At 70.1% G+C, this 48,337-nt stretch carries 48 protein-coding genes; 20 read left to right on the forward strand and 28 right to left on the reverse strand.

Annotation, left to right across the window (positions count from 1 at the left end):
* Positions 1 to 185: 185 nt before the first annotated feature.
* The 14 genes from IVW53_11535 to IVW53_11600 form a co-directional block, all read right to left on the reverse strand.
* Entirely contained in the window at positions 186 to 1,568 is a 1,383-nt protein-coding gene (locus IVW53_11535; GenBank protein MBF6606201.1) for an argininosuccinate synthase, read from the reverse strand.
* A complete protein-coding gene (locus IVW53_11540) occupies positions 1,504 to 2,058 on the reverse strand; it encodes an arginine repressor (protein ID MBF6606202.1) in 555 nt (184 codons plus the stop codon). Before IVW53_11540 ends, IVW53_11535 begins: the two co-directional genes overlap by 65 nt.
* 8 nt (positions 2,059 to 2,066) lie before the next feature.
* A complete protein-coding gene (argB, locus tag IVW53_11545) occupies positions 2,067 to 2,855 on the reverse strand; it encodes an acetylglutamate kinase (protein MBF6606203.1) in 789 nt (262 codons plus the stop codon).
* Positions 2,852 to 4,273: a bifunctional ornithine acetyltransferase/N-acetylglutamate synthase gene (argJ, locus tag IVW53_11550; protein ID MBF6606204.1), complete on the reverse strand. Its 1,422-nt coding sequence runs from the start codon at positions 4,271 to 4,273 to the stop codon at positions 2,852 to 2,854. Before argJ ends, argB begins: the two co-directional genes overlap by 4 nt.
* A gap of 34 nt (positions 4,274 to 4,307) precedes the next feature.
* A complete protein-coding gene (locus IVW53_11555) occupies positions 4,308 to 5,366 on the reverse strand; it encodes an N-acetyl-gamma-glutamyl-phosphate reductase (protein MBF6606205.1) in 1,059 nt (352 codons plus the stop codon).
* Between the two features lie 169 nt (positions 5,367 to 5,535).
* Positions 5,536 to 6,015, reverse strand: coding sequence for an OsmC family protein (locus IVW53_11560; GenBank protein MBF6606206.1), 480 nt, complete (start codon positions 6,013 to 6,015; stop codon positions 5,536 to 5,538).
* Between the two features lie 71 nt (positions 6,016 to 6,086).
* Positions 6,087 to 8,126 carry an ABC transporter ATP-binding protein gene (locus tag IVW53_11565; GenBank protein MBF6606207.1) on the reverse strand — a complete coding sequence of 680 codons (2,040 nt, stop codon included), beginning with the start codon at positions 8,124 to 8,126 and terminating at the stop codon, positions 6,087 to 6,089.
* Positions 8,127 to 8,155: 29 nt separating this feature from the next.
* Positions 8,156 to 9,130, reverse strand: coding sequence for a thioredoxin-disulfide reductase (gene trxB, locus IVW53_11570; GenBank protein ID MBF6606208.1), 975 nt, complete (start codon positions 9,128 to 9,130; stop codon positions 8,156 to 8,158).
* A 236-nt stretch (positions 9,131 to 9,366) separates the two neighbouring features.
* Positions 9,367 to 10,263, reverse strand: coding sequence for an LLM class F420-dependent oxidoreductase (locus IVW53_11575; protein ID MBF6606209.1), 897 nt, complete (start codon positions 10,261 to 10,263; stop codon positions 9,367 to 9,369).
* Positions 10,264 to 10,409: 146 nt separating this feature from the next.
* Positions 10,410 to 11,213, reverse strand: a complete 804-nt coding sequence (cofE, locus tag IVW53_11580) for a coenzyme F420-0:L-glutamate ligase (GenBank protein ID MBF6606210.1) — start codon at positions 11,211 to 11,213, stop codon at positions 10,410 to 10,412.
* Positions 11,203 to 11,874 (reverse strand): 2-phospho-L-lactate guanylyltransferase, encoded by a 672-nt coding sequence (cofC, locus tag IVW53_11585; GenBank protein ID MBF6606211.1) that lies wholly within the window; start codon positions 11,872 to 11,874, stop codon positions 11,203 to 11,205. The genes cofE and cofC overlap by 11 nt, the downstream gene beginning before the upstream one ends.
* 13 nt (positions 11,875 to 11,887) lie before the next feature.
* Positions 11,888 to 12,838 carry a 2-phospho-L-lactate transferase gene (locus IVW53_11590; protein MBF6606212.1) on the reverse strand — a complete coding sequence of 317 codons (951 nt, stop codon included), beginning with the start codon at positions 12,836 to 12,838 and terminating at the stop codon, positions 11,888 to 11,890.
* A gap of 3 nt (positions 12,839 to 12,841) precedes the next feature.
* Entirely contained in the window at positions 12,842 to 13,774 is a 933-nt protein-coding gene (locus IVW53_11595; protein MBF6606213.1) for a TIGR03560 family F420-dependent LLM class oxidoreductase, read from the reverse strand.
* Positions 13,771 to 14,760, reverse strand: a complete 990-nt coding sequence (locus IVW53_11600; GenBank protein MBF6606214.1) for a TIGR03557 family F420-dependent LLM class oxidoreductase — start codon at positions 14,758 to 14,760, stop codon at positions 13,771 to 13,773. Before IVW53_11600 ends, IVW53_11595 begins: the two co-directional genes overlap by 4 nt.
* Before the next feature lie 322 nt (positions 14,761 to 15,082).
* Between IVW53_11600 and IVW53_11605 the strand changes: the two genes are divergently transcribed.
* Positions 15,083 to 16,216, forward strand: a complete 1,134-nt coding sequence (locus IVW53_11605) for a Rieske 2Fe-2S domain-containing protein (GenBank protein ID MBF6606215.1) — start codon at positions 15,083 to 15,085, stop codon at positions 16,214 to 16,216.
* On the opposite strand, the gene IVW53_11610 is transcribed toward IVW53_11605, so the two are convergent.
* Both IVW53_11610 and IVW53_11615 read right to left on the reverse strand, forming a co-directional pair.
* A complete protein-coding gene (locus IVW53_11610) occupies positions 16,200 to 17,390 on the reverse strand; it encodes an EAL domain-containing protein (protein ID MBF6606216.1) in 1,191 nt (396 codons plus the stop codon). The two genes, IVW53_11605 and IVW53_11610, sit on opposite strands and share 17 nt — an antisense overlap.
* A gap of 118 nt (positions 17,391 to 17,508) precedes the next feature.
* Positions 17,509 to 18,171, reverse strand: coding sequence for a DUF1684 domain-containing protein (locus IVW53_11615; protein MBF6606217.1), 663 nt, complete (start codon positions 18,169 to 18,171; stop codon positions 17,509 to 17,511).
* A gap of 118 nt (positions 18,172 to 18,289) precedes the next feature.
* On the opposite strand from IVW53_11615, the gene IVW53_11620 reads away from it, so the two are divergent.
* Genes IVW53_11620 through IVW53_11635 form a run of 4 tightly spaced genes read left to right on the forward strand, consistent with a single transcriptional unit; the run spans position 18,290 to position 21,419 of the window.
* A complete protein-coding gene (locus IVW53_11620) occupies positions 18,290 to 19,138 on the forward strand; it encodes an S-methyl-5'-thioadenosine phosphorylase (protein ID MBF6606218.1) in 849 nt (282 codons plus the stop codon).
* Between the two features lie 2 nt (positions 19,139 to 19,140).
* Positions 19,141 to 20,016, forward strand: coding sequence for an LLM class flavin-dependent oxidoreductase (locus tag IVW53_11625; GenBank protein MBF6606219.1), 876 nt, complete (start codon positions 19,141 to 19,143; stop codon positions 20,014 to 20,016).
* Between the two features lie 48 nt (positions 20,017 to 20,064).
* The gene (locus tag IVW53_11630; GenBank protein ID MBF6606220.1) at positions 20,065 to 20,589 is read left to right on the forward strand and encodes a hypothetical protein; all 525 of its coding nucleotides are present in this window, start codon (positions 20,065 to 20,067) and stop codon (positions 20,587 to 20,589) included.
* Entirely contained in the window at positions 20,586 to 21,419 is an 834-nt protein-coding gene (locus tag IVW53_11635) for an inositol monophosphatase (GenBank protein MBF6606221.1), read from the forward strand. The genes IVW53_11630 and IVW53_11635 overlap by 4 nt, the downstream gene beginning before the upstream one ends.
* A gap of 19 nt (positions 21,420 to 21,438) precedes the next feature.
* On the opposite strand, the gene IVW53_11640 is transcribed toward IVW53_11635, so the two are convergent.
* From IVW53_11640 to IVW53_11650, 3 genes are read right to left on the reverse strand one after another with little or no spacing between them, the layout of a single operon-like run.
* Positions 21,439 to 22,329 (reverse strand): flap endonuclease, encoded by an 891-nt coding sequence (locus IVW53_11640; GenBank protein MBF6606222.1) that lies wholly within the window; start codon positions 22,327 to 22,329, stop codon positions 21,439 to 21,441.
* 6 nt (positions 22,330 to 22,335) lie between these two features.
* Complete coding sequence (locus tag IVW53_11645; protein ID MBF6606223.1) at positions 22,336 to 22,947, reverse strand: SRPBCC family protein; 612 nt, start codon at positions 22,945 to 22,947, stop codon at positions 22,336 to 22,338.
* Positions 22,944 to 23,516 (reverse strand): isochorismatase family protein, encoded by a 573-nt coding sequence (locus tag IVW53_11650; protein ID MBF6606224.1) that lies wholly within the window; start codon positions 23,514 to 23,516, stop codon positions 22,944 to 22,946. The genes IVW53_11645 and IVW53_11650 overlap by 4 nt, the downstream gene beginning before the upstream one ends.
* Positions 23,517 to 23,620: 104 nt before the next feature.
* Here IVW53_11650 and IVW53_11655 point away from each other — a divergent pair, with 104 nt between their 5' ends.
* From IVW53_11655 to IVW53_11670, 4 genes are all read left to right on the forward strand, one after another.
* On the forward strand, positions 23,621 to 23,989 hold the full coding sequence (locus tag IVW53_11655) for a DUF2255 family protein (GenBank protein MBF6606225.1): 369 nt from the start codon (positions 23,621 to 23,623) through the stop codon (positions 23,987 to 23,989).
* Between the two features lie 78 nt (positions 23,990 to 24,067).
* Positions 24,068 to 26,743 carry a pyruvate dehydrogenase (acetyl-transferring), homodimeric type gene (aceE, locus tag IVW53_11660; GenBank protein MBF6606226.1) on the forward strand — a complete coding sequence of 892 codons (2,676 nt, stop codon included), beginning with the start codon at positions 24,068 to 24,070 and terminating at the stop codon, positions 26,741 to 26,743.
* A 145-nt stretch (positions 26,744 to 26,888) separates the two neighbouring features.
* Complete coding sequence (locus IVW53_11665; protein ID MBF6606227.1) at positions 26,889 to 27,761, forward strand: FTR1 family protein; 873 nt, start codon at positions 26,889 to 26,891, stop codon at positions 27,759 to 27,761.
* 138 nt (positions 27,762 to 27,899) lie between these two features.
* On the forward strand, positions 27,900 to 28,691 hold the full coding sequence (locus tag IVW53_11670; protein ID MBF6606228.1) for an SIMPL domain-containing protein: 792 nt from the start codon (positions 27,900 to 27,902) through the stop codon (positions 28,689 to 28,691).
* 43 nt (positions 28,692 to 28,734) lie between these two features.
* Here IVW53_11670 and IVW53_11675 read toward each other — a convergent pair whose 3' ends face one another.
* Both IVW53_11675 and IVW53_11680 read right to left on the reverse strand, forming a co-directional pair.
* Positions 28,735 to 29,544, reverse strand: coding sequence for a DUF72 domain-containing protein (locus tag IVW53_11675; protein MBF6606229.1), 810 nt, complete (start codon positions 29,542 to 29,544; stop codon positions 28,735 to 28,737).
* Entirely contained in the window at positions 29,544 to 30,089 is a 546-nt protein-coding gene (locus tag IVW53_11680; GenBank protein MBF6606230.1) for a MarR family transcriptional regulator, read from the reverse strand. Before IVW53_11680 ends, IVW53_11675 begins: the two co-directional genes overlap by 1 nt.
* A gap of 130 nt (positions 30,090 to 30,219) precedes the next feature.
* Between IVW53_11680 and IVW53_11685 the strand changes: the two genes are divergently transcribed.
* Positions 30,220 to 30,780 (forward strand): YceI family protein, encoded by a 561-nt coding sequence (locus IVW53_11685; GenBank protein ID MBF6606231.1) that lies wholly within the window; start codon positions 30,220 to 30,222, stop codon positions 30,778 to 30,780.
* 440 nt (positions 30,781 to 31,220) lie between these two features.
* Here IVW53_11685 and IVW53_11690 read toward each other — a convergent pair whose 3' ends face one another.
* Entirely contained in the window at positions 31,221 to 32,048 is an 828-nt protein-coding gene (locus IVW53_11690) for a GntR family transcriptional regulator (GenBank protein MBF6606232.1), read from the reverse strand.
* Between the two features lie 413 nt (positions 32,049 to 32,461).
* Between IVW53_11690 and IVW53_11695 the strand changes: the two genes are divergently transcribed.
* Genes IVW53_11695 through IVW53_11715 form a run of 5 tightly spaced genes read left to right on the forward strand, consistent with a single transcriptional unit; the run spans position 32,462 to position 37,914 of the window.
* Complete coding sequence (locus IVW53_11695) at positions 32,462 to 33,904, forward strand: PHP domain-containing protein (protein ID MBF6606233.1); 1,443 nt, start codon at positions 32,462 to 32,464, stop codon at positions 33,902 to 33,904.
* Positions 33,904 to 34,887, forward strand: a complete 984-nt coding sequence (locus tag IVW53_11700; GenBank protein MBF6606234.1) for a hypothetical protein — start codon at positions 33,904 to 33,906, stop codon at positions 34,885 to 34,887. The genes IVW53_11695 and IVW53_11700 overlap by 1 nt, the downstream gene beginning before the upstream one ends.
* A complete protein-coding gene (locus IVW53_11705; protein MBF6606235.1) occupies positions 34,884 to 35,894 on the forward strand; it encodes a GNAT family N-acetyltransferase in 1,011 nt (336 codons plus the stop codon). The genes IVW53_11700 and IVW53_11705 overlap by 4 nt, the downstream gene beginning before the upstream one ends.
* A 14-nt stretch (positions 35,895 to 35,908) precedes the next feature.
* Positions 35,909 to 36,646, forward strand: coding sequence for an SIS domain-containing protein (locus tag IVW53_11710; protein MBF6606236.1), 738 nt, complete (start codon positions 35,909 to 35,911; stop codon positions 36,644 to 36,646).
* Positions 36,643 to 37,914 (forward strand): M20/M25/M40 family metallo-hydrolase, encoded by a 1,272-nt coding sequence (locus IVW53_11715; GenBank protein ID MBF6606237.1) that lies wholly within the window; start codon positions 36,643 to 36,645, stop codon positions 37,912 to 37,914. Before IVW53_11710 ends, IVW53_11715 begins: the two co-directional genes overlap by 4 nt.
* Here the strand turns inward: IVW53_11715 and IVW53_11720 are convergent.
* The 5 genes from IVW53_11720 to IVW53_11740 form a co-directional block, all read right to left on the reverse strand.
* Complete coding sequence (locus tag IVW53_11720; GenBank protein ID MBF6606238.1) at positions 37,902 to 38,951, reverse strand: Gfo/Idh/MocA family oxidoreductase; 1,050 nt, start codon at positions 38,949 to 38,951, stop codon at positions 37,902 to 37,904. The genes IVW53_11715 and IVW53_11720 overlap by 13 nt on opposite strands.
* Positions 38,948 to 40,231 (reverse strand): cysteine desulfurase-like protein, encoded by a 1,284-nt coding sequence (locus IVW53_11725; GenBank protein ID MBF6606239.1) that lies wholly within the window; start codon positions 40,229 to 40,231, stop codon positions 38,948 to 38,950. The genes IVW53_11720 and IVW53_11725 overlap by 4 nt, the downstream gene beginning before the upstream one ends.
* On the reverse strand, positions 40,228 to 40,728 hold the full coding sequence (locus IVW53_11730; GenBank protein MBF6606240.1) for a pyridoxamine 5'-phosphate oxidase family protein: 501 nt from the start codon (positions 40,726 to 40,728) through the stop codon (positions 40,228 to 40,230). Before IVW53_11730 ends, IVW53_11725 begins: the two co-directional genes overlap by 4 nt.
* Positions 40,725 to 41,468 carry an MBL fold metallo-hydrolase gene (locus IVW53_11735; GenBank protein MBF6606241.1) on the reverse strand — a complete coding sequence of 248 codons (744 nt, stop codon included), beginning with the start codon at positions 41,466 to 41,468 and terminating at the stop codon, positions 40,725 to 40,727. The genes IVW53_11730 and IVW53_11735 overlap by 4 nt, the downstream gene beginning before the upstream one ends.
* Before the next feature lie 80 nt (positions 41,469 to 41,548).
* Positions 41,549 to 42,322 carry a glycerophosphodiester phosphodiesterase gene (locus IVW53_11740; protein MBF6606242.1) on the reverse strand — a complete coding sequence of 258 codons (774 nt, stop codon included), beginning with the start codon at positions 42,320 to 42,322 and terminating at the stop codon, positions 41,549 to 41,551.
* Positions 42,323 to 42,354: 32 nt separating this feature from the next.
* On the opposite strand from IVW53_11740, the gene IVW53_11745 reads away from it, so the two are divergent.
* Positions 42,355 to 43,041: a glycerophosphodiester phosphodiesterase gene (locus IVW53_11745; GenBank protein ID MBF6606243.1), complete on the forward strand. Its 687-nt coding sequence runs from the start codon at positions 42,355 to 42,357 to the stop codon at positions 43,039 to 43,041.
* 150 nt (positions 43,042 to 43,191) lie between these two features.
* Here the strand turns inward: IVW53_11745 and IVW53_11750 are convergent, their stop codons facing one another.
* Complete coding sequence (locus IVW53_11750) at positions 43,192 to 44,031, reverse strand: inositol monophosphatase (protein MBF6606244.1); 840 nt, start codon at positions 44,029 to 44,031, stop codon at positions 43,192 to 43,194.
* A 375-nt stretch (positions 44,032 to 44,406) separates the two neighbouring features.
* On the opposite strand from IVW53_11750, the gene IVW53_11755 reads away from it, so the two are divergent.
* The 4 genes from IVW53_11755 (at position 44,407) to IVW53_11770 (ending at position 48,312) form a co-directional block, all read left to right on the forward strand.
* Entirely contained in the window at positions 44,407 to 45,324 is a 918-nt protein-coding gene (locus IVW53_11755) for a sugar ABC transporter permease (protein MBF6606245.1), read from the forward strand.
* A gap of 22 nt (positions 45,325 to 45,346) precedes the next feature.
* Positions 45,347 to 46,204 (forward strand): carbohydrate ABC transporter permease, encoded by an 858-nt coding sequence (locus IVW53_11760; protein MBF6606246.1) that lies wholly within the window; start codon positions 45,347 to 45,349, stop codon positions 46,202 to 46,204.
* Between the two features lie 266 nt (positions 46,205 to 46,470).
* Positions 46,471 to 47,625 carry an extracellular solute-binding protein gene (locus tag IVW53_11765; GenBank protein ID MBF6606247.1) on the forward strand — a complete coding sequence of 385 codons (1,155 nt, stop codon included), beginning with the start codon at positions 46,471 to 46,473 and terminating at the stop codon, positions 47,623 to 47,625.
* 207 nt (positions 47,626 to 47,832) lie between these two features.
* Entirely contained in the window at positions 47,833 to 48,312 is a 480-nt protein-coding gene (locus tag IVW53_11770) for a hypothetical protein (GenBank protein ID MBF6606248.1), read from the forward strand.
* Positions 48,313 to 48,337 lie beyond the last annotated feature (25 nt).

A 48,337-nucleotide genomic window follows, 5' to 3' on the forward strand; every position in this document is an offset into this window, starting at 1 on the left:
CAGCTTGCGACGACGCGCGACGCCGAGCCTGCGACGAAGCGGGTCGCTGCGCCTGCGACGACGCGGGACGCCAGCCTGCGACGACGCGGGACGCCAGCTTGCGACGACGCGCGACGCCGAGCCTGCGACGAAGCGGGTCGCTGCGCCTGGCCGCCGGCTGACGGGAGGCGGAGGCGCCCGGGAGATCAGCTCGCGGGGAGCGCCTCTGACGGGTCGGCCGCCGCGGCGGCCGTGGAGGGATCCGTCACGGTGGTGGGCAGGTCGGCGAGGAGCGGGTCGGTCCAGGTCCACGCCGCGCCGTAGCGTGCTCCGACCGCGCCATGGCGGGCGGCCTCGACGCGCAACGGCAGTCCGAAGATCCCGATGAACCCGACGGCCGCCGCGTGGTCGAACGCGTCGCCCTTGTCATAGGTCGCGAGATCCTTGTCGTAGAGCGAGAGCGGTGAGCGCCGGCCCGTCACCATCGCCGAGCCGTGGTCCAGCCTGATCCGGACCTCGCCACTGACCACCCGCTGCGAGGACGCCACGTAGCCGCGCAGGTCGCGGTGGAGCGCCGAGAACCACAGTCCGTCGTAGGTCAGCTGGGCGAGCTCGTTCGCGACCAGACGGTTGAAGCGGAGGGTGTCCTTGGTCAGGGTCATCCCCTCGAGCGCTCGATGCGCCTCATGGAGCACCGTGGCCGCAGGCGCCTCGTAGATCTCGCGGCTCTTGATCCCGACGAGGCGGTCCTCGACGTGGTCGATCCGGCCGACGCCGTGGGCACCGCCGAGCAGGTGGAGTCGATCGACGAGGTCGACCGCTGCGAGCCGTTCGCCGTCGATGGCGACCGGCACGCCGCCCTCGAACTCCACGACGAGCTCGATCGGGGCGGGCGCGTTCGATGGCGCGACGGTCCACTCGTAGGCGTCCGCCGGCGGAGTGACCCACGGATCCTCCAGGACGCCGGTCTCGCAGGAACGACCCCAGAGATTGACGTCGATCGAGTACGGCGAGGCCTTCGTGATCGGGATCTCGATCCCGCGCTCGGCGGCGTAGTCGATCTCCTGATCGCGGGTGAGGCCCATCCCGATCCGCATCGGGGCGATGACCTCGAGTCCCGGGTCGAGGGCGTGGACCGCGACGTCGAAGCGGACCTGGTCGTTGCCCTTGCCGGTACAGCCGTGGGCCACTGCGTCGGCGCCCTCGCGGCGGGCGACCTCCACGAGGAGCTGGGCGATGAGCGGCCGGGCGAGCGCCGTCGCCAGCGGATAGGCGCCCTGATAGAGCGCGTTCGCCTGGAGGTGCGGCCAGACGAAGTCGCGCACGAACCGGTCGCGGGCGTCGACGACGTAGGCGCGCGACGCGCCTGCGCTGATCGCCCGCTTCTCGACGCCCTCGCGGAGCGAGCCGCCACCGACGTCGACGGTCAGGGTGACCACCTCGGCGTCGTACTGCTCGCGAAGCCAGGCGACGGCGACGGAGGTATCGAGCCCTCCCGAGTACGCGAGAACGACCTTCTTCATGTCACGACCTTCCGCTGAGCACTGGGGTGGGCCTCGGCGCGGTGCCCGACGGTCCGCGGAGCGCATCGAACCGCTCGAGCCAGCGCTCGAGGCGGGCCTCGTCGGCGAACAGGACGAGGAGGGTGTTGTCGCCGGCGAGCGTGCCCTCCTGGTCCGTGAGGCTCGACTGGTCGATCGCCTGGGCGATCGAGCCGGCCGTGCCCGGCGTCCCGGTGAGGACGAGGATCAGTCCGCTGCGCCCGACCGTCACGGGGATGTCGGCGAGGAGACGGCGGAGCTGGGCGTCCGTCCCGGCCGCCGGCGACCGGGCGATGTCGGACGCCGCGACGTAGATGTGACCGTCCGCGCGGGGCACCTTGACGAGACCCAGTTCGGCGACGTCGCGGCTCACGGTCGCCTGGGTGACCGCCATGCCCTGCCCCTGGAGCGCGGCTGCTAGCTCGCGCTGGCTGCCGATCGGCTCGCGGCCCACGAGCTCCCGGATCGCCCGTTGGCGGGCGATCTTCGACGGTCCCGTGGCGCGGTCGCGGGCGTCGACGCTGCGGGTCGCGGTCACGACACGGCTCAGGCGACGCCGGCCCGCGCCGGCCGGGCGGCGGTGATCCGGGTGCCGAAGGTCGGGTCCGCCAGGGCGCGCTCGAGGGCGGCCGGGGCCGACGAATCGGCGATGACGGCCTCCGCCTCCGACCAGCCGAGCGCTCCGAGGGCGGCCCGGATCTTGGGGACCATGCCTCCGCCGATGACGCCCGACGCGATGAGCTCCTCCGCCTCGGCGACGGTCAGCGTCTCGAGGCGACGGCCGTCCGCGTCCCGGACACCATCGACGTCCGTGAGGAGGACGAGCTGGCGGGCGCCGAGACCGGCGGCGATACCGGCCGCGACATCGTCGGCGTTGACGTTGCAAACGACCCCCTGTTCGTCGCGCGCGAGCGGGGCGACGACCGGGACCTGGTCCGCGACGAGGATCGCATCGAGGAGGTCGCGCCGGAGGCCGACGACGTGGGCGACGAGTCCCATCCCTGCGACCCGCTCGGCGATGAGGAGCCCGCCGTCCACTCCGGACAGGCCGACGGCGTCCACCCCGAGGTCTCGCAGGCCGGACACGAGCTCGCTGTTGACGACGCCGCGGAGGACCGCCGCGGCGACTTCGAGCGCCTGGGCGTCCGTGACCCGCAGGCCGCCCTCGAACCGGCTCGGGACGCCGAGGCGCTCGAGCCACTCGGTGATCCGGCGACCGCCGCCGTGGACGAGCACCACCGGTCGGCGGCGCGCGATGGTCGCCACCTCGGCGAGGACCTGCGCCTGATCGGCGATCGTCGTCCCGCCGAGCTTGACGACGAGGATCTCGCTCACGTCGTGTACTCCGCGTTCTCGCGCACGTACGCCTCCGTCAGGTCGCAGCCGAAGGCCTCGCCGAGGCCGTCGCCGAGGCCGAGGTCGAGGCGGACGAGGCACTCCGGGGCGTCCATCGCCGCCCGGATCGCCGCCTTGTCCGCGGTGACCGGACCGCCCGTCCGGCCGTCGAAGACGAGCGTCCCGGCGATCGCGATGCGGAGGCGATCCGGCTCGAGGCGGGCGGGGCGACCCGCCCGCGCCTCGGCCGCGGCCAGCGGCAGGCCCGCGGCGACGAGCACCGCCGCATCGGCGAGGCGGGCGTTCCCGGCGGCGCCCGCGATGCGGCCCCAGTTCGGGTCGCGACCGTGGACGGCGGCCTTGACGAGCGAGCTCGCAACGACCGCCCGGGCGACCGCCCGGGCATCCGCATCGTCGACGGCGCCGGTGACGAGACAGGTGAGGAGGGTCGTCGCCCCTTCGCCGTCGGCCGCCTGCTGGCGGGCGAGGTCGCGGGCGACCGCCTCGATCGCGCCGCCGAGCGCGACCGCGCCGGGGGTCCCGGCCTCGATCGGGTGGGCACTCGCTGTCCCGCTCGCGAGGACGATGACGGTGTCGTTCGTGCTCGTGTCGCCGTCGACGGTGAGCTGGTCCCACGTCCGCGCGACCGCGGGTCGGAGCAGCCCGGCGAGGGTGGCGGGCTCGATCGCCGCGTCGGTCAGGAGGACTGCGAGCATCGTCGCCATCCGCGGATGGATCATCCCCACACCCTTCGCGATGCCGGATACCCGCACCGGGGTCGGGCTGCCGTCCGGGCCCCGGATCTCCACCGTCGTCGTCGCGACCTTGGTGCGCGAATCGGTCGTCCGCAGGGCGATCGCCGCGGCCTCGAGCCCGCCATCGGTCGCCACGAGCCCCGTCCCCGGGATGGCGCCGCCACCCCCGGCGAGGCCGGCGATCCCCGGCAGCACGCGATCGAGCGGCAGCCGGACGCCGATGACCCCGGTCGACATCGTGAGGACCCGCTCGACCGCCACCCCGAGCGCGGCGGCGGTGGCCTCGGCGACCGTGGCCTGATCCGCCGCACCGGCCGGCCCGGTCGCCGCGTTGGCACTGCCGGAGGTGGAGACGATGCCGTCGACCCAGCCGCACGCGCCGCCGCCGCCCGGGGCTGTCGCGGCGAGGTGAGCCCGGCTGACCGTCACCGGGGCAGCCGCGAAGGCGTTCGGCGTGAACACGGCCGCCGCCGCCGCCGGGGTTCGGCCGCGTCGATCCGGGGCGACGGCGATGATCGCGAGATCCGGCCGACCGGACGTCTTGATCCCGATCGCCGCCCCGCCGGCGACGAAACCCGCCGGCAGCGCGGCTCGGCGCTCGACCGGCGGCAGGACCGTCCCGGGCGTCGGAAGATCCTCCGCCGGGCGGGCTTCGGTCGTCATCGGGAGACGGGTCCGATGGCCGTCCACGATCCGGTCACGGCGCGATCGGCAGCTGGTCGAGGCCGGCCGTCTCGGGCAGCCCGGCCGCGAGGTTGAACGCCTGGATCGCCTGGCCGGCGGCCCCCTTGACGAGGTTGTCGATGACGCCGAGGGCGAGAATCCGGTTCGTCCGCGTGTCGTGGAGGACGCGCACCCGGGCGTCATTGCTGCCCCGCACGTGCTTCGTCGCGGGACCGAGGCCGGACGCGACGACGTGGACGAAGGGCTCGTCCCGGTAGGCGGCATCGTAGAGGCGATCGAGCTCCGCCTGGTCGACCGGACGGGTCGGTCGGACGTGGCAGGTCGAGAGGATGCCGCGGTCCATCGGGATGAGGTGGGGGACGAAGTCGACGGATCGACCGCCGGGGTTGGCGTCGCCCGGCAGTCCGGCCTCCCGGCCACAGGCGGCGAGCTCCTGCTCCATCTCGGCGACGTGGCGATGGCCCCCGAGGCCGTAGGCGCGGACGCTTTCGTTCACCTCGCCGAACATGAGATCCGCCTTCACCTCGCGGCCGGCGCCCGAGACGCCGCTCTTCGCGTCGACGACGAGGTCGCCGACGAGCCCGGCCCGGGCGAGCGGCGCGAGGGCGAGGAGCGTCGCCGTCGGGTAGCAGCCGGGCACCCCGACGATCCGGATCGGGGCGTCGACGAGCGCCGTAAGCGCGGATCGGTGAAGCTCGGGCAGGCCGTACACGGCGACCGGCAGGAGCTCGGGCGCCGGGTGCTCGAAGCCATACCAGCGCGGGTAGTCCGCGGCGTCGCGGAGCCGGAAGTCCGGTCCGAGGTCGACGACGAGCCGGCCTCCCGCCGCGAGCCCCGGGACGAGCGCACCCGCCGCCCCGTGGGGGAGGGCGAGGAAGTATGCATCGGCGTCGGGGGTCGCGGCGTCCACCGTGAGGCTCGTCGAGCCGAGGTGGGGGTGGACACCGTTGAGCGGAGCATGGTCGCGATCGCGGCCGACGAGCCCGACGATGTCGACGAACGGATGTCGGGCGAGCAGGCGGACCAGCTCGCCGCCGGCATACCCGGTCGCGCCGATGATGGCGACCCGGATCCGGGCGGCCCGGTCGTGGCGGCGGTCCGCGATCGACGCAGCGACGATCTCCGCCTCGGCGCGCGCGCTCACCGGCGCACGTGGTCGCTCACGGGCGACCGCGCTGGGCACGTCTCCGATCCGTGGACCGCTGCCATGACATGCATGATGATACAGGGCATATGCATAGTCATGCAACGACCGGGCGTTGGAACGGGCCGCTCACGAGCACCTCGCCCTCCTCTGGCGATTCGTCCGGGCGGAGGATCCGGTAGCGATGATGGATCTCGGTCGGGCCCGCGGACAGCATCGCGTTGACCGGGCAGTACCTCGTCGCGGAGAGCTCGATGCAGCGACGGATTGCCGCGGTCTCGAGGCCGGGTCCGGTCATCTCGTGCACGACGTCGATCCGGGTGAAGTAGTCGGGATGGCCGTCGCGCTGCTCGGCCCGCACGTGGATCACGTACGCGACGAGCTCCTGACGCTGCTTGAGGGCGATCGAGTGGACGTCGATGCCAGCGCATGCCGCGAGCGCCGCGATCACCGCCTCGGTCGGCCGGAGGGCCGTGTCACCGGCCGCCGAGTCGAAACCGATCTCGTGGCCGGATCCGGTGCTGGCGACGAAGCGGTCGCCACCGGCGTGGCGGACGTCGACGGTCTTGACCTTCACGATCCGTGCGCTCCTCGAGGGTGGGGAAGACTCGATCCGTATGGCGGATGGTAGTCCGCGCGGCGCGACGATCAGGCGACCGGCCGGACTGCCTCGAGCGGTGTCCCGTTCGCGGGCTCGATCGTGGTGAGGAACTGCTCCCGGTAGAGGCGGGCATAGAGACCGTCGCGGGCGACAAGCTCGGCGTGGGTCCCGCGCTCCACGATCCGCCCCCGATCGTAGACGAGGATGAGATCGGCTCGCAGGATCGTCGAGAGTCGGTGGGCGATGGCGATCGTCGTGCGGGTCTCCTCGAGTCGCTCGAGGGCGGTCTGGATGAGTCGCTCGCTCACCGTGTCGAGGGCGGACGTCGCTTCGTCGAGGATGAGGATCCGCGGATCCTTGAGGAGGACGCGGGCGATCGCGATCCGCTGCTTCTCGCCGCCTGAGAGCTTGTAGCCCCGTTCGCCCACGATCGTGTCGTAGCCGTCCGGCAGCTCCGCGATCCGATCGTGCATCGCGGCGGCCCTGGTCGCCGCCTCGAGCTCGGCAACGGTCGCCTCGGGTCGGGCGTAGAGGAGGTTCTCCCGGATGCTCGCGTGGAACAGGTAGGTCTCCTGGGTGACGAAGCCGATCACCTCACCGAGCGAGACGAGGGTGATCCCGCGAACGTCGAGGTCGTCGATCTCGACCGCCCCGCCCGTGACATCGTAGAGGCGCGGGATCAGGTAGGTCGTCGTCGTCTTGCCCGAGCCGGACGGACCGACGAGCGCGACGAGCTGACCGGGCTCGGCGACGAAGTCGATGCCGTCGAGTGAGAACGGCAGGGGGGCCGGGACGTCGTCGACTGGCGCCGCGAGCACCGCGGGGATCGTGGTCACGTCGCCCGCGGCGGCGAGCGCCAGGGGAGCGGCCTGCTCGTCCGCCATCGCCGCGACGATCGGCGCCGCGGCCGGGTAGTGGAATCCGACGTCCCGGAAGCGGAGGCGACCGCGGACCGTGGTCCGGTCGAGGGCCACCGCGTCCGGCGCATCGACGATCTCGGGATCCATCTCGAGGTACTCGAAGATGCGGTCGAACAGGGCGAGCGCGCCCTGGATCTCCACCTGGACATTGAGGAGCTGTCCGAGCGGGAAGAAGAGGCGGCTCTGGAGCGTCGTGAAGGCGACGATGACGCCGGCCGTCGGCGCCGACGGGTCGCCCTGCGCGGCGAGCGTGGCGGCGAGCCAGTAGACCGCGGCGGGGGTGATGCTGAAGATCGTGCTGATGATCATGAAGAACCAGCGGCCGACCATCGCCTGGCGGATCTGGAGGAGTGCGAGGCGCCCGTTGAGGGTCCGGAACCGGGCGATGTCCTGGGCGCCCTGGCCGAAGGTCTTGGAGAGGAGCATCCCGCTGACGCTCAGCGTCTCCTCGGTGAGAGCGGAGATGTCCGCGAGCGACTTCTGGGTCTCGCTGCTCACCTCGCGGCGGACCTTCCCGACCCGGTACGTGAGATACATGAAGAACGGCAGGAGGCCGAGCGACAGCGCTGTCAGCCGCCAGTCCAGGAGCAGCATCGCGACGACGGTCGACAGCACGGTCGCGACGTTCGCCGTCACCGAGCTCGCCGTGTCCGTGACGATCGCCTGCACGCCGCCGACATCGTTCGCGAGGTGGCTCTGGATCTCGCCGGTGCGCGTCTCCGTGAAGAAGCGGAGCGGCATCTTCTGGAGGTGGCCGTAGAGGGCTCCCCGGAGATCCTGCATCACGTTCTGGCCGATGAGGTTGTTGACGTAGGTGAGGCCTACGCCGATGAGACCAGAGACGATCGGCACCGCGATCATGAGGCCGACGTAGAGGTCGAGCCGCCCATAGTGCCGGCCGACGATCACGTCGTCGATGAGGAGTTTGAGGAGGTACGGATTGATGAGGCCGAGGAGGCTCGTGACGATGATGGCCGTGAGGACGATCGCGACCTGCGGCCGATACGGCCTGAAGAACGCCGCGATGCGGCGGATGGTCCGACCCCGGCGCTCCGGCGGGACCCGATAGCTCTCGGGATAACCACGGCCGCTGATCCGTCCGCTGCCCCGACCGAGCGAGCCGCCGAGGGCGGCCCGTCCGCCTCCGCCTCGCCCGCCGAATCCCATCCTTCAGGCCCGCCCGGGTGCGCCGCCGATCACGAGGCGGACGCGGCGCTCGTCGCGGTGATCCCGCTCGCCTCGAGCCATCGCTCTGCATCGATCGCGGCGCGGCAACCGTCCCCGGCCGCCGTCACCGCCTGCCGGTAGCGGTGATCGTGGACGTCACCGGCGATGAAGACGCCCTCGACGCGCGACCCGGTCTGGTCGCGGACCACCAGGTAGCCCTTGGCGTCGATCTCGAGCCGGTCGCCGAAGATCTCCGTGTTCGGCCGATGGCCGATCGCGACGAACAGGCCGTCCGTCGGCATGACCCGGGCGTCGCCGCTCGAGGTGTCGCGGAGGCGGAGGCCCTCGACGTGGGCGTCGCCGAGGACCTCGTCGACGGCGGTGTTGTAGTGGATCTCGATCTTCGGGTTCGCGATGGTCCGGTCCACCATGATCCGGCTGCCCCGGAACTGGTCGCGGCGGTGGAGGAGATGGACCTTCGACGCGAACCGGGTGAGGTACGTCGCCTCCTCGAGGGCCGTATCGCCGCCGCCGACGACGGCGATCTCCTTGTCGCGGAAGAAGAATCCGTCGCAGGTCGCGCAGGCGCTCACGCCGCGACCGCGGAGCCGTTCCTCGCTCTCGAGGCCCAGCCACATCGCCGACGCGCCGGTCGCCACGATCACGGCCTCGGCGCGATATTCGATGCCGCGGGCCCAGATGCCGAACGGACGGCTGCCGAAATCGACCCGGTCCGCGTCGACGTCGACGATCCGGGCACCGAATCGCTCCGCCTGGGCGCGCATGGCGGCCATGAGGTCCGGGCCCTGGATCCCGTCCGGGAAGCCCGGGTAGTTCTCGACGTCGCTCGTCAGCATGAGCTGGCCACCGGCGCCCGACCCGGCGAGGACGATCGGGGTGAGGTCCGCCCGGGCCGCGTAGATCGCGGCGGTGAGGCCGGCGGGCCCGGAACCGATGATGACGACGTTCGAATGGATCGGCGACCCGTCGCCGCGCGACGACATCGGTCCGCCGGGCGCCGCGACGGCCTCGCCGAGGATCGCGAGGGGGGTCACCGCCGGAGGCGCCGCAGCGATGGGCGCCGGCGAAACGGACGTTGCCGCCTCATGGCCGAAGTCGATCGTGAGAGACGGGGATCGGCTCGCCGTCCCGGCGTTCGTCATCTGCTCGTTCATCGCCTCAATCCTAGCACGACCGCGATACCCCTGGGGAGTATACGGCGCCGGTCTTCAGTCCCTGCTCAGAGCGTCCTGAGGGCCGGGATGACGTCGCGCCCGATGAGCTCGAGGCGCGAGATGTCGTCGACCCCGCGGACGCTGAGGATGAGGTGCTGGACCCCGACATCGGCGAGCGCGCCGGCCCGATCGACGATGGCAGCCGGCGTGAGCGCCCCGTCGGCACCTCGGGCGTCGATCGCGACCGGCTGGAGGGTCGACCGTTCGATCTCGTCGAACGGTCGACCGACGGCCTCGCAATGACCGCGCAGGACCTCGAACTTGTGATGGAGCGTCTCCGGCGACCCGAACACGTTGCAGGCGTCGGCGTAGCGCGCGACGAGGCGGAGTGTCCGCTGCTCGCCGCCGCCGCCGATCATGATCGGCGGGTGCGGTCGCGAGAGCGGCGGTGGGCTGTTAAGGAGCCGCGTGGCATGGAACTGGCGGCCCTCGAAGGGCGCCTCCGTGCCCCGTTCGGCCTGCCACATCTCGTGAGCGATCCGGAGGGTCTCCTCGAGCATCTCGAACCGCTGGCCAAGCGGCGGGAAGGGGAAGCCGAGGCTTCGCGATTCGTCCTCGTTCCAGGCCGCGCCGATGCCGAACCAGGCCCGACCGCCGGACAGGACGTCGAGTGTCGTGGCGGCCTTGATCCAGAGGCCCGGCAGCCGGTAATGGACACCGCCGACGAGGAGCCCGAGGCGGGCCCGAGTCGTGTTCGCGGCCAGGAAACCAAGCGCGGTCCAGCCTTCGAGCATCGGGTCGGTGACGGGGCCGACGCCTCGGATCTGGAAGAAGTGGTCCATCACCCAGATGGAATCGAATCCGGCGTCGTCCGCGGCACGGGCGATCCGGCCGAGGGTCGGGCCGATGGCTGCCGGACCGCCTGGCCAGGTGAACGACGGGATCTGGAGACCGAGCTTCACGGGTTCCTGCCCTTCGCGTGCGTCGCCGGGTCGCCGCTCGCGCCCAGCCGGGTCGCCGCTCGCGTCCAGATGGTTGCAGGGTAAGCCGCTTCGCGTCGAACAGTGTGCGCCAGAGGCCGTCCCGGCTTCGGGACTCCCGGCTCCTGTCAGTGGAAGAGGTCGAATGCCTCCGGCATGAGGGCATCGCCGATCGTCGCCTCGGATCGGGTCGGCCGTGCCCCCCGGACGACCGCGAGCGGACGGCCGCTCGCCTTGCCGAGGGCGAGCTCCGCCGCGGAGGCGATCTCGTCGGCGACCGCCCGGATCGTCGAGCGCATGAGGCGGCCGTCCGCGTCCGGCGTCCCCCGGAGGTCCTCGAGCGGCGCGATCCCGCTCACGCCGATCGCGACATCCGTGATGCCCCATCGCCAGGGCCGCCCGAAGCTGTCCGAGACGATGACCGCGACGTCCATCCCGAGCTCCCGGCGGATCGCGTCGCGGAGCCGGGTCGCGGAGGCGTCGGGATCGGTCGGCAGGAGGAGCACGACCTCGCCCGACCGCCGCCCCACGTTCGACGCGTCGACGCCGCCGTTCGCGCAGATGAACCCGTGCCGAGTCTCCGTGATGAGGACCCCGTTCGCCATCCGCACGACCCGCCGAGCCTCGCGGAGGACGACCTCGATCTGTCGTGCGTCGCGGTCCCATCGCTCGGCGAACGCGATCGCCTCCGGACGTGGTTCGATCGTCGCGAGATCGACGAGGGCGCCCTCGGCCTTCGAGACGATCTTGGAGGTGACGACCACCACGTCGTCCGGGCGGAGTGGCCCGCCGGACGCGAGCGACCCGCCGGGCGAGAGCGCCGCGGCGAGGGCCTGGGCGACGATCGCCGGCAGATCGTCTCCGCTGACGACCTCCGGCACGCCGGGCACCGCGACGATCTCGACACGACCGCCCCCGGCCTCAGTGGGCATGGGGCCGTTCGAGGATGGCCGGTGCCGCCAGGAGCAGATCGTCCGGCGTGTCGAGGTCGACGATGAGCGGTCCGCCGAGCTCGACATATCGCGCACCGGCCGCACGGGCCCGGGTCGCGTGAGCCGAGCGGCTGTCGCCGCCGAACGCGAAGTCGATGGCGTCCGGCGGACGGACGAACAGGAGGTTGGTGCCTCGACCGTGCCGGTCGGGCACGAGGGCGACGAGCCGGACGTCGGGTGGCGAGTCGGCGGTCGCCGCCTCGATCGCCTCGTCGAGGGCGCGCGCCGAGACCGCCGTGAGATCGATCGGCAGGACGAGGACGGCACTCGCGCCGAGGTCGACGGCCGCGCGCCGTGCGGTGTCGAGCGCGTCGACGAGGCCGATCCCCGACTCGTCGATGGCATGGGCCCCGGCGGCGCCGGCGAGGTCGCGGGCCACGGGATCCGCGCTGACGGTGATCGTCGCGGCGATCCGCCTGGCCGCCGTCGCTGCCCGGATCGTCCGTTCGAGCAGTCGGACGACGAGGTCGCGCCGCTCCTCCGGGTCGAGGACGCCACCGAGTCGCGACTTCGCCCCCTCCAGGGAGCGGACCGGGACGATCGCGACGATCCGCTCGGGCGGGCCGATCCGACCACGATCGAGAGAGGCCGGCAGGCTCACGGGCACCCCGTCCCTACCCGTCCGCCCGCAGCGCATGGATCGCCTCGAGCACGGTTCGCCCGAGGGCGATCCGGCTCGGGTCGTCCGTCATGACCGTGGGCGCGACGAACGTCCGGAGGCCGACCCGTTCGATCGCCGGAGCGAGGTCGGCGTCCTCCGTGTCGAGGACGAATCCCGAGGCGACGTCGGCATACAGTCGGGCCACGCCGAGGGCGCTCGATTCGTGACCCAGGCTCGCGAGCATCCGGTCCGCCGGACCCTTGAGCGCGCTGCCGCCGACGATCGGGCTCAGCGCGACGATCGGGACGCCGCCGCGCCGGGCGCCGGCGAGCAGGTCGCGCATCCCACGGACCGCGAGGATCGGTGCGATCGAGACGACCGGATTGGACGGGGCGATGACGATGCCCTCCGCGAACCCGAGCTCGCCACGGACGCGGGCCGGTGCCTCGGCCCGGTCCACGCCGACGAAGCGGACCTCGTGGACCACGGGTTCCTGCCGGCGGTGGACGAAGTACTCCTGGAACTCGAGCCAGCCGTCGTCCGTGCGGACCTCCGTCCGGACGTCGTCGTCGGACATCGGCAGGACCGTGGCCCTGACCCCGAGGGAGCGGGCGACGGCGACGGCCACGTCCGTCAGGCGGGCGCCGGCGCGGAGGCGGGCGGTGCGGACGATGTGCGTCGCGAGGTCGCGATCGCCGAGCTGGAACCACGTCTCCTCGCCGAGCCGGGCGAGCTGCCCGGCGACGGTCCACGTCTCGTCGCGGAGTCCCCAGCCGCGTGTCCGGTCGTCGAGGCCGGCAAGGGTGTAGGTCACGGTGTCGAGATCGGGGCAGACACGGAGGCCGTGACGATCCGTGTCGTCTCCGGTGTTGACGACGACCGTGAGGTCGGCGTCGAGGATCGCCTGGAGGCCGAAGGCGAGTTTCGCCCCGCCGACGCCACCGGCCAGCTCGACGACGCGCACCGCTCAGCCGGCCTCGATGGCGGTTCGAACCTCTCCGATCCGCTCGAGCGTCTCGCGATCGAATGGCGCCGGCAATCGGGCGATGACGTGACGGAATCCGAGTTCGATGTATGGGGCGAGGTCGGCGGCGATCGCGTCCGGTGGGCCGGCGAGCACGGGGATGTCGAAATCGACGGTCATCCCGTTGTGGGTCCGCAGCTCGGCAAGGCGCGTGAGCGCCGCCTCGCGAGTCGAGCGGATGACGATCGGGAAGCTCACCGTGCGTTCGATCGCCGCCTGGTCGCGTCCCACCTCGCCGCAGTGGGCCCGGAGCGCCGCATCGGCGTCGCGCACGGCGTCCAGCGTGCCCGCGGCGTTCCAGGCGTCGCCGCGGAGGGCGACCGTCCGAAGGGTCTTCCGGCGTCCCGAGCCCCCGATGAGGATCGGCAGTCGGGCCTGGATGGGGCGCGGCTCGCAGACGGCATCGTGCAAGGTGTAGAAGCGACCGTCGTGGGTGACCCGTTCCCCGTCGAGGAGGCGACGGAGGATCTCCACTGCCTCGTCGAACCGGTCGAGTCGCTCGCCGGCGCTCATCCCGAAGTCGATTCCGAAGGCATCGTGCTCCCGCTCGAACCAGGCCCCGCCGATGCCGAGGACCGCCCGACCGCCGCTGATCGCGTCGAGGGTCGTCGCGAGCTTGGCGGTATGGCCGGGTCGGCGGAACGTGTTCGCCCCGACCATGAGGCCGACGGTGACGCGCGAGGTGACCGCGGCGACGCCCGCCAGGGCGAGCCAGCCTTCGAAGATCGGCTGCTCCCACGGCCCCTGGATCGCCAGCAGATGGTCCCACGTCCAGACGCCGTCCCAGCCGGCGGCCTCGGCGGCGATCGCCGCGTCACGGAAGCCAGCCCAGTCGGATCGCTGCGACCAGAGCTGGGCGCCGAAGCGGACGCTCACCGGTGGAGCTTCGGCAACACGTCGCGTCCGAACACCTCGATCCAGCGCGCCTGATCGCGGCCGACGTTGTGGAGATAGATCCGGTCGAAACCCAGGTCGAGGAATCGCTGGATGTACGCCCGGTGAGCCTCGGGATCCGCGCTGATGAGCATGCGACCCTCGAAATCCTCCGCTCGAACGAGCCTGGCCATCTGCTCGAAGTCGGACGGGCTGCGGATGTCCTGCTTGGGGAACTTCATCCCGCCATTCGGCCATTCGACCATCGCGTTCCGCATCGCCTCCTCGTCCGTCTCGGCCCACGAGAGATGGAGCTGGAGGATGAACCGGAAGTCCGCCGGGTCCCTGCCCGCTTCGCGGCAGCCCTCGCGGCACTTCTCGAAGATCATCTCGATCTTCGACTCGGGGGCGCCGACGGTGATGAGGCCATCGGCGAACATGCCCGTCTTCCTGGCCGTGATCGGTCCGGCGGTCGCGATGAGGATCGGCGGCGGCTCGGCCGGCATCGTCCACAGGCGGGTGGTCTCGAGCTTGAAGAACCTGCCGTCGTGCTTGACGTCCTTGCCGGAGAAGAGCTTGCGGATGATCTCGATCGCCTCGAACATCCGGGCGATCCGTTCGGGCGTCTCCGGCCAGTAGCCGCCGATGACGTGCTCGTTGAGCGCCTCCCCTGAACCGAGGCCGAGCCAATGGCGCCCGGGATACATCGCGGCGAGCGTCGCCGACGCCTGGGCGACGATCGCCGGGTGCATCCGGAAGCTGGGGCACGTGACGCCCGGCCCGACGTCACCGGAGGTCCGCTCGGCGATCGCGGTCATGACGTTCCACACGAAGGCGGCATTGCCCTGCTGCGGGACCCACGGCTGGAAGTGATCGGCGGCCATGACCCCACGGAACCCGTGCTGCTCGGCAAGGACGCTGTAGTCCGTCACCTCGCGCGGCCCGAACTGCTCGAGCATCGCGGCGTAGCCGATCGTCGCCTCGCTCATCCGACGTCCTCCGCGAGCTCGATGTGGACCCGGCGTGGCCGGAGTCCGGCGGCCACGGGCAGGAGACGATGGTACGCGAGGCCTCGTCCGGACGCCGGCAGCGGCGCTCGATCCTCCGGCCATCGGGGTCATGAAGCGATCGCGAAGAGATTGCGAATCCTTGGCCGCGTCATCGGCCGCGGCGCAACCGGGCCCCGCCACAATCGCGGAGGCGTTCCGTTCCGGCAGGGGTCGGCCGCCTGTTTGTGTCAGCCACATGATCCGCGCGGCGGATCCCGCCGAGGTGCCCATGTCCCGCCGCGACCGTCCACGACCGCGACCGATGCCGATGGACCGCGACTTCGCGGCGGCGCGGGGCGAGCGTCAGGATGCGGGGCGTCGGGCGGAGGCGCGGCGCGGCGAGCCCAGGGTCACGGAGGCGGCGGCGACCGAGCGGCTCGCGTCGCTCACGCTCGCGCTGCTCCCGCTCCGCATCTTCCTCGGCGGCACGTTCGTCTACGCCGGCCTCGACAAGCTCATCGATCCAGCGTTCCTCCAGACGAGCGGGGCGGGGTCGATCGGCGCGCAACTCGCCGAGTTCGTCAAGGTCTCGCCGATCGCGATCCTCGTCGAGGTGTTCGCCCAGCCGTTCCCGATCTTCGTCGGGATCGTCATCGCCGTCGCCGAGATCGCGATCGGACTCGGGGTCCTCACGGGGTTCCTCTTCCGGCTGTCGGCTGCGGCGGGTGCCGCTCTGTCGATCCTCTTCTGGCTCACCGCGTCGTGGCCCACCCGGCCGTACTACTACGGGCCGGATCTGCCGTACGCGTTCGGGCTGCTGACGCTCGCCTTCGCCGGCCACGGCGGACGCTTCGCCCTGGACGACTGGCTCGCGCGGCGGGGGGTTTGGGCCGGGCCGGACGACGGTGCGTCGGAGGACCGCCGCCGGATCCTCCAGGGAGGGCTGCTCGGCGCCGGCGCGATCGCCCTCGGCGCCTTCGGCGGGACCGTCGGCGCGGAGATGCTCGGTCAGCGCGACCGCGGGACGGCGCTCGGCGGCTCGCCCGCGCCCGGGAGTGGGACGGGCCAGGGCAGCGCTGCCCCGAGCGTCGGTCCGAGCACTGCCCCGGCCGTATCCGGCGGGTCGACGGGTGCGACAGCGGCCACCGTCCTCGGTACGGTCGCGGATCTCACGAGCCAGGGGTCCATCGCCTTCCAGGACCCCCAGAACGGCGACCCCGGCGTCCTCGTCAAGCTGCCTGACGGCACGGTGGTGGCGTTCGACGCGGTCTGCACCCACGCCGGCTGCACGGTCCAGTTCGATCCGGGATCGGGCTTCCTCATCTGTCCCTGCCACGGAGCGACCTTCGATCCGACCCACGGCGCGGCGGTCATCGCCGGGCCGACGAATCAGCCGCTTGCGCCCATCCCGATCACGGTGAACGCGTCGACCGGGACCATCAGCCTCGAGGGGTGACGGCCCGTCGGATGGACGTCGCGGCCGCCAGAGCCGAGGGTCGCATCCGCGAGACCGCCGGACGAGCCTCCCGCACGCCGATCGGGCGGAGCTGCCGAGGCGCGCTCGGCTCCTCCAGGGGGCGTCCGAGGAGGTAGCCCTGGCCGAACTCGACGCCGAGGGTGCGGAGCATCGCGAGCTCACGTCGGGTCTCGATCCCCTCGGCGACGAGGCGGGCGCCGATCCGCCGGCCGAACGAGACGAACGCCTCCACGAGCGCCTGTTTCGCATCACCGCGCTTGTCCCCGATGCCGTGCACGATCTCACGGTCGATCTTGATGATCGTCGGACGGAGCGCCGCGACGAGCGTGAAGCTCGCATAGCCGGCCCCGGCATCGTCGACCGCGAAGCCGAAGCCGAGGCGACGGAGCGCCTTGACGTGGCGGGTCAGGGGCTCCACGTCCGGGACGGCCTGCTGTTCGGTGCACTCGAGCGTCAACTGGCGCGGGTCGAGGTCGTGCCGTCGCACGAGATCGGCGAACGCCCGCGGCGAGAAGGCGGGGCTGAGCAGGCTCGATGGGGTGAAGTTCACCGAGTACCGGCGACTCGGCCGCCCCGCCGCTGCGGAGTTGGCCTCGAGCCCAGCGATCCGATCGAGGATCCGGGAGACGATGAACGAGTTGAGCTCGACGGCCCGGCCGGTGCTGATCGCCGCCTCGACCATCCCGCTGATCGATGTCGGGAGGGTCGGCATCTCGGGCCGGAACAGACATTCGTACTCGTGGACCTCGCCGGTCGCGATCGCGACGATCGGCTGGAACGCGACGCGATGGTTCAGTCGGAAGAACAGGGCGAGGAGCTTGGTCTGGGCGACGGCGACCGATCGTCCCATGCCCACTCGCTCGGCGATCCCCGACTGCTGCACCGCGGTGGCGTGCGCGACGAGATACCGATCAGCCTCGGGGATCGAACTGTCGACATGGACGAGACCGTACTCCGGCGAGTGGCTCGCACCAGCGATCTCGGCCGCGCGGGACTCCGTCAATTCGGTCGTCGGGGCGATGAGACACACGCCGGACTCGAGCTCGAGAAGGCGACCCCCGGGCAGGGTCGAGGCGAGCCGGTTGACGAAGCGGATGTCGCGCGACCAGAGGAGCGACTCGTCGGAATGGCGCTGGGACGTGAAGAACCGCATGCTTCCCCTGCGATGAGCGGTGACCGGTCGATGGTGGACCGCGGCGGACCTTCGGGCGACCCGGCACTCGTCCTCCCGCGGGAGGACCTTCGTACCACTCGCGGCGCGCCCGCCGAGCCTACGCGATGCGCTCGCCGGCCCTGATCGGAGCCGCGAGCCGATTCTCCGGCGGAGCGAGCGGGCAGGCCCATTTCGGATCGAACGCGCACGAGGGCTGGTAGCTGAAGTTGAAGTCGCAGACGATCGTCCCTCGCTCAGGGTCGCCGCCGAGATCGGCCGACTTCGCGGCGTCGATGAGATAGCGGCCCGCGCCATAGGTCTCGGTCCCGTTCGTGGCGTCGCGGAACGGAACGAAGAGGCCGCCGACGTAGCCCGCCATCCAGAAGGCGGCGAGTCGCGCCGGCCCGCCGGGGAGCGGCAGCTCGATCGACCCGATGCGGCGGATCGACAGCGCCTCCGGGCCGCTGTTCGGAAGCGCCAGCGACGGGCCCGGCGCGGCCTCGGGATCGGGCTGCGGCTCCGGGATGAGCGCGGCCTCGAAGGCGAACCGCTGGTCGTAGCCCCAGTGGAGCGGCTGGAACGTGCCTCGTTCGGCTGCCGGCACGGGCGACGATGGGTGCTCGCGGTAGAGCGAGGCCCGCTCCTCGCGCCAGCGGTGCCACGCAGCGACCGGATCGTCGCGGTAGAGGAACCGGACGTCCGAGTACAACGTGGCCACGCGACGACGCCAGTCCGCGAGGGCGAGTTCGACCCCCGGCGTGGTGGCGTCGAGGTCGGTCATCGGCGCATCGTACCCGGACGGCGGCGGGACAGACGCGGTAGCATCGCCGCCCGGCCGGACGAGCGGCAGCGGCAACGGCCGCCGCCACGGCAGCGGTGAAGGCGAAGGCGGGTCGACGATGGCGGATCTGGCGGATATCGGCGTGTTCGGCGGGTCCGGCTTCTACTCGCTCCTCGACGACGTCCGCGAGATCAAGGTGGACACGCCGTACGGCCCGCCCTCGGACAGCCTGTTCCTCGCCGAGGTTGCCGGGCGGCGGGTCGCCTTCCTGCCCCGCCACGGTCGTCGCCACACGCTTCCGCCGCATCGGGTCCCGTACCGCGCGAACGTCTGGGCGATGCGATCGCTCGGCGTCGGGGCGGTCATCAGTCCGTGCGCGGCAGGTTCCCTGCAGGCGCATGTCAAGCCCGGTGACTTCGTCGTCTGTGACCAGTTCGTCGACCGAACGTCAGGTCGCGCCCAGACGTTCTTCGACGGGCCGATCGTCAGCCACGTGAGCTCGGCCGAGATCTACGACCCGGAGTTGCGACGGATCGCGATCGAGGCCATCCGTGACCACGGCATCACGGTCCACGACCACGGCACGGTCGTGGTCATCGAAGGCCCGCGATTCTCGACGAAGGCCGAATCGCGCTGGTTCTCCGAGGCCGGCTGGGAGGTGATCAACATGACCCAGTTCCCGGAGGCCTATCTCTGTCGAGAGCTCGGCATGGCCGTCGTCAACATCAGCCTCATCACGGATTTCGACGCCGGCGTCATCGAAGGCACCGAAGTCGTCGACGCGATGAGCGTCCTCGAGGTCTTCGAGCGTAACGCCGAGCGTATCCGAGCCGTGGTCCTCGACATGATCGGGCGCTTTCCCGAGGACCTCGCCACACTGGGGGCCGCGGAGGCGCTGCGCCATACCCGCGGCGACGGACACGCCGCGTCCGTCGAAGACATCCGCCTGTTCGAGACGGGGCTCTGATCGTGGCGCTGCACCCGGCTGCGGCGAGTTTCCCGGCGCGGACGGCCTCGCCCACCCTGCCGATCGGCGTGAACCTCCGCTCGATCGGTGTCGACGTCGCCTGGTTCCGCGCCCAGGCCCTCCGCCTCGAGGGCGCCGGCTACGCGACGATCTGGCAGTGGGACCATTTCGTCAGTCGCGGCGTGCTCGCCGATCCGGTCCTCGAGGCGTGGACGACCCTGTCGTTCACCGCCGCTGCGACCACACGGATCGGGCTCGGCACGTTCGTCGCGAACGTGATGAACCGTCATCCGGCGGTCCTCGCCCGGATGGCGGCGACCTTCCAGCAGGCAAGCGGTGGCCGGCTCGTCCTCGGGATGGGGATCGGCGGACACCCCGCCGAGCACGCCGCCTACGGGATCGAGTTCCCGCCCGTGCCCGAGCGCGTCGCCCGTCTCACGGAGGCGGTGGCGGTGATCCGCGCGCTGTGGACCGGGGGCCCGGTCGATCTCGACGGTCGCTTCTACCGGCTCCGCGGCGCGCACGCGTACCCCCGTCCGGTGCCGCCGCCGCCGATCGTCGTCGGTGGAGAGACAACGGCCGGGGCTCGGCTCGCGGCCCGGATCGGCGACGGCTGGACGACGTCGGCCGCCGTCTTCGAGCGCGACCTGCCGGCCTACCTGGCGACACTCGCCGAGCAGGACCGGGAGCGGGCCGCCCAGCGGGTCATCGTCGCGTTCCCGCTGGCCCGCGATTCGCGCCTCGCCGGTTCTCCGTGGACCCTGGATCGGGCCGCGGAGGCGGAGCGGTGGCGAGCGGCGGGTGCCGACGAGGTCATCCTCGCCGCCCGGACGACGGAGGACGTCGACGCGCTCGTCGAGGCGGCCGTCCAGCGCTGATCCTGCGACTGCCCGGGACCGCCATCCGTGGCACCATCGTCGGTGCCGATGACGATGCCCGACCCGCCGACGATCGCCGCTCCCGTGCCTGCACCGGCGCCCGCCCCGGAGCCGACCCATCCGTGCGTGCGGTGCGGCCGGCCGGTCGCCATCGGCATCGCGATGTGCGATTCCTGCAATCCCCTCGGTCTCGCGGATCCGGCCGCCTCCCAGGTCCACGGCACGGCGTTCGTCGCCCTCGGGATCGCGTTCCTCGTCATCGCGCTCGTCGGACGGTTCGCCCTCTCGGGCATCGGTCCGTTCGATGCGCGGATCGCCGGAGTCGCCGTGACGGCCGACGCGGCGGGGACGCCGGCTGGCCTCACGATCACCCTGGCCGTGACGAATCGCGGGACCAAGGGCGGCGCCTCGACCTGCCGGGTCCACGACGTGGCCCTCCTCTCGAACGACGTCTCGGCGATCTTCCTCAGTCCGGAGATCCCCGCCGGGGAGAGCGCGACGTTCACCCGCCAGACGAGCCTCCTCGGCGTGAAACCGGTGACGACGCTCACGGTCGACTGCAGCCAGCCGTGAGTCCCGTCGGCGACCTGGAGTTCGCCCGGCGGGTCGCCGAACGAGCCGGTGTCGTGCTCATGGATCGCTACGGACGGCTCGAACGGGTCGACCGGAAGCGGGCGAAGGATGTCGTGACGGAAGCCGACCACCTCTCCGAGGGCCTCATCATCGACGCCATCCGGGAGCACGGTCCGGGTGACGGGATCCTCGCCGAGGAATCCGGGTCCCATCCGCCGGCGTCCGGGAGAGCGCCGGCCGCGGGACGTGGCCGGCTGTGGATCGTCGACCCGCTCGACGGGACCGTGAACTATGCGAACGGGATCCCGTTCTTCTGCGTCTCCATCGCGCTCGTGGTGGACGGTCGCGCGACGGTGGGCATCGTCCACGATCCGACCCGCGGCGAGACGTTCGCCGCCTCCGTCGAGAGCCCGGCCCTGCTTCACGATCGCGCGGACCCGCAGGGTCGATCCATCGCGGTCTCCGCCAAGGACCGGCTCGACGATCTCGTCGTCGCGCTGGCGATCTCGGGCCGGGCGGCGGCGACCCGGGTGCAGGCGGTCCGCGCCGCCGTCCGGGTGAGCCGGAACATGGGTGCAGCGGCCCTCGAGATCGCCTATGTCGCGAACGGTCGGTTCGATGCGGTCATCCAGTCCGGCGGGCTGTCCGCCTGGGATATCGCCGCCGCCGGCCTCATCGCCGAGCGCGCCGGAGCGACGGTCACGGACGCGTCCGGCGGCCCGTGGCTGGAGGTGGGGAGGGGCGCGTCAGCCAACGGAATCCTCGCGGCCCCGCCGGGCCATCATCCGGCCCTGCTTGCCCTGAGCCTTCCGCGCGCCGTCGGGACCTGACGGCCAGTAACGGGCTCGATCACCCGTCACGCCAGCGATGCGGACGCTCGCGGAGTCGCGCCAGCCCGATCTCGTCGCAGAATGCCGTCCAGGCCGGCCGGTCCGCACCACGCCAGCGGAGCTCTTCGGGATCGCGCTGTGCGATCGGCGCGTCGAGCCGGAGGCGGGCGAGCTGCCGATACAGGCGCGCCTCGCTCGCGCGTTCCACGAGGACGGCCGCGAGCGAGACGGCCCCCCGCACCCCACCCGGTAGGTCCCATTCGCTCGCCCGTTGGGGGATGGCATCGAGCGAGCCGTATCGCGCGAGCACCGCGGAGGCCGATCGCGCGCCCCACCCCGGCAGCCCGGGATAGCCGTCCGCGGCATCGCCGACGAGGGCGAGGTAGTCCGGGATCGCGGAGGGCGAGACGCCCCATTTCGCCTCGACCCCGGCCCGATCGTAGGTGATGCCCCGGCGCCGATCCCAGAGCACGACTCGGTCGTCGCGGACGCACTGGGCCAGATCCTTGTCGACGGAGCAGATGACGATCCGTCCGACCGTCGGATCGTCGATCCAACGGATGACCGCGGTCGCGAGCGCATCGTCGGCCTCGAGCTCGACCATCGGCCACAGGACGAGCCCGAGTGCCTCGATGGCGCGTTCCGCGATCGGAAACTGGGCGAGGAGCTCCCGCGGAACGCCCGCCTCCGTCTTGTACGCCGGATAGAGCTCGTTGCGGAATGAGTGGATCACGCGGTCGGTGGCACAGCCGACATGGGTCGCGCCCTCGTCGCGGAGCAGGCGGAGGAGCTGCTCGACGAGGCCGCTCACCCCCGAGAGGGCGACCCCGTCCCGGCCGCGTACCGGCGGGCGCGGGGCGAAATGAGCGCGGAAGAGCTCGTAGGTCGCGTCCACGAGGTGCAGGTCCATCGCCGATCAGGCCGTTTCGGGCGGCTCGCCCGGGTCCCCATCCGGCTCGCCCGGATCGCCGGCCGACCCGGATTCGCCCTCCACGAGACGGGCGAACGTCTCGAGATCGGCCTGGAAGATCCGGCTCAGGATCGGGCGGGCGATGAGTTCGCCGAGGTGCGGAAAGACCGGTGGGCGGAGCGTTTCATCCCAGCGGACGAGCGTCGTCGAGGCGTCGATCGCCTCGAGCGTGATGATCCCGCCACCCGCGAACAACCCCGTGTGTCGGATCGCGAAGCGGCGGGGCGGGTCCCAACCCACGATCTCGACCGGGTCCCAGACCGGGACTCCGAAGATCCGGACGAGTCCCACGGCCCGCGTTCCGACCCGGATCGGGCCGGGCGTTTCGATCCGGACGGCCTTGAGCTCGGCCATCCAGCGGACCTGGCCCGGCACGTCGGCGAGTTCCGCCCACGTCCGCTCGATCGGCGCGCCGACGCGGACCGAGCCACGGATGACGCCGAGCCGTCCGGCTTCGCGGAGCGCATCCGCACGCTGGCGGACCGCCCGTTCGAGGAGTGCGCCGCCGGCGGACCCGAGAGCGGCGAGGGCGATCGCCCGGCGGACGGCGCGCTTCATGCGGCGCAACCCGGAGACGACCGATCGAGCCGCACGCCGGCTGCCGCGAGCTCGACGAGCGCACGTTCCCCGTCACCCGGCCGCAGGTCCACCGCACGGATCCCCGCGACGAGGATGGACGTGTCGAACCCGAGGGCGAGCGCGTCGCCGGCTGTCGCCGCGACGCAGTAGTCGGTCGCGAGGCCGCAGAGGGTCACCCGGCTGATGCCCGCTTGGCGGAGGAGCCGCTCGAGCTCCGTGCGGGTCGTCGCACCGGTGGACGGTTCGCGCATGAAGAACCCGGAGTATCCGTCCTCCCCGTTCGAGCCCTTCCGGACGACGGGGCCGCTCACCGTGAGCCGCGGGTGGAATGCCGCTCCCCAGGTGCCGGCGACGCAGTGCACGGGCCACGGGCCGCCGTCCGTCGCGAAATGCGGGGTGCGTTCCGGATGCCAGTCCGCGGTGTACGCGACGAGCGCACCCGCGGCATCGGCGGCCTCGATCGCGGCGTTCACGACCGGCAGGACGTCCAGGGCTCCCGGCACGGTCAGGGCGCCCGCCGGGTCGGCGAAATCGTTCTGGACGTCCACGACGATGAGGGCGGAGGTCGGGTCGAAGCGCGGCACCCCGCTACGCTACCGCACGTCGAGCGGTCCGGACCGCACGCCCGCCGTGGATGGGCTACGCTCCCGCCATGACCTTTCCCGGGGCGGACCTCGCCGCCCTCGAGGCGACCGAGGAGATCGAGATCGAGACGCATCCGCCGAGCGGAGCGCCGATCCATCGGACGATCATCTGGGTCGTCACGGACGGTCCTCACGCATACATCCGGTCGGTTCGCGGCGCCACGGCTCGCTGGTACGTCGAGGCGGTCGCGCCGTCCATCGTGACGATCCGACTCGGCGATCGTCGCCTCCCGGTCCGGCTCGTCCGCGCGGTCGATGCCGACTCGATCGGACGGGCGTCGGCCGCCTTCGAGCGCAAATACGCCAGCGATCCGTCCACGCCGGACATGCTCCGGCCGGAGATCCTCGCCACGACCCTCCGTCTCGAACCCGCCTGACCGCGGCACCGCGCCGTGGCTCCCGCGCCCACCTCCCGACACAGCCCAGCCGACCCCGCCCACCGGAGCGCCCTCGCGATGTACTTCGACGAATTCAAGCACCAGCTGCCCGACATCGATACGCCCGAGACCGACGAATGGCTCGCGTCGCTCGACCAGGTCGTCGCCGAGGAAGGTGAGAACCGGGCGCGCTTCCTCATGTTCAAGCTCCTCAAGCGTGCGCGCCAGCTGCACGTCGGCCTGCCGCCGCTGACCCAGACGCGATACATCAACACGATCAGCCCGGAGCAGGAGCCGTTCTTCCCGGGCGACGAGGAGCTCGAACACCGCATCCGCCGGATCGTCCGCTGGAACGCCGCGGCGATGGTCCTCCGGGCGAACAACCGGTTCGCCGGCATCGGCGGGCATCTCGCCACCTACGCGTCCGCCGCGAGTCTCTACGAGGTCGGGTTCAACCATTTCTTCCGCGGCAAGGACGACCGGCCTGGCGACCAGATCTTCTACCAGGGCCACGCCGCACCGGGCATGTACGCCCGGGCCTACCTCGAGGGGCGGCTCACGGAGGACCAGCTCGACCATTTCCGACGCGAGGTCCAGCCCGGCGCGGGCCTCTCGTCCTACCCGCATCCGCGCCTCATGCCGGGATTCTGGGAATTCCCCACCGTGAGCATGGGGATCGGCCCGATCAGTGCGATCTACCAGGCGCGCTTCAACCGCTACCTCGCGAACCGTCGCCTGCGGGACACGAGCGACCAGCGCGTGTGGGCATTCCTCGGCGACGGAGAGATGGATGAGCCGGAGGCGCTGGCCGGCCTCTCGCTCGCCGCTCGCGAAGGACTCGACAACCTCACCTTCGTCGTCAACTGCAACCTCCAGCGCCTCGACGGGCCGGTCCGCGGCAACGGCAAGATCATCCAGGAGCTCGAGGGGCTCTACCGCGGCGCGGGGTGGAACGTCATCAAGGTGATCTGGGGCCGCGAGTGGGACGAGCTGCTCGCCCGCGACGTGGATGGCCTGCTCGTCGAGAAGATGAACAACACGCTGGACGGTGAATTCCAGAAGTTCTCCGTCGCCGGCGGGGCGTACATCCGGGAGCATTTCTTCGGACCGGACGCGCGGCTGCGGGCGCTTGTCGCTCACCTCTCCGATGACGATCTCACCCGGCTTCGCCGCGGCGGCCACGACTACCGCAAGGTGTATGCGGCGTACAAGGCGGCCACCGAGTACACCGGCGCCCCGACGGTCATCCTCGTCCACACCGTGAAGGGCTGGACTCTCGGTCCCGGGGTGGAGGCCCGCAACATCACGCACCAGGCGAAGAAACTCTCGGAGGCCGAGCTCCGGGTCTTCCGTGACCGGCTCGAGCTGCCGATCCCGGATGCGGCCCTCAAGGAGGCGCCCTACTACCATCCGGGTCCCGATTCGCCCGAGGTGGAGTACATCCGCGAGCGGCGTCGCGCACTCGGCGGCGCGTTGCCGAAGCGGATCGTCCGCGTTGCGCCACTGCCGTCGCCGGCACCGGCCGTGGACGCCGAGTTCACGACCGGATCGGAGATCGCCGTCTCGACGACGATGGCGTTCACCCGTCTGCTCCGGAACCTCATCCGCGATCCCGCGCTCGGGCCGCGCATCGTCCCGATCATCCCCGACGAGGCGCGCACCTTCGGCATGGATCCGCTGTTCAAGGAGGTCGGCATCTACGCGGCCCTCGGCCAGCGCTACGAGCCGGTCGACTCGGATCTCGTCCTCAGCTACCGCGAGTCGGTCGACGGCCAGGTCCTCGAGGAGGGGATCACGGAGGCGGGCTCGATGGCGAGCCTTCAGGCCGCCGGGACCGCGTACGCGAGCCACGACCTCGCGATGATCCCCTTCTATATCTTCTACTCGATGTTCGGCTTCCAGCGGGTCGGCGACCAGGCGTGGGCGTTCGGGGACGCTCGGGGACGTGGCTTCATGATGGGTGCGACCGCCGGCCGGACGACCCTCCACGGGGAGGGGCTCCAGCACGACGACGGCCACTCGCATCTGCTCGCCGCGAACATCCCGAACGTCCGTCCGTACGACCCGGCCTATGCGTTCGAGGTCGCGGCCATCGTCCGCGACGGGATCGAGCGGATGTACGGCCGAAGCGAGGACGTCTTCTACTACATCACGCTGTACAACGAGAACTATCCGATGCCGCCACGCCCGGCGGACGTCGGCGATGGCATCGTCCGCGGGCTCTACCGGCTCCGCGAGGCCCCCGATCTCCGTCGGGCGGCGAAGGTGCGGCTCGTCGGCAGCGGTTCGATCCTCCAGCAGGTGATCGCCGCGCAGGCGCTGCTTGCCGATCGGTTCGGGGTGGCGGCGGAGGTGTACTCGGCGCCGTCGTTCCCGCTGCTCCGCCGCGACGCGCTCGAGGCCGAACGCTGGAATCGCCTGCACCCGCAGGAGACGCCGCGAGTCCCCCACGTCACGCGGATGCTCGGTCCGGACGGCGGGCCGATCGTGGCGGCTACGGACTGGATCACCGCCCTGCCGGACCTGGTGAGCCGCTGGCTGCCCTCGTCGTATACCTCGCTCGGCACGGATGGCTTCGGACGGAGCGACACCCGCGAGGCTCTGCGCTCCTATTTCGAGATCGACCCGCCGCACATCGCCGCCGCCGCGCTCGCCGCGCTCGCCCGCTGCGGGAGCCTTCCGGCGTCCGCGGTGACGGCGGCGATCCGCGATCTCGGCCTCGACCCGGACCGGGATTCGCCGCTGGCCGTCTGACTCCCGCAGGGGCCGATTCAAGGCGCCTTGCGGCCCCGATGCAAGGCCGGTTGACCATGACGGGCTGGGCGCACTACCATCGCGGCGGCTCCCGGCGTCCGAGGTGCGGCGTTTGCGGACGTCGCGATCCGGAGGATGGACGGCGGTGGATCTCGGAGCACTGACGAGCGGCCTGCTCACGGGCCTTCGCGAAGGGGTCGAAGGCGCTCTCATCGTGAGCATCGTCCTCGCCTACCTGGGTCGAACGGGGAATGCGCAGTACGCGAGCCGGATCTGGCTCGGCGTCGGCGGAGCGCTCGCCCTCAGCGTCGCGATCGGCGCCGCGCTCTTCGTGACGATCGGCAGGCTGCCCTCGCCGTACGAGCAGATCTTCGAAGGCCTGACGCTGCTCATCGCCGCCTGCGTCGTCACCTGGATGCTGTTCTGGATGCGCCGCCAGGCGGCCGGCGTGAGCGGCGAGCTCCGGGCGGCCGTCGAGCGGGTCCTTGGCCGCGGCGGAGCCTGGGGTCTCACGGTGCTCGCCTTCACCGCGGTCGTCCGCGAGGGCATCGAAACGTCGCTCTTCCTCGTCGGTCAGGTCGAGGTGGCCTCCCGGACGACGAACCTCGGTGCCCTCTCGGTCCTCGGCGGGGCGGTCGTCGGTCTGGCGATCGCTGTCGCGATCGGCGCGGGCTTCTACCGCGGCACCCGGCGGATCGACCTCGCCAGGTTCTTCCGCTGGACGGGCGTCGCCCTCGTCTTCATCGCGGCCGGCCTCCTCAGCGGGGCCGTCCACGAGTTCATCGAGATCGGCGTGATCGGGATCGGCACCAGTCCGCTGTACGACATCTCGAGCGTGGTCTCCGACTCAACCGGGATCGGCGGCTTCCTCCACGCGCTCCTGGGATTCCGGTCCGCCCCGGAGCTGCTCGTCGTCGTCGTCCACCTCATGTATCTCGCGGCGGTCCTCGGGCTCTACCTGCGACCGATGCGGATCGCTCGCCGCGTGGAGGCTGAGCGCGGAACTGCCGGCTCCTGAGCGTGGCGCCCGGACCGCGGACCGCGGCCGGGCGTGCCCGAACGCCGATCTTCGTGCGCCCCGGGAACCGGATCGGCCCCAGCGTCGTCTGACGGCCACTTCGGTCGCCCGCCGGGCGGCCTCTTCGTGGAGCACCCGATGTCGACGACGCTCGCCCGGTTCACCCTCGCCCGCCTCCGGCGCATCCCGCTCCTCATCGTCGCCCTCGCCGTCTTCGCAGCGTTCCTCGCCTCCTCGGCGCCGTCGGCACCGTCGTTCACCCCACGACCGGCGGCCGGCGCGGACACGAGCGCCGCACCCGAACACACGATCAGCGTGAGCGGCACCGGGACGGTGACCCTCTCGCCGGATGTCGCCGACCTCCACCTCGGCGTGGTCGTGACCCGTTCCACGGTGAGGGCCGCCCGGGCGGATGCCGCCACGGCGATGACGGCGGTCATCGCCGCCCTCAAGTCGGCCGGCATCGCCGACGCGGACATCCAGACCTCGCTCCTCAGCCTCCAACCGCAGTACGACTATTCGAACGGTGGGTCAGTGCCGCGTCTCACCGGCTACCAGTTCGCGAACTCCGTGACCGCGACGGTCCGTCATCTCGACGCTCTCGGCGGAGCGATCGATGGCGCGATCGCCGCCGGTGCCACGACGCTCGACTCGGTGGTCTTCCGGGTGAACGACCCGACGCGCGCCGAGGCGCAGGCTCGGACGGCGGCGATGGCCGACGCGCGGGCGAAGGCGGACGCGCTCGCGGCAGCGGCCGGCGTGACGATCTCCGGTGTCAGCTCGATCGCGGAGACCACCGCTCCGACGCCCATCCCGATCCCGTACCTCGGCGCAGCGGCTCCCGACAGCGTGAAGTCCGTTCCGACCCCCGTTCAGGCCGGGACGAACCAGGTCACGGTGAGCGTCGCCGTCGTCTACCGGATCCCCTGATCCGCCAGATGGGCTCGGGCTCCGCCCGACGCCCCTGACGCGGTCAGCCGTCCGGCACGGCCTCGAGGGGTCGCGCGGCGCGGCCCTCGATCGCGATCCGGGCGGAGACGATCCCGGGGAAGGCGGCGGCGTGGACCGCGGAGAGCCCGGTCGCGTCGTGACGGAAGAAGACGTACACGGCACGGCCGTCCTCGAGGAACGGGACGAGTCGCGCGGCCCATCCGGCGAGGTCCTCCGGCGAGTACGCCGTGCGCCGAAGGCGGACGTACAGCGACTCGCCGAGCGCCCGAATCGCCGGCGGCTCCTCGCCCTCGCGGTCCGTCGAGCACCACGCAGCGCCGATGGACGCAAGCGCCGCAAAGGTCTCGTCGACGGCCCAGGATGCATCCTCCGCCTCCACCGTGAGGGGCAGGTCGCGGGGCCATGACGTGATGAGCGCGGCGAGCCGGCCATCGTCACGATGGACGTGCCCGGGGATCCTGAACAGGACGCTGCCGAGTCGGTTCCCGAAGGTCCGATACGGCGATGTGAGCCACTCTGCGGCGACCGCCGGGTCGCGGAGGAGCGCCTGGAGGCTGCCACCCCGCTGCGCCTTGACGACGAACCTGAACGATGCGGGCGTCGCGGCCACCCAGCCGGCGACGGTCCGTTCCGTGGGCTGCCGGTAGAACGTCGCGTTGATCTCGCAGGCGGACAGGCGGCCGGCATAGAACCGGAGGAGGTCGGGTGGGCGGAGCCCCGGGGGATAGAAGCTCGGCGCCCAGCCCGGGTAGGCGAAGCCGCTCGTGCCCACGTACAGGCGGTCGATCGCCGGTGCGGCTGCGCCGACCGCGGGGCCGGCGGCCGGGATCATCAGGCTCGGCGGCGCTCCGCGGGCGCGTCGGTGTCGTCGTCGCACACGGAAGTCCCGTCCGCGGCGGCCTGGACGCGGAGTCCGCCGACGATCGTCTCGAGCGTCCGACCAAGGGCGGCGAGCTCGCCTGACGAGAGCGGCTCGAGGAAATACCGGGTGACGCCGCGGAGATGCGTCCGGGAAGCGTCCCTGAGCCGATCGAGGCCCGCGCTCGTGATGACCGCCTCGGCGCCGCGAGCGTCCGTCGAGCACTGCGTCCGAGCGACAAGGCCGTCCGCGACGAGGCGATCGACGAGTCGTGTCACGCCGCTCCGGCTCAGCAGGACACGGTCCGCGAGCTGGTTCATCCGGAGACGGCGATCGGGTGCGATCGCAAGCTGGATGAGCGCGTCGTACTCGGCGAGCGACATGGACTGCTCCGCGCGCAGCTCGTCGTCGAGGCGCCGGCTGATGAGCGCGTGCGCCTGGAGGAACGTCCGCCAGTCGTCGATGTTGGGATGGTCGAGGCCGATCTCGCGACTCGTCCGGGTGGGGGATTCGGTCATGGCCCCGCCATCATACGACACGGTCGCAATCGTTGACAATGCAACTAACGAGGCGTATGGTTGCTGGTGCAACGAGAGCCACGCCGGCGACGCCGCCGCGCAATCCGCCACCGAGCGGCAGGAGACAACGATGAGCACCTGGAAGATCGATCCGGCACACACGGATGTGAATTTCTCCGCCAAGCACATGATGGTCACGACGGTCCACGGCAAGTTCGCCGCCGTCGACGGCGCGATCACCCTCGACGATGCTGCCCCCGAACGCTCGAGCGGTGCGTTCCGCGTCGCCAGCGCGAGCATCACGACCGGCGTCGAGAAGCGCGACGGCCACCTTCGATCGGCGGACTTCTTCGACGTCGAGAACCACCCGTCGATCGTCTTCACCTCGACCGCCATCTCGCCCAACGGGACCGATCGGTACGCGGTGACCGGCGACCTGACGATCCGCGGCACCACTCGGCCCGCGACCTTCGATGTCGAGGTGCTCGGCTTCTACGCCGGGATGAACGGCCAGCGGCGGATCGGCCTGACGGCGACCACGAAGATCGACCGGGAGGCCTGGGGCCTTACCTGGAATGTCGGTCTCGAGGCCGGCGGCTGGCTCGTCGGCAAGGAGATCTCCATCGAGGTCGACGTCGCTGCGGACGAGGTGCCGGCCGCGGTGACCGGAGCGGCGGTCGTGGCCGCCTGAGCGCGGTCGGAGCGCGACGGACCCGGGAACCCAGGTCGCCTGAGAGGCGCGCTCTCACTGGTATGCAGAGGCCGCCTCCGATCGAGGCCGGCTCCGATCCGTTCGGAGCCGACCTTTCCACGTCCGCGAACGTCCGGCCCGGGGAGGCCGGCACCGAGGCGTCGGTCAGGTCTGCTACGTGATTGGCGGGAGGGCACGCGACGCCGGGCGATCCGTGACAATTCGAGCCCTTGGTGCGGGCACCGCGATCCTCGAAGTATCAAGCCGCTGGGACATCGCTCGGATTTGAAGGCGCGGGCAGTCAATCCGATCTAGCAGACCGCCGGGCATAGGTTACTTCGGCCGCTTCGGTCTGAATTCATGCGGTCGACCGGCCCACGTCCGCCGGATGGAGCGAGGACGAGATCGGCCATGGGTTCGAGCAGTTCTTGATGGCCCGATCAAGATGAAGAAGTGGGGGCTGAAGGGCGGGGCGTAGTTGCGACGCCATCGAGAAGCTGTTCATCGTGCGTGTGAACCGATGCATGCCCTTCCGGGTCCAGCTCGTCGAAGTAGGCCGCGACCCGCTCACGCGCCTCTTCGACGTGGGCCTCGAGCCGCCTGGATGCGAACTCAGGATCCCCGGTCTCGATCGCCTCGAGCAGTGCCTGGTGCTGGTCGGCGCTCGTTGCGAGCATCGGGTACGGAAGCTCATCGAAGTCGAGCAGCGTCTGGATCGCAGGAACATGTCGGACGAAGATCGCATGCAATCGGCGGTTCCCGCTTAGGGCGCATAGCCTTTCGTGGAATTGCAGATCGGCGCGGCGAACCGCCGGCACATCGGCGGTCAGTGCGGCGGTGCGAATCTCATCGACCGCGGCGCGAAGCTCCGCGACAGCCATGCGATCTCCACGAGTGGCCAGCAGGCGAGCAGCACGGCCCTCGATGGCAGCGCGGACATCGTAGATCTCGCGCACGTCGTTCCGGTTGAGGGTGACGACGAAAGCCCCCCGTCGCGGTTCCTCTTCGATGAGACCCTCGCCGACCAGAGTCTTGAACGCCTCGCGGACCGTGCCTCGACTTACTCCGAGTCGGGAGGCGAGCTTCGCCTCGATCAGATGGGTGCCGCGCCGAATGCTGCCAGAAAGGATCTGTTCGCGAAGGATGGCCGAGGCATCCTCGGCCAGCTTCCTCGGCGCCGCAAGAGGCGATAGATCCGGGAGGCCATAGTCTTCATCGCGCGGTGTCCTCCCGTCGCTGCCGCTGTAGGACGCGTCTCTGATCGGCATCGGTTCTCGGTTCCCCTACCTCGGCGCCGTCGGGCTCACTCGACGTCTCGGGTCGGGTGGCAGTGGGCGTGCTGTCGCCCAGGTCGGTCGACAGTCTACCATCCGGTAGCGCCCGGTTAACAGCACCCTTTCGATTTCATGAACAACGGATGTCACATGGTCCAGAACGTTGTCGCCGTGTGCGGATCTAACGACGGAAGACGCAGACGCTGGCGCTCGACAGCGGCGATCAGTCGCGAGTCGGCGTGACCCGTGCTCACGCCCCAGAGATGGTTGACGAGGTCGGTCAGCTGCGGCGTCGCGACTCGCGCATGCACGCCCGCACCCACCGGCAATCAGGACCGCATCGAGGTCGCCCTGCGAGTGCGCCGCTCGCGATCCGGTCGGGTTCGTCGATGGTACACTGTCGACCGTTGACTGACCCTTCGACCTCACACGGCGTGACCCACATCCGGCTCCGGGGTCGGCTGACCCGCGCCGACCGCCAGCAGGACCATTACACGCTCCTCGCGTTCGACGTCCGACCCGGCGTCGCCGCAATCCGGGTGACCCTCGATCACGATCCACCTGGAGACGCCGAGGATCCGACCCACGGGGCAGTCCTCGACCTCGGCCTGATCGGTCCGCCCCCGGAAGGCCTCGGGCCGCCGCCTTTCCGCGGCTGGAGCGGGAGCGAACGGCGGACGATCGTAGTTGGCAAACGCTGGGCAACGCCCGGCTACCGGCCCGGGCCGATCGAAGCGGGTCGTTGGCACGTCGTTCTCGGCCTCTATGGGATCCCGGTCGGCGGGTGCGAATACCGCGTCGACGTGGAGTTGCTCGACCTTGAATCGGCGGACCGAAGTGGCGCTCGCCTCGCACCAGACCCTAGCGTGGTTGAACCGACCGCGGCCACCGCGCACCGGCTTCCATCGAGGTCCAAGGTTCCACGCTGGATCGCCTGCGACCTGCATGCGCATTCGCTCCACAGCGACGGCGCGGAGGAGATCGCGACGGTGGCTGCGATCGCTCGGCTTGCCGGCCTCGAGGTCCTGTTCATCACGGACCACAACACGGACAGTCATGTCGCGGAGCTCGAGGCGTGCAGTGCCGCCGCTGGGCTCGTCCTGCTTGCGGGCGAGGAAGTAACGACCTACGGCGGCCACTTCAACGCACTCGGGATCCGCGGCTGGGTGGAGTTCCGACACACCAGCGCGGACCAAGTCCGCTCCTCCATCGACGCGATCCACGCTCAAGGTGGCTTGGCCTCGGTCAATCACCCCGAGAGTCGCGGTAGTCCGTGGACGTACGGGCCAGAACTTCCGTTCGATCTCGTCGAGGTCTGGAATGGACCGTGGCGCTCGGAGAACGCCGCCGCGCTCGAGTGGTGGGTGGTGCTCCTCGGTTCCGGGCGGCGGGTCACGGCCGTCGGCGGAAGCGACATGCACTCGACCGACCGACGGGGCCAGCCGGTCGGAACGCCGATCACCTGGGTCCTGGCCACAGCGACTGGTCGGGATGCGGTCCTGGACGGCCTGCGAGAGGGCCGGGTCATCGTTACCCGAGACGCGTCGGTCGCCCTTCCTGCCCTGCGGGTCATCGACCGGTCGGGGCAGGGCGCCGACATCGGGGCGACGCTCCCGGTCCGCAGCCCCATCGACGTGGTGTGGCAAGCCGACCACCAGGCCGGCCGGCGGCTCGAGATCCTGTCCCGCAGGGGTCAGGTCCTGAGCGCGGATCTTGGCTCCGATCGGGCGGCCGGTAGGGTCCGGCTCGACCGGCGAGCGGCGCTGGCGTCTGGCCATGTGCGGATCGAGATCCGCGACGATGAGGGCCCAATCGCATTCACTAATCCTGTCTTCCTGGAGGAATCCTGATGTCGATCGAGACAGGCGTCGCCTATTTCGACGCCCGCGCCAAGCGTCACTGGGAGCGGGATCTCGACGACATGGCGGCGACTGGGTTCAGCTACGTCGTCCACTGCGTCTCCGAGTTCGACCTGCGCTGGCAGAAAGAGTCCGTGCGCCGACTTGTCGCCGCCACGAAAGAGCGCGGGATGGGAGTATGGCTCGACCCATGGGGTGTCGGCGAGGTCTTCGGAGGCGAACCGTTCAGCCGGTTTGGCGCGTTCCACCCGGAGGCTCGACAGATCCGCTCCGACGGCGCGGCGACGAGCCACGCTTGCCTGAATCAACCGGTATTCCGTGACTTCGTTCGCGCCTGGGTGGATGACGTCGCCGACCTCGGCGGAGACGTCATCTTCTGGGACGAACCGACCTGGAGCATCGACGGGGTGACCGGGAACTGGTGCTGTCGGTGCGACCGATGCCGGGCCCTGTTCCAGGATCGGACCGGGGCCGAGCTGCCGGTAGAGTTGACCCCCGAGGTCCGCGAGTTCCACGAATGGTCGATGGCTGAGCTCCTGAGCGCCTCCTGCGAGTACGCCCGGTCGCGCGGCTTCCGCAACGCGATCTGTATCATGCCTCCCGAAGCCTCGAACCCGGGCTTCACCGACTGGGACGTGGCAGCGTCGATCCGCGGGCTCGACATCTTCGGGACCGATCCGTACTGGTACTCGTTCCGGGGCGATGCCGCCGAATACGTCGCCCGGCATGCTCGACAGACCGTCGAGGTCGCCGAGCGGCACGGCCTCGACCATCACGTCTGGATCCAGGCGTTCGAGGTGCCGAGCGGCCGCGAAGAGGAGATCGCGATCGCTGTCGATGCCGCAGTCGGTGCGGGTGCCCGCAACCTTGCGGTCTGGTCGTACGACGGGTGCTCCGCCATGTCCACCTGCGAGTGCGAACGCCCGGAGCTCGCCTGGGACGTTGTGCGGCGCTCGTTTCGCGGCCTGCGATGACCGCGATCCGGCTCCGGCCCTACTCGGCGGCTGCCGCGCCGCACATCGTCGCCTTGTGGGGCTTGGCCGTCGGCGATCCCTTCCCGCTCCGGGAGCCCGTCCTGCGCCAGTGCCTCGAGGGCAACCCGAGCGCTCGACTCGAAGACGCCGTGCTCGCCTGGGAGGGAGATCGACTTATCGGCTTCGGGTACGCCGGTCTCCACCGCCTGGCGGACCAGGAAACATCGGGTTTCCGCGCCCGCGGTCAGATCCACGCCGTCGTGGTCGATCCCGCTCGTCGTCGCCGCGGCATCGGACGGCGGATCGCGGGCGCGCTCGGGAAGCAGATAGCGGCCAACGGGGTCGACGTGGTCGAGGCGTCCGGCGGGATGTTCTACCTCTGGCCGGGTATCCCCGAGGATCTGCCCGGAGCGCTCGAGTTCGCCTCGGCCGTCGGCTTCGAGCTCGGCGACCGGTCGTGGGATCTGCGTGGGGACGTGACCGATCTGCGGATCGACCCAACGGCGAAGGACGTCCTCCAGGCGGCCGGTGCGGCGGTCGCGCCGGCAACCACCGACGATCGCGCCGCCATGCTCGGCTTCCTGTTCGCCGAGTTCGGCGGAGAGTGGTGGCACGAAACCCGCTGGTTCCTCGACCAGGGCGGCGACCCCACGGAACTGCTCCTCCTGCGCCAGACCGGTGGCCGGATCGTCGGGTTAGCCAGGATCCACGGCCCGGCGACGCGACCGATCGGGCCGCCCCATTTCTGGGCGGCCCGGCGCCCACTCAGGGCCGGCGGACTCGGGCCGATCGGGGTCGCGGCGGAGCTCCGTGGCCGTGGCCTTGGCCGCGCGCTGCTCGTGGCCGCCCTCGACGCGCTCCGTCGCCGCGGCCTGACCGACGTGGTGATCGACTTCACGTCCCTCCTCGGGTACTACGGTCCCCATGGCTTCAGGCCGTGGATCTCCTACCGCCATGCCCTCGCTCCGGTCGGACGGTTGGGCGGGTCAGGTTCCTCCGACCGATAGAGGGAGGCGATCACGTGACGGCTGCGGCGGCGTACCTGCGCCGGACGATCGAGGTTCTCGAGGTGATGGCCCGCGACGAGGAGGCCCAGATCGAGGCGGCGTCGGCCCGCGTCGCCGAGGCGATCAGCAGAGGTCGGCGCGTCTATGTCGCTGCCACCAGCCACGTCCTTCACACCGAGCTCTACCTGCGTGCTGGTGGCATGGCCGCAGTCCATCCGCTGGGCGAGACACCCGACCTCGCCCGGCCGATGCTTGACCTCGGCGCCGGCGTCCTTCGCGGCGACGGGCCGTTCGTCCCCGAGCCCGGGGACGTCGTGCTGGTCGGGACGAATGCCGGAACGGACGCGGGAACCGTCCAGGTGGCGCTTGCGGCGAAGCAGGCCGGCTGCACGGTCGTCGGACTGACTTGCGTCGCATACGAGCGCTGGCCCAAGGTGGTCGTCGAGCACCCGAGCGGGGCAAAACTGGTCGACCTGGCCGATATCCTCATCGACATCGGCGGGGTGGTCGGTGACGGGATCGTTGACCTGCCCGGCCTCGACACGGCCGTGGGACCTACCTCCGGGGTGGTTCTGTGCGCGGCCGCCTGGGCGATCCTCGTGGGCGCGGCGGAGCGACTGCTCGCCATCGGCTTGACGCCGATCGTCTATCGAAGCGTCCAGCTCCCGGGCGGCGAGGCCCTGTTCTACGAGCGGAAAGCCACCTACGAGGAGACGCGGCGCGGCGTCGTGGAAGCCGGTGCGACCGGATGAGCGAGCGCCCTCGGGAGGGCCCAAGGGCTGCGGCCGGGCGTGAGGTCGGCACCGTGGGGCGACTTCTGCGTCGGCTCGAGCGTGCCGGGCCGGCGATCATCGACCTAGCGGCGAGGTTGGTCGCGATTCCGTCCGACAGTCCCGCCCACGACGAGAGCGCCGTCGCTGAGGCGCTCGGGGCGGAGGCGGCACGGCTGGGCCTCGCGGCCGGCGAGATCGTGACCGCCCGCCCGAATCGCCCGAATTTGGTAATCCGGATGCCCGGCCAGGCTGCGGGCTTGCGCCTGATTTTGAACGGCCACATGGACACGAAGCCGGCCGGCGAGCGGGCGGACTGGCGACGCGATCCCACCACCGCCGAGGTGAGTGACGGCCGGCTCCACGGCCTCGGCGCAGCCGACATGAAGGGCGCCCTCGCGGCGATGCTCCACGCGGCCGCCGCGCTCGGCGCCGAGGGCCTTCCGGTGCGCGGCGAGCTCGTCCTCGTCTTTTCCGCGGACGAGGAGGCCTCCGGGACGTTGGGGCTTTCCCACGTCCTTGCGACGACCGGGCTCACTGCCGACGCGGCGTTGATCGGCGAGCCGTCCGGGATCGATGGACCGTTCGACCGGTTGGCGATCGGCGCCCGCGGCTTTCACGGATTCACGCTCCGCGCAACCGGTCGCCGACTCCACTCCGGGCTGGCCGGGACGGCGGCCGCCTCGCCGGATGCCATCCGGGCCATTGCCCGCGCCGTCGATCGGCTGCCGGCGGCGGTCGATTTCGGGCAGCCACGCACCGCGGGAATCTGGCTGGGACCCGATCTTGCCATCACCGGTCTTGCCGCGGGGATCTCGCCGGGGATGCTCCCGGGCGAGGCAGTCGCCCGAGGCGAGGTGCGGACGATCCTCGGCATGACTCGCCAGGCTACGGATCGCGCCCTCCGCGAGGCCCTGGCCCGAATCCCGGGCGTCGACGGGGGACTGCTTGGGGTGGAGCTTGAGTCCGAGTCGGAGGACTGGCCGGCCAGCGCCATCGACCCGACCGAGCCGATCGTCGGCGCGCTCGCTGGGGCGACCGCACGGGTAATCGGTCGCGCGCCCGATCTGTCGGTCTTCCCAGGTGCGACGGAGGCGCACCTGTTCGCCGCCCGCGGAATCCCGTGCGTGCCTGCGTTCGGGCCCGGCCGGCTGGCGGCGGCGCACGTCCCGGACGAGTCCATCGCGATCGAGGACCTCATCGCGGCCGCCCAGATCTACGCGCTGGCGATCGCCGATTATCTTGCCTGAGAACGACGTGCCGGCTCCGGAAAGAGTTCGTCCACAGCGACCGGACGCCCACGTCGCTCCGACTCGTAGATTGCCCCGACCACGGCGATACCGCGCCGGCCTTCGGCAGCCCCGACGATCGGCGGACGACGTTCCAGGATGGCGTCGATGAACTCGCGGATCTCCCGGCCCATCTCCCCCCGATCAGTCCCGGCGATGATCGTCGTGCCCTCGCCTGCGATGTCGACGGTCAGCTCATGCCAGGTCCGGTACCGGATCGTGCCGCGCGAGCCGTGAACCTCGATCTCACACCGTCCCGGCATCGGAACCTGCTCGGAATCGCGGTGGATCGGATAGGTCGCCTCGTTGACGAAGAGCGCAGCGATTGCCCCGCTGGCGAACGTCAGGACAGCCACACCGCCGTCCTCGACCCCGACGATACCCCGAGCATAGGTGGTCGTCCGACCGTAGACCTCGATGATCGGGCTCCCGATCAGCCATGCCAGCCGGTCGACGAGGTGGACCGCGTCGTGGATCAGTTCGCCGCCCCCGGACAGTTCGCGATCGTAGTACCACGCGGGCCAAGGGCTGTGCTCCCCGAAGGTGAAGACGTCCTGGGCTAGCATCGGCGTTCCCAGGCGACCCTCGTCGATCAGGCGCTTGGCCACGAGGAGCTCGGCATGGAAGCGGTGGGTGAAGGCGAGCATCAACGTAATCCCGGCTCTTCTGCAGGCAGCCTCGATCGCGTCGCAATCGGCAACGTTTGTGGCCATCGGCTTCTCGAGGAGGACGTGGACGCCGGCGCCCGCGGCTGCCTCCACGAATGGACGGTGGAGGGCCGTCGGCGTGCAGACGCTCAGAGCGTCCGGCCGCTCGCGCCGGAGCAGCTCTGCGAGGTCCGCGTACGGTCGCGCGCCGAACCGATCGGCGACAGCTGCGGTCCGCTCGGCGTCGCGTCCGACGAAAGCCACGATCTCGGCATCTGGTTGGGCCGCGTAGGCGACGGCGTGATCGACCCCGATGAAGCCGCCGCCAGCGATCGCGACACGGAGGGTCATCTCCGGGCGGCGGCTGGCGACCCGGCGGCGACCGCGCTGAGCGAGACGAGCAGGCGGTCGACCTCCTCGACGGTGTTGTAGTGGGTCAGCCCGACCCGGAGGACGCCGCCCGACGCGAACAATCCGAACCGCTCGATGAGCGCCTGGGCGTAGAAGTCGCCGTCCCAGGCGGTGATCCCCTGGCCGCCGAGCACCTCCGCAGCCTGGCGTGGCGAGCAGGCGTCGAGCGTCAGCGCGGCAGTCGGGGTCCGCTCCCCGAGGCGGGCCAGATCGGCGATGCCCCACACACGTATGCCATCGATCCGGGCCAGTCCGGACAGGAGCCTCTCGAACAGGCCCAGCTCGTAGGTGCGGATCGCGCGCATCCCGGTGTGCGTGTTGAGCCTGCGCCCGGTCCACCCGGAGAACTCCCTGGCGAAGCCATCACCGAACCGCACGCCAACTGAGGCGATGTACTCCACCGCGGCGAGCGCGCCGGCGATCCCCTCGAAGTTCTGGGTCCCGGTCTCGATCCGGTCGTGGGCCGGCCGGACCTTGTAGGCAGGGAGACGGTCGAGTACATCCGCCCTACCGTACGCGACACCGAGGTGCGGACCGAAGAACTTGTAGGTCGAGCAGGCGAGGAAGTCGGTGCCGAGAGCCTGAACGTCGATCGGCCCGTGGGGCGCATAGTGGACGGCGTCGACGTAGGTTAGAGCGCCGGCCTCGTGGGCGAGGCGGACGAGCTCAGCCACCGGGTTGATCGTCCCGATCGCATTCGAGGCATAGCCGAAGGCGACCAGCTTCGTCCGAGACGATAGCTTCCTCTGGAAGTCGTCCAGGTCGAGAGTCCCGTCCTCGGGCCGGATGTCGACCGTTCGGACTGCGAGCCCTCTGTCGGCCGCCATGGCCCGCCACGGCGACACATTCGCCTCGTGATCGAGGGTCGTGACGATCACCTCGTCGCCGGGCTTGAGAGTCGCCCCGATCGACCGGCTCAGGTGGAACGTGAGGGTCGTCATGTTGTAGCCGAACTTGATCTCCTCAGGGGATGTGGCGTTGAGAAGGTCCGCGAGCGCTGCGTGCGCCTCGGTGACGATCGCGTCGCTGCGCTGGCTCGTCAGGAAGGCCCCGCCATCGTTCGCGTTCGAGGTCCGGTAGTAACCGACGACCGCATCGATCACCCGCTGGGGTACCTGCGTTCCGCCCGGCCCGTCGAAGTAGGCAAGCGCCCGCCCGCCATGCTCGAGGTTCAGCGCGGGAAACTCCCGCCGGAGCGCGGCGACATCGAAGTCGGTCATGCGTTGAGTCTCCCTGCGTCGGTCTTGGCCGTCTGTTTGTAGCGATCGTGCCACTCTGGCGAGCCCCATGCGACGATGCGGACGGGATCGATTCGGATGAGACATCGGGGCCACGCACGAGTGGCTTCGACGTAGGTGAGACCGGCCGGGCCCTCATAGCGCTCGCCCATCGCCAGGGCGATCTCGAGCATCCGGCCTGCGAGCGGCCCCGGTCCGTCGACGATCGTCGCGCGGCCGCGAAGCTGGACCCGCAGGTCCGGATCGTCGTCGGCCACGACCGATAGGCCGACGCGGGCGTCGCGCCGGATGTCTTGGACGAAGCGCGCCTCGGCCCGGGCGACGAGCCATGCCGCCTCGCCGTCCCAATCGTGCCAGACGGGGACGATCGCTGGGTAGCCGTCCGGGTCGACGGTGGCCAACCGGGCGATGAGCGAGCGCCGGAGGAGCTGGTCGATCTCCGACCGTGCCAAGGCGCCCGTGCCGTCGGGTCCGGTCATGAGATGGACGGCGGAACGGCGAGTCGGGCGATCCGCTCCATGGCGGCCCCGATGTGGCGGGCGGCGTCGGACAGAACCGGCGCGAGATGTCCGGCGAGGAGTCGTTCCGGCCGGTGGGTCGCGAGACGCTCGACGCTTCGCAACGTCGACTGCACGTCACAGTCCCACGTGTCCTGAAGTAGAACCCGTCCTTCCGGGAAGAGCGCGTCCCCGCTGAACGCGGTGACTGCCCCGTCTATCTCAGCGACGAACGCCACATGGCCCTCGGCGTGGCCCGGAGTGGGAACAACCAGGAAGCGGATCATGCCGAGTTCGACACCTTCCTCCGCGTCAAGCACCAGTTCGACCTCGCACGGCTCGAGGTGATAGTCCAGCGGATAGAGTCCAGCCACGCGAGCTCGATCTACGCTCGTTGCCACCTCGTCGCCCGCGGCGAGCCAGCCGGCGACCTGTCCGGAGGCACCGACCTGGATGCCCGGGATCGCACGCCGCCAAGCGGCCGCCCCGCCAGCGTGGTCCGCGTGCCCGTGGGTCAGCAGGACCCAGCGGATGCCCCCAGGCGCCAGACCGTCCGCTCGAACCTCGGCGAGGATCCGGTCGACACTCCTGCCCGCGCCAGCATCTACGCATGCGAATCCATCGCCGGTATCGACCAGGTAGACCTGGGAGTCGATCGGATCGGTCGTCGCCCAGCCAGTCTCACCGCCGCCGACCAGGTAGATCCGATCTGTCAGTCGCATCGAGCCAACGCTATGGGCTGATCGGTAGACTGTCAACCGCCGACCACCTCAACCGCCGACCACCTCGGCCCACCGGAGAATCAGATGCCAGCCTGTCGTGTCGCTGCACGGACCGCGGCGTCGCGCGCCGCCACCGCCAAAGTCGGCAGGTTCGAGTCAACTGCGTCGAGGCCAAGGCTGACGCAGGCCCGGATGGCGACTTCGTCGTCCGCGGTCCCGCCGGCGACCAGGAGATCTGCCCGGTGAAGTCGCCGGATGAGGTCAGGTTGGCACGATATCCAAGGCATGTTGACCCCTGTGGCGAGTGCGTCGCGGGCCAACGCGACTGGGTCCGCGTCGGGTGCCCCGCGGCCCACGATCAGGAGACGGGGGATCGTGGGATCAACGCCGGCGGCAGCCTGCAGCTCGACAGCATCGAACGAGCACACAGAGAGACCGTCCCGGGCTTTGCTGGCTGCGATCGCCCGTGCTATCGCGGCGCCGGTCGCAGATCCCTTCGCCTCGATCGTGGCGCCCAGAGTGCGGTGTGCCTCGAGCCAGGACAGCAGCTCGGTCAGCGTCGGGATCCGCTCGCCGGCGAAGTCGGGGTCAAACCAGGTGCCCGCGTCGAGCCGAGCGAGCGTGGCTGCGGTCGCGCTCGCCACCGGGCCACGGCCGTCGGTCGTCCGGTCCAGATGATCGTCGTGGACCACGACCGCCACTCCGTCGCCCGTGAGCTGCACGTCGAGCTCCACGTAGTCGACCCCGGCTCGGACCGCGCGCTCGAACCCGGAGAACGTGTTTTCTGGCGCCTCCCCGGCTGCTCCTCGATGGCCCCCCACCCGAAGTCCGGCCCCGACCGCCCGCCAGTCCAACGTCAGCTGCTTCCTGCAAGGAAGATCGTGCAATGAGACCTGCCAGGCCGATCGCGTTCGCTCACCGGGGCGCCTCGGGATACGCTCGGGACAACACGCTGGAGGCGTTCGCGCTGGCCCTGCGCCAGGGCGCGACCGGCATCGAGTCGGATGCCTGGCTCAGCGGAGACGGCGTGACCGTCCTCGTCCACGACCGGACCATCCGGCCGCCGGGCCGCCGGATCGACGTGACCCGGACCACGGCCGCAGACCTCGCCCGGTGGGGCGTGCCGACGCTCGCCGAGCTGTACGCTTCGTGCGGGACCGGCTTCGAATTGTCGCTCGACCTCGAACATCGTGAGGTCGCGTTGCCTGTGCTCCGCGCCGCTGAGGCTGCCGAGGCGGCCGGGAGACTGTGGGTCTGTCACGATGACCTCGACCTGCTGGCCGAGCTGCGGGCGGCCAGTGGGGCTGTCCGGCTCGTCTGTTCCACGCGCCCCCGCCGAATCCCAGAGGGGGTCGTCGGCCGGATCGACCGGCTCGCCCAACTCGGCATCAACGCCCTAAACATGCATTGGCGAGACTGGTCCGTCGACTGGGTCGAGTGCTGTCACACCAACGGGATCGCGGCGTTCGGCTGGGACGCACAGGAACCCTCGACGATGGCCCAGCTGCTCGCGTTCGGGATCGACGCCATCTACTCGGATTACCCCGATCTTCTCGTAGCAGCGATCGGGTGAGTCCTGGCGGGCAACTCCACCACGCCCGGGCGTGGAGTCGGAGGTCGCCTGTGGTTCTTTCGCGGCACGAGGGATCCCTTGAACGGCGAATGCCTGGACGACCAGCAGGTTGAAATCGACCTACTGGGAAGAGCGCGACGGTCGAACCGTTCAACGCGACTGGGTGGCGTCCCGGATCCACTCCGGTCCGGGCGGTTCCTCCACGAGCAGACGATGCACGGCCGGCATCGCCGCCGCGATTCCGGTGCCTCGCGATGGATCAGCCACAACGACCCAGGGTCCCCCTGCCGCGTCGGACACGCGGACGCCGGCCTCGCGGGCGATGAGCCCACCCGCAGCGACATCGACAGCCCCGAGTCCGGACGCCTGGAAGACGCCGTCCAAGCGCCCGGCGGCGAGGTACGTGAGGCTCAGCGCCGTGCTGCCAAGAGTTCGCACGGCCCGCACGCGAGATCGGAGGGCGTCCACGCGGTGCGCACCCGCGGGAGTATCGGCGTCGCCAGCGTCGGCGGCCACGACGGCATCCGCAGAGCGTTGGAGCCGGCGAGGACGACACGACTCGTGGTTCGGCTCACGCCATGCACCGCGACCCGCCACGGCGGCGAAGGTCTCCTCACGCAGCGGATCGTGAATGACGCCGAGACGGACCTCGCCGTTGCAGGCGAGGGCGATGCTGATACACCAGAAGGGGATGCCTGAGGCGTAGTTGATGGTGCCGTCAAGCGGATCGACCAACCACGTCCGCCCATTGTCGGGGCCGCGGCCTGCGATGAAGCCTTGCTCTTCACCGAGGCGATGATCTCGAGGAAAGGCTTGCGCGAGCTGCGCGAAGATGAGCCGCTCGGAGGTCAGGTCCCACCGCGTGACGACGTCATGGGGGCCCTTACGGCGGTGCCGCCCAGGAGCCCGGAACCCATCGCGCACCAGGACTCCTGCCATCCGGGCGGCGTCAAGGGCAACCCGAAGGTCCTTCTCGGGGTCAGCGGCCATCGGGGGTTCTCCTCGTACCACGTGGTGGCAACAAACCGTGACACGCCGCTGCCGCGCTTTTGTTGGGGTGTCGTCCGCGCCGTCGATGGGGATCGGCCCTAGTCCAGTCCGTCGTGGAGCCTCTTGCGGCGAGCCTCCGCGGGTCCCTCCTCGGCGCCGTTGGCGTATGCTAGAGTACCGACGCGTCGGTGGACCGTCAACGGTCGACCATTTCCAGTAGAGTCTCCCACACTGCCGGTAGGGAAGCGTCGGAGGATGCTCCTCATGGATCGTGCCATGAGTCTCAAGCCGCGGTTCTCGCGGGCGCGTCGCGGTGTTGGCGGCCAGCCGGCTGGTAAACAATCGTCACGCCCACTTCCCTCCCGGCGGCGCCGCATGGGCCGACAGACCCGACGCAACCTTCTTGCTGGCCTGCTGTTCATCTCGCCTTGGCTGCTCGGATTCTTCGGACTCTACGTCTACCCTGCGCTGGCTTCCCTCTACTACAGCTTCACCGACTTCAAGATCCTGGCCGCCCCGCGCTGGGTCGGACTTGACAACTACCAGGCGATACTGAACGACCCCCTCTTCTGGAAATCGCTCTACAACACCGCCTACCTGACACTCCTTGGCGTTCCCCTGGCAGTGCTGTGTGCGCTCGTGATCGCCCTCCTCCTCAACGTCAAGAGAATCGTCGGTCTGTCGATCTTTCGCACGATCTTCTACCTGCCCGTCGTGCTGCCGACAGTGGCGACGGCAGTCCTTTGGATCTGGCTCCTGAACCCCCAGTACGGTCTCGTCGATCAAGCCCTGGTCGCAGTTGGCCTGCCCCAGCCATTCTGGTTCTATGACCCGGACTGGGCCAAGGCGGGGATCATACTGATGACCATTTGGGGGGTCGGCGACGTGGTAATCATCTATCTGGGGGCCCTCCAGGGTGTTCCACGTGAGCTGTACGAGTCGGCGGAGGTCGAGGGGGCAGGAATCTGGGCCAAGGTCCGTCACGTCACGGTGCCCCTGATCAGCCCCGCGATCCTCTTCAATCTGATCACCGGCGCCATCGGAACATTCCAGTATTTCACGCAGGCCTACGTCGTGAGTCAAGGCACTGTCGGCACCGGTTTCGCGGCGGTCGGCGGGGTTGGAAACTCACTTCTCTTCTACGGCCTGAATCTCTACAACTACGCGTTCCGCTACTTCCAGATCGGGTACGCCTCTGCGCTTGCGTGGATCCTCTTGCTCATCATCCTGGCATCGACTCTTGCCCTGCTCTGGGTCTCCAGACGACGCGTCTACTATGGCGGTGAGCGGTGAGCGGACGATGAGGCTGCGAGCCATGACCGCGAACCCCTTCACGCTGCGACTCCGCAAGGACATCAAACTCATGCGGATCGCCACGTACGCGGCGTTGGTAGGCCTCAGTTCGCTCTACCTGATGCCGCTGCTATGGATGATTGGGACATCGCTCAAGGCTGGACCGCAGTCCATCGCCTCGCCTCCGATCTGGATCCCTTCGCCGTTCGTGTGGCAGAACTACCCTGACGCGCTCAGCCAGATCGATTTTCCCCTCGCGCTGCGTAACAGCCTCCTCTATGCGGTCCCATCCGTGGTGTTTTCGGTGGCTTCGTGCAGCCTCGTGGCGTACGGCTTCGCCCGCATCGCGTGGCCTGGTCGCAACATCGTCTTCGTGGTGCTCCTTGCCACGATGATGCTTCCAGGACAGGTCACCTTCATTCCGCTCTACGTCATCTTCGCAAAGCTCGGCTGGGTGAACACGTTCCTGCCCCTGGTCGTGCCAACGCTGTTCGGCAGCCCATTCTTCATCTTTCTGCTGCGTCAGTTCTTCATGGGGATCCCATCTGAGTTGTCCGACGCAGCCCGTATCGATGGCGCAAGCGAGCTGCAGATCCTCTGGCGGATCGTGCTGCCGCTCTCGAAGCCTGCGCTCATCACGGTCGCGCTCTTCACCTTCATCGACAAATGGGGCGACTTCTTCGGGCCCCTCATCTACCTCCAGAGGCCCGATCTATACCCGCTGTCGTTGGCGGTGCAGACGTTCCAGTCCGCTCACAAGACCGACTGGCCACTCTCCATGGCGGCCGCGGTCGTCATTGCCGCTCCTCTCGTCGTCATCTACTTCTTCGCCCAGCGCCGATTCATCGAGGGCATCACCTTCACAGGTCTGAAAGGATGAAAGGAGGGCCGCGGCCCGAATGACCAGGAGACGCGCGACCGCCGCACTTGGTATCCCACATCCGAGGAGGCATTGTTGTCATGCACCGGAAACTGAAGTGGCTCTCGTTCCTATCCGGAGTCGCTCTCCTCTCCACCGCTTGTAGCGGGGGCCTCAGTAGCCCGAGTCCCACGGCTGGCGGACCTTCTGCTGCCCCGTCGAGCGCCGGCCCGGCGGTAAATCTCGTCCTGCGCTACTGCTGGTCAGGCCAAGGCGAAGTCAAGGCCATGGAGTCGATCATCAAGGCCTTCAATGCATCGAATCCCAACATCCAGGTCCGGGGCATCAGCGGATCGATCGCTCCCCAGCAGATTGCCGCAGCCGTTGCCGGCGGCGCGCCTCCGGACATGGTCATCACCTGCAACAACGACCCGGTGCCGGGCTTCGCTCATGACGGGGTCATTCTTCCACTGGGCGACCTCCTCACGCAGATCAATGCGAACACGGGCGATATCTTGCCCTCGTCGCTCGCGTGGGTGACGTACCAGGGCAAACTCTATGGCTTGCCCTTCCTAGAGGACACGTGGGGCCTCGCCTGGAACACCGATGAGTTCAAGGCTGCGGGCCTCGATCCGACCAAACCACCGACGACCCTTGACGAGCTCTGGACTTACGCGCAGAAGCTGACCATCTACAACGCCGATGGGTCGCTCAAACAGGCTGGGTTCATCCCCAACTACCCGGGCACGAATCTGGTCGAGTTGAGCCAGCTCTTCGGATGCAAGATCTACGATGACGCCAGCAAGAAGATCACGGTCAACAGCCCAGCGTGTGTGAGCTTCTACAACTGGTACAAGCGGTACTACGACACCTACAACAAGCACGGCGAGCTGACCAAGCTCATCGCCAGCAAGGGATCCGAGGACGAAGACCTCTTCTACACTGGCAAGGTGGCGATGGGCCTGTTCGGAGAATGGCTGCCGGGGGCGGCCTATGCGCCACACTTCGCGCCGAATCTCAACTACGAGACCGCCGCCTTTCCTAGCAACGATGCGACCATGTATGGCGCTGGGTACGTCAACGGAAACGCCTTCTTCATTCCCAAGGGTTCGAAGAACCCAGCTGCGGCGGCGACGTTCGGGATGTACCTCATGACGGACGCGCCATCCCGCACCATGGCCATCCAGAACGCCAGCGTTCCGGAGCTAAAGTCGCTGGTGTCTGATCCGCAGCTGACGTCAGTCGCGCACTTCGGGACGTTCCTGAAGATCGCGAATAACCCCAATACCTGGACCAACCCGATGATTTCCCAATGGAGTGAGCTCCACGATGGGATGGCATCGGCGCTGGATAGTGTCCTGACCGGCGGTGTCCCAGCACAAACTGCCCTCGATGCTCTTGCCACCAAGATCCAGGGGGAGATCAACTCGAACGGTCCATAAGAGGGAATCAGGCCACGTTAGTACGCTGAGCGGGCTGGCAGCCGCCGGTCCCGCTCAGCTTGCGATCCGTCCGTCGAACGACGGCAACTGCTGCATGTGCTGCGTGCCAGTATCGAAACCGCAGCTCGAGGGTGCCGCCGGCCTTCGCCCGCCGAGGGGACGAAGGTCGTCGTCACTCCGAACTGGCGCCCACCATCGGAGAGCACCATGTCCGGTGAACCGCGCGCCGCGATCGTCGCCGCCTCAGCGCCGGTCTGCTTCGGGGTCAACGAGGTCCTGCCGCCGGATGCCTGGCTGCCGGAGCCGACGGCGGTCGTCGAGGCGATCGCTGGCCTCGGATATCGAGGGACCGAGCTTGGCCCCCCCGGCTACCTCGGAACCGGGACGGAGGTGCGCGAGCGACTCGGGGCCCATGGGCTCGAGCTCGTGGGTTCCTTCCTGCCGATGCACTTCAGCCGCCAGTCGCAGTTCGATGACGAGCGCTCGTGGCTCGTCGACAGCCTCGCGATCCTCCGCGAGGGGTCCTCGCTCGATCGCCCGTATGCCGTCCTCTCCGACGGTTTCGACGAGCCCGCGCGGATGGCATATGCGGGCCGGATCGCTGAACATCCGGAGGCGTGGCTCCCGCCCGACCGGTTCGCGACGCTCATGGCGAACCTCCGCCGACGGGGATGCGTATTCCGCTGAATCCGATCACCCATTCCGGGGTTTT

This window comes from Chloroflexota bacterium, from assembly GCA_015478725.1.
GTDB lineage: Bacteria > Chloroflexota > Limnocylindria > Limnocylindrales > CSP1-4 > C-114.

Bases quoted from the DNA above. Each gene is read 5' to 3' on its own strand.
- IVW53_11535 (MBF6606201.1), bottom strand. From the start codon at position 1,568: ATGCGCTCCGCGGACCGTCGGGCACCGCGCCGAGGCCCACCCCAGTGC.
- argJ (MBF6606204.1), bottom strand. From the start codon at position 4,273: ATGACGACCGAAGCCCGCCCGGCGGAGGATCTTCCGACGCCCGGGACG.
- IVW53_11565 (MBF6606207.1), bottom strand. From the start codon at position 8,126: ATGGGATTCGGCGGGCGAGGCGGAGGCGGACGGGCCGCCCTCGGCGGC.
- trxB (MBF6606208.1), bottom strand. From the start codon at position 9,130: ATGTCGTCGCGCGGCGACGGGTCGCCGATCCATTCGAACGTCGTCATC.
- cofE (MBF6606210.1), bottom strand. From the start codon at position 11,213: ATGCCCACTGAGGCCGGGGGCGGTCGTGTCGAGATCGTCGCGGTGCCC.
- IVW53_11600 (MBF6606214.1), bottom strand. From the start codon at position 14,760: ATGAGCGAGGCGACGATCGGCTACGCCGCGATGCTCGAGCAGTTCGGG.
- IVW53_11605 (MBF6606215.1), top strand. From the start codon at position 15,083: ATGCCGATGGACCGCGACTTCGCGGCGGCGCGGGGCGAGCGTCAGGAT.
- IVW53_11610 (MBF6606216.1), bottom strand. From the start codon at position 17,390: ATGCGGTTCTTCACGTCCCAGCGCCATTCCGACGAGTCGCTCCTCTGG.
- IVW53_11615 (MBF6606217.1), bottom strand. From the start codon at position 18,171: ATGACCGACCTCGACGCCACCACGCCGGGGGTCGAACTCGCCCTCGCG.
- IVW53_11620 (MBF6606218.1), top strand. From the start codon at position 18,290: ATGGCGGATCTGGCGGATATCGGCGTGTTCGGCGGGTCCGGCTTCTAC.
- IVW53_11630 (MBF6606220.1), top strand. From the start codon at position 20,065: ATGACGATGCCCGACCCGCCGACGATCGCCGCTCCCGTGCCTGCACCG.
- IVW53_11640 (MBF6606222.1), bottom strand. From the start codon at position 22,329: ATGGACCTGCACCTCGTGGACGCGACCTACGAGCTCTTCCGCGCTCAT.
- IVW53_11645 (MBF6606223.1), bottom strand. From the start codon at position 22,947: ATGAAGCGCGCCGTCCGCCGGGCGATCGCCCTCGCCGCTCTCGGGTCC.
- IVW53_11655 (MBF6606225.1), top strand. From the start codon at position 23,621: ATGACCTTTCCCGGGGCGGACCTCGCCGCCCTCGAGGCGACCGAGGAG.
- aceE (MBF6606226.1), top strand. From the start codon at position 24,068: ATGTACTTCGACGAATTCAAGCACCAGCTGCCCGACATCGATACGCCC.
- IVW53_11670 (MBF6606228.1), top strand. From the start codon at position 27,900: ATGTCGACGACGCTCGCCCGGTTCACCCTCGCCCGCCTCCGGCGCATC.
- IVW53_11675 (MBF6606229.1), bottom strand. From the start codon at position 29,544: ATGATCCCGGCCGCCGGCCCCGCGGTCGGCGCAGCCGCACCGGCGATC.
- IVW53_11680 (MBF6606230.1), bottom strand. From the start codon at position 30,089: ATGACCGAATCCCCCACCCGGACGAGTCGCGAGATCGGCCTCGACCAT.
- IVW53_11685 (MBF6606231.1), top strand. From the start codon at position 30,220: ATGAGCACCTGGAAGATCGATCCGGCACACACGGATGTGAATTTCTCC.
- IVW53_11690 (MBF6606232.1), bottom strand. From the start codon at position 32,048: ATGCCGATCAGAGACGCGTCCTACAGCGGCAGCGACGGGAGGACACCG.
- IVW53_11700 (MBF6606234.1), top strand. From the start codon at position 33,904: ATGTCGATCGAGACAGGCGTCGCCTATTTCGACGCCCGCGCCAAGCGT.
- IVW53_11705 (MBF6606235.1), top strand. From the start codon at position 34,884: ATGACCGCGATCCGGCTCCGGCCCTACTCGGCGGCTGCCGCGCCGCAC.
- IVW53_11715 (MBF6606237.1), top strand. From the start codon at position 36,643: ATGAGCGAGCGCCCTCGGGAGGGCCCAAGGGCTGCGGCCGGGCGTGAG.
- IVW53_11720 (MBF6606238.1), bottom strand. From the start codon at position 38,951: ATGACCCTCCGTGTCGCGATCGCTGGCGGCGGCTTCATCGGGGTCGAT.
- IVW53_11725 (MBF6606239.1), bottom strand. From the start codon at position 40,231: ATGACCGACTTCGATGTCGCCGCGCTCCGGCGGGAGTTTCCCGCGCTG.
- IVW53_11730 (MBF6606240.1), bottom strand. From the start codon at position 40,728: ATGACCGGACCCGACGGCACGGGCGCCTTGGCACGGTCGGAGATCGAC.
- IVW53_11735 (MBF6606241.1), bottom strand. From the start codon at position 41,468: ATGCGACTGACAGATCGGATCTACCTGGTCGGCGGCGGTGAGACTGGC.
- IVW53_11745 (MBF6606243.1), top strand. From the start codon at position 42,355: ATGAGACCTGCCAGGCCGATCGCGTTCGCTCACCGGGGCGCCTCGGGA.
- IVW53_11750 (MBF6606244.1), bottom strand. From the start codon at position 44,031: ATGGCCGCTGACCCCGAGAAGGACCTTCGGGTTGCCCTTGACGCCGCC.
- IVW53_11755 (MBF6606245.1), top strand. From the start codon at position 44,407: ATGGGCCGACAGACCCGACGCAACCTTCTTGCTGGCCTGCTGTTCATC.
- IVW53_11760 (MBF6606246.1), top strand. From the start codon at position 45,347: ATGACCGCGAACCCCTTCACGCTGCGACTCCGCAAGGACATCAAACTC.
- IVW53_11765 (MBF6606247.1), top strand. From the start codon at position 46,471: ATGGAGTCGATCATCAAGGCCTTCAATGCATCGAATCCCAACATCCAG.
- IVW53_11770 (MBF6606248.1), top strand. From the start codon at position 47,833: ATGTCCGGTGAACCGCGCGCCGCGATCGTCGCCGCCTCAGCGCCGGTC.